The 56,978-nt window shown below is 59.5% G+C and carries 51 protein-coding genes (1 of these 51 running past the window's edge); 34 read left to right on the top strand and 17 right to left on the bottom strand.

Going from position 1 to position 56,978, the window contains the following annotated elements; genetic code table 11:
- Positions 1–968 precede the first annotated feature (968 nt).
- On the top strand, positions 969–1,406 hold the full coding sequence (locus ACA065_RS17835) for a carboxymuconolactone decarboxylase family protein (protein ID WP_497690833.1): 438 nt from the start codon (positions 969–971) through the stop codon (positions 1,404–1,406).
- Between the two features lie 4 nt (positions 1,407–1,410).
- Here the strand turns inward: ACA065_RS17835 and ACA065_RS17830 are convergent, their stop codons facing one another.
- Positions 1,411–2,181 carry an AraC family transcriptional regulator gene (locus ACA065_RS17830; protein ID WP_497690832.1) on the bottom strand — a complete coding sequence of 257 codons (771 nt, stop codon included), beginning with the start codon at positions 2,179–2,181 and terminating at the stop codon, positions 1,411–1,413.
- Positions 2,182–2,279: 98 nt separating this feature from the next.
- Between ACA065_RS17830 and ACA065_RS17825 the strand changes: the two genes are divergently transcribed.
- On the top strand, positions 2,280–3,410 hold the full coding sequence (locus tag ACA065_RS17825) for an MFS transporter (protein ID WP_497690831.1): 1,131 nt from the start codon (positions 2,280–2,282) through the stop codon (positions 3,408–3,410).
- On the opposite strand, the gene ACA065_RS17820 is transcribed toward ACA065_RS17825, so the two are convergent.
- Positions 3,400–5,586, bottom strand: a complete 2,187-nt coding sequence (locus ACA065_RS17820; protein ID WP_497690830.1) for a TonB-dependent siderophore receptor — start codon at positions 5,584–5,586, stop codon at positions 3,400–3,402. The genes ACA065_RS17825 and ACA065_RS17820 overlap by 11 nt on opposite strands.
- A gap of 175 nt (positions 5,587–5,761) precedes the next feature.
- Between ACA065_RS17820 and ACA065_RS17815 the strand changes: the two genes are divergently transcribed.
- Positions 5,762–9,955 (top strand): dermonecrotic toxin domain-containing protein, encoded by a 4,194-nt coding sequence (locus ACA065_RS17815; protein WP_497690829.1) that lies wholly within the window; start codon positions 5,762–5,764, stop codon positions 9,953–9,955.
- A gap of 25 nt (positions 9,956–9,980) precedes the next feature.
- On the opposite strand, the gene ACA065_RS17810 is transcribed toward ACA065_RS17815, so the two are convergent.
- Positions 9,981–10,874 carry a helix-turn-helix domain-containing protein gene (locus ACA065_RS17810; protein ID WP_497690828.1) on the bottom strand — a complete coding sequence of 298 codons (894 nt, stop codon included), beginning with the start codon at positions 10,872–10,874 and terminating at the stop codon, positions 9,981–9,983.
- A 138-nt stretch (positions 10,875–11,012) separates the two neighbouring features.
- Here ACA065_RS17810 and ACA065_RS17805 point away from each other — a divergent pair, with 138 nt between their 5' ends.
- The 5 genes from ACA065_RS17805 (at position 11,013) to ACA065_RS17785 (ending at position 16,500) form a co-directional block, all read left to right on the top strand.
- On the top strand, positions 11,013–12,371 hold the full coding sequence (locus ACA065_RS17805) for a glutamine synthetase family protein (protein ID WP_497690827.1): 1,359 nt from the start codon (positions 11,013–11,015) through the stop codon (positions 12,369–12,371).
- Between the two features lie 21 nt (positions 12,372–12,392).
- A complete protein-coding gene (locus tag ACA065_RS17800; RefSeq protein ID WP_497690826.1) occupies positions 12,393–13,481 on the top strand; it encodes a polyamine ABC transporter substrate-binding protein in 1,089 nt (362 codons plus the stop codon).
- Positions 13,478–14,776, top strand: a complete 1,299-nt coding sequence (locus ACA065_RS17795) for an NAD(P)/FAD-dependent oxidoreductase (protein ID WP_497690825.1) — start codon at positions 13,478–13,480, stop codon at positions 14,774–14,776. Before ACA065_RS17800 ends, ACA065_RS17795 begins: the two co-directional genes overlap by 4 nt.
- A gap of 148 nt (positions 14,777–14,924) precedes the next feature.
- Positions 14,925–15,605, top strand: coding sequence for a hypothetical protein (locus ACA065_RS17790; protein WP_497690824.1), 681 nt, complete (start codon positions 14,925–14,927; stop codon positions 15,603–15,605).
- 10 nt (positions 15,606–15,615) lie between these two features.
- On the top strand, positions 15,616–16,500 hold the full coding sequence (locus tag ACA065_RS17785; RefSeq protein ID WP_497690823.1) for an EamA family transporter: 885 nt from the start codon (positions 15,616–15,618) through the stop codon (positions 16,498–16,500).
- A 207-nt stretch (positions 16,501–16,707) separates the two neighbouring features.
- Here ACA065_RS17785 and ACA065_RS17780 read toward each other — a convergent pair whose 3' ends face one another.
- Positions 16,708–17,601, bottom strand: a complete 894-nt coding sequence (locus ACA065_RS17780; protein ID WP_497690822.1) for a LysR substrate-binding domain-containing protein — start codon at positions 17,599–17,601, stop codon at positions 16,708–16,710.
- A gap of 113 nt (positions 17,602–17,714) precedes the next feature.
- Between ACA065_RS17780 and ACA065_RS17775 the strand changes: the two genes are divergently transcribed.
- The 3 genes from ACA065_RS17775 to ACA065_RS17765 are packed head-to-tail and all read left to right on the top strand — an operon-like array spanning position 17,715 to position 19,977.
- Entirely contained in the window at positions 17,715–18,719 is a 1,005-nt protein-coding gene (locus ACA065_RS17775) for an aldo/keto reductase (protein ID WP_497690821.1), read from the top strand.
- A gap of 15 nt (positions 18,720–18,734) precedes the next feature.
- Entirely contained in the window at positions 18,735–19,532 is a 798-nt protein-coding gene (locus tag ACA065_RS17770) for an SDR family NAD(P)-dependent oxidoreductase (protein ID WP_497690820.1), read from the top strand.
- A gap of 28 nt (positions 19,533–19,560) precedes the next feature.
- A complete protein-coding gene (locus ACA065_RS17765; RefSeq protein ID WP_497690819.1) occupies positions 19,561–19,977 on the top strand; it encodes an SRPBCC family protein in 417 nt (138 codons plus the stop codon).
- Between the two features lie 152 nt (positions 19,978–20,129).
- On the opposite strand, the gene ACA065_RS17760 is transcribed toward ACA065_RS17765, so the two are convergent.
- Positions 20,130–21,521, bottom strand: a complete 1,392-nt coding sequence (locus ACA065_RS17760) for a sensor histidine kinase (RefSeq protein WP_497690818.1) — start codon at positions 21,519–21,521, stop codon at positions 20,130–20,132.
- Positions 21,499–22,182 carry a response regulator transcription factor gene (locus tag ACA065_RS17755; protein WP_003219726.1) on the bottom strand — a complete coding sequence of 228 codons (684 nt, stop codon included), beginning with the start codon at positions 22,180–22,182 and terminating at the stop codon, positions 21,499–21,501. The genes ACA065_RS17760 and ACA065_RS17755 overlap by 23 nt, the downstream gene beginning before the upstream one ends.
- Positions 22,183–22,594: 412 nt before the next feature.
- Between ACA065_RS17755 and ACA065_RS17750 the strand changes: the two genes are divergently transcribed.
- The 5 genes from ACA065_RS17750 (at position 22,595) to ACA065_RS17730 (ending at position 29,825) form a co-directional block, all read left to right on the top strand.
- The gene (locus ACA065_RS17750; RefSeq protein WP_497690817.1) at positions 22,595–23,500 is read left to right on the top strand and encodes a hypothetical protein; all 906 of its coding nucleotides are present in this window, start codon (positions 22,595–22,597) and stop codon (positions 23,498–23,500) included.
- Between the two features lie 304 nt (positions 23,501–23,804).
- Complete coding sequence (locus tag ACA065_RS17745; RefSeq protein WP_497690816.1) at positions 23,805–24,143, top strand: hypothetical protein; 339 nt, start codon at positions 23,805–23,807, stop codon at positions 24,141–24,143.
- 96 nt (positions 24,144–24,239) lie between these two features.
- Positions 24,240–25,478 (top strand): TolC family protein, encoded by a 1,239-nt coding sequence (locus ACA065_RS17740; protein ID WP_497690815.1) that lies wholly within the window; start codon positions 24,240–24,242, stop codon positions 25,476–25,478.
- Positions 25,471–26,718, top strand: a complete 1,248-nt coding sequence (locus tag ACA065_RS17735) for an efflux RND transporter periplasmic adaptor subunit (RefSeq protein WP_497690814.1) — start codon at positions 25,471–25,473, stop codon at positions 26,716–26,718. Before ACA065_RS17740 ends, ACA065_RS17735 begins: the two co-directional genes overlap by 8 nt.
- Positions 26,715–29,825, top strand: a complete 3,111-nt coding sequence (locus tag ACA065_RS17730) for an efflux RND transporter permease subunit (RefSeq protein WP_497690813.1) — start codon at positions 26,715–26,717, stop codon at positions 29,823–29,825. The genes ACA065_RS17735 and ACA065_RS17730 overlap by 4 nt, the downstream gene beginning before the upstream one ends.
- A gap of 150 nt (positions 29,826–29,975) precedes the next feature.
- Here ACA065_RS17730 and ACA065_RS17725 read toward each other — a convergent pair whose 3' ends face one another.
- Together ACA065_RS17725 and ACA065_RS17720 are read right to left on the bottom strand one after the other, a co-directional pair.
- Positions 29,976–30,884: a MurR/RpiR family transcriptional regulator gene (locus ACA065_RS17725; protein WP_497690812.1), complete on the bottom strand. Its 909-nt coding sequence runs from the start codon at positions 30,882–30,884 to the stop codon at positions 29,976–29,978.
- 83 nt (positions 30,885–30,967) lie between these two features.
- The gene (locus ACA065_RS17720; RefSeq protein ID WP_497690811.1) at positions 30,968–31,171 is read right to left on the bottom strand and encodes a hypothetical protein; all 204 of its coding nucleotides are present in this window, start codon (positions 31,169–31,171) and stop codon (positions 30,968–30,970) included.
- On the opposite strand from ACA065_RS17720, the gene ACA065_RS17715 reads away from it, so the two are divergent.
- From ACA065_RS17715 to ACA065_RS17645, 15 genes are all read left to right on the top strand, one after another.
- Positions 31,170–33,107: a bifunctional 5-dehydro-2-deoxygluconokinase/5-dehydro-2-deoxyphosphogluconate aldolase gene (locus tag ACA065_RS17715; protein ID WP_497690810.1), complete on the top strand. Its 1,938-nt coding sequence runs from the start codon at positions 31,170–31,172 to the stop codon at positions 33,105–33,107. The two genes, ACA065_RS17720 and ACA065_RS17715, sit on opposite strands and share 2 nt — an antisense overlap.
- 162 nt (positions 33,108–33,269) lie before the next feature.
- Positions 33,270–34,160: a myo-inosose-2 dehydratase gene (iolE, locus tag ACA065_RS17710; RefSeq protein ID WP_497690809.1), complete on the top strand. Its 891-nt coding sequence runs from the start codon at positions 33,270–33,272 to the stop codon at positions 34,158–34,160.
- Positions 34,160–34,948 carry a 5-deoxy-glucuronate isomerase gene (gene iolB, locus ACA065_RS17705; RefSeq protein WP_497690808.1) on the top strand — a complete coding sequence of 263 codons (789 nt, stop codon included), beginning with the start codon at positions 34,160–34,162 and terminating at the stop codon, positions 34,946–34,948. Before iolE ends, iolB begins: the two co-directional genes overlap by 1 nt.
- 25 nt (positions 34,949–34,973) lie before the next feature.
- Entirely contained in the window at positions 34,974–35,795 is an 822-nt protein-coding gene (locus ACA065_RS17700; protein ID WP_497690807.1) for a TIM barrel protein, read from the top strand.
- Between the two features lie 188 nt (positions 35,796–35,983).
- On the top strand, positions 35,984–37,915 hold the full coding sequence (gene iolD / locus ACA065_RS17695) for a 3D-(3,5/4)-trihydroxycyclohexane-1,2-dione acylhydrolase (decyclizing) (protein WP_497690806.1): 1,932 nt from the start codon (positions 35,984–35,986) through the stop codon (positions 37,913–37,915).
- A gap of 19 nt (positions 37,916–37,934) precedes the next feature.
- Positions 37,935–38,945, top strand: coding sequence for a bifunctional inositol 2-dehydrogenase/D-chiro-inositol 1-dehydrogenase (iolG, locus tag ACA065_RS17690; RefSeq protein WP_497690805.1), 1,011 nt, complete (start codon positions 37,935–37,937; stop codon positions 38,943–38,945).
- Positions 38,946–39,090: 145 nt separating this feature from the next.
- A complete protein-coding gene (locus ACA065_RS17685) occupies positions 39,091–39,951 on the top strand; it encodes a sugar phosphate isomerase/epimerase family protein (protein ID WP_497690804.1) in 861 nt (286 codons plus the stop codon).
- Between the two features lie 127 nt (positions 39,952–40,078).
- Positions 40,079–41,107 (top strand): Gfo/Idh/MocA family protein, encoded by a 1,029-nt coding sequence (locus ACA065_RS17680; RefSeq protein WP_497690803.1) that lies wholly within the window; start codon positions 40,079–40,081, stop codon positions 41,105–41,107.
- Positions 41,108–41,235: 128 nt separating this feature from the next.
- Positions 41,236–41,418 carry a hypothetical protein gene (locus ACA065_RS17675; protein WP_497690802.1) on the top strand — a complete coding sequence of 61 codons (183 nt, stop codon included), beginning with the start codon at positions 41,236–41,238 and terminating at the stop codon, positions 41,416–41,418.
- A gap of 48 nt (positions 41,419–41,466) precedes the next feature.
- The gene (locus ACA065_RS17670) at positions 41,467–42,402 is read left to right on the top strand and encodes a sugar ABC transporter substrate-binding protein (RefSeq protein ID WP_497690801.1); all 936 of its coding nucleotides are present in this window, start codon (positions 41,467–41,469) and stop codon (positions 42,400–42,402) included.
- A gap of 63 nt (positions 42,403–42,465) precedes the next feature.
- Positions 42,466–44,019: a sugar ABC transporter ATP-binding protein gene (locus ACA065_RS17665; protein ID WP_497690800.1), complete on the top strand. Its 1,554-nt coding sequence runs from the start codon at positions 42,466–42,468 to the stop codon at positions 44,017–44,019.
- A gap of 58 nt (positions 44,020–44,077) precedes the next feature.
- Entirely contained in the window at positions 44,078–45,100 is a 1,023-nt protein-coding gene (locus ACA065_RS17660) for an ABC transporter permease (RefSeq protein WP_026013640.1), read from the top strand.
- Between the two features lie 422 nt (positions 45,101–45,522).
- On the top strand, positions 45,523–45,927 hold the full coding sequence (locus ACA065_RS17655; RefSeq protein WP_497690799.1) for a TraR/DksA family transcriptional regulator: 405 nt from the start codon (positions 45,523–45,525) through the stop codon (positions 45,925–45,927).
- A gap of 93 nt (positions 45,928–46,020) precedes the next feature.
- A complete protein-coding gene (locus tag ACA065_RS17650; RefSeq protein ID WP_497690798.1) occupies positions 46,021–47,703 on the top strand; it encodes a methyl-accepting chemotaxis protein in 1,683 nt (560 codons plus the stop codon).
- A 115-nt stretch (positions 47,704–47,818) separates the two neighbouring features.
- Positions 47,819–48,022: a hypothetical protein gene (locus ACA065_RS17645; RefSeq protein WP_177018203.1), complete on the top strand. Its 204-nt coding sequence runs from the start codon at positions 47,819–47,821 to the stop codon at positions 48,020–48,022.
- A 1-nt stretch (position 48,023) separates the two neighbouring features.
- Here ACA065_RS17645 and ACA065_RS17640 read toward each other — a convergent pair whose 3' ends face one another.
- Together ACA065_RS17640 and ACA065_RS17635 are read right to left on the bottom strand one after the other, a co-directional pair.
- The gene (locus tag ACA065_RS17640; RefSeq protein WP_497690797.1) at positions 48,024–48,260 is read right to left on the bottom strand and encodes a DUF2789 domain-containing protein; all 237 of its coding nucleotides are present in this window, start codon (positions 48,258–48,260) and stop codon (positions 48,024–48,026) included.
- Positions 48,261–48,332: 72 nt separating this feature from the next.
- Positions 48,333–48,563 carry a hypothetical protein gene (locus ACA065_RS17635; RefSeq protein WP_497695373.1) on the bottom strand — a complete coding sequence of 77 codons (231 nt, stop codon included), beginning with the start codon at positions 48,561–48,563 and terminating at the stop codon, positions 48,333–48,335.
- Positions 48,564–49,355: 792 nt separating this feature from the next.
- Between ACA065_RS17635 and ACA065_RS17630 the strand changes: the two genes are divergently transcribed.
- Both ACA065_RS17630 and ACA065_RS17625 read left to right on the top strand, forming a co-directional pair.
- Positions 49,356–49,805, top strand: a complete 450-nt coding sequence (locus ACA065_RS17630) for a hypothetical protein (protein ID WP_497695372.1) — start codon at positions 49,356–49,358, stop codon at positions 49,803–49,805.
- Between the two features lie 132 nt (positions 49,806–49,937).
- Positions 49,938–50,954 carry an ABC transporter substrate-binding protein gene (locus ACA065_RS17625; RefSeq protein WP_497690796.1) on the top strand — a complete coding sequence of 339 codons (1,017 nt, stop codon included), beginning with the start codon at positions 49,938–49,940 and terminating at the stop codon, positions 50,952–50,954.
- 142 nt (positions 50,955–51,096) lie between these two features.
- On the opposite strand, the gene ACA065_RS17620 is transcribed toward ACA065_RS17625, so the two are convergent.
- Both ACA065_RS17620 and ACA065_RS17615 read right to left on the bottom strand, forming a co-directional pair.
- On the bottom strand, positions 51,097–53,223 hold the full coding sequence (locus tag ACA065_RS17620; RefSeq protein ID WP_497690795.1) for a TonB-dependent receptor: 2,127 nt from the start codon (positions 53,221–53,223) through the stop codon (positions 51,097–51,099).
- 94 nt (positions 53,224–53,317) lie between these two features.
- The gene (locus tag ACA065_RS17615; RefSeq protein WP_497690794.1) at positions 53,318–53,707 is read right to left on the bottom strand and encodes a DUF2946 domain-containing protein; all 390 of its coding nucleotides are present in this window, start codon (positions 53,705–53,707) and stop codon (positions 53,318–53,320) included.
- 93 nt (positions 53,708–53,800) lie between these two features.
- Between ACA065_RS17615 and ACA065_RS17610 the strand changes: the two genes are divergently transcribed.
- Positions 53,801–54,238 (top strand): DUF3995 domain-containing protein, encoded by a 438-nt coding sequence (locus ACA065_RS17610; RefSeq protein WP_497690793.1) that lies wholly within the window; start codon positions 53,801–53,803, stop codon positions 54,236–54,238.
- Positions 54,239–54,255: 17 nt separating this feature from the next.
- On the opposite strand, the gene ACA065_RS17605 is transcribed toward ACA065_RS17610, so the two are convergent.
- From ACA065_RS17605 to ACA065_RS17585, 5 genes are all read right to left on the bottom strand, one after another.
- Positions 54,256–54,645, bottom strand: a complete 390-nt coding sequence (locus tag ACA065_RS17605; RefSeq protein WP_497690792.1) for a hypothetical protein — start codon at positions 54,643–54,645, stop codon at positions 54,256–54,258.
- A complete protein-coding gene (locus ACA065_RS17600) occupies positions 54,642–54,749 on the bottom strand; it encodes a polymorphic toxin type 47 domain-containing protein (RefSeq protein WP_497695371.1) in 108 nt (35 codons plus the stop codon). Before ACA065_RS17600 ends, ACA065_RS17605 begins: the two co-directional genes overlap by 4 nt.
- A gap of 12 nt (positions 54,750–54,761) precedes the next feature.
- Positions 54,762–55,058, bottom strand: a complete 297-nt coding sequence (locus tag ACA065_RS17595) for a hypothetical protein (RefSeq protein ID WP_497690791.1) — start codon at positions 55,056–55,058, stop codon at positions 54,762–54,764.
- A gap of 432 nt (positions 55,059–55,490) precedes the next feature.
- Positions 55,491–56,126 (bottom strand): hypothetical protein, encoded by a 636-nt coding sequence (locus tag ACA065_RS17590; RefSeq protein WP_497690790.1) that lies wholly within the window; start codon positions 56,124–56,126, stop codon positions 55,491–55,493.
- Positions 56,126–56,978 carry the final stretch of an RHS repeat-associated core domain-containing protein gene (locus ACA065_RS17585; protein ID WP_497690789.1) on the bottom strand. Its footprint extends 3,761 nt past the window's final position, so 853 of the gene's 4,614 nt are visible here — the last part of the coding sequence; the start codon falls outside the window, past its right edge; its stop codon occupies positions 56,126–56,128. Before ACA065_RS17585 ends, ACA065_RS17590 begins: the two co-directional genes overlap by 1 nt.

Genomic DNA, 56,978 nt, shown 5'->3' with positions numbered 1-56,978 from the left:
CATCCTTGGCCCAGCGCGGCTAACCCGGCGTCCTGCCGGGTTACCCACGGATTCAAGCCTGCGTTCGGCCATCGTGGTTAACGGGGCCTGTCAGATCAAAGTCAAAAGCAGATCAAAAGCAGAGCACGGCGGCCTAGTAGCCGACCTGAGTGGTTGAATCAAAAGCAGAGCAACAGCACAGCAGGAACAGATCAAAAACAGAGCTGCTTTTGTGTGGGAGCTGGCTTGCCTGCGATGCAGACACCTCGGTAAATCAGTGAGACACAGTTGATGCCTTCGCAGCGGTTCGGCGGTCCGACAAGCCAGCTCCCACCTTTGACCGAGTACACACATCTACCTGATGTACTGAGCTCAAAATGTGGGAGCGGGCTTGCTCGCGAATGCGGTGGGCCAGTTACAAATGAGCTGACTGACACACCGCATTCGCGAGCAAGCCCGCTCCCACAATTAGACCGAGAACAGCTTCAGTAAACAGGTCGGCTGCCAGGCCGCCTCTGCTTTTGCTTTTGATTCAACCACTCAGGTCGGCTACTAGGCCGCCGTGCTGTAGATCTTGATCTTGATCTTGATCTTGATTTTGATCTTGATCTTAGGCGCCCCGTTAAACCACGCTGGCCTCACGCAGGCTTTGGAGCGGGGGTAAACCGGCAGGACGCCGGTTTAGCCGCGCTGGGCCAAGGATGGCCCATCGCGGCGGCCCCCGCTCCAAAGCCTGCGTGAGGGCACACCGAGCCGGAGGCGAGGTGCCGAGTGGTGGGGCAAGAGCCTTTTGGTTACTTTTGGGCTCTTTTCAAAAGTGACCCGCTGTAAGAGCGGAACCCATATCCGCCATCACCTAAAAAATGGATATGTACCCAACCAACCCCCCCCACACATTGGCCACCCAATCTTCCCCAAAATTGGATATTCCTCCCATCCCCCGCGCTAACTACTCTAGCCACCAATCCCCACCGTTCCGGAGTACCACCATGCAAACCCGTACCGATTTCTACACCGCCTCCCCAGACGCCATGAAAGCCATGCTCGCCCTGGAAGCCGCCGTCGGCAAACTGTCCATCGAACTGCCGCTGCTGGAGCTGATCCGCCTGCGCGTCTCACAAATCAACGGCTGCGCCTTCTGCCTCGACATGCACACCACCGACGCCCGCAAAGGCGGTGAAACCGAGCGCCGCCTCTACACCGTATCCGCCTGGCGCGAAACCCCATTCTTCACCCCGCGTGAACGCGCCGCCCTGGCCTGGGCCGAAAGCCTGACCCTGCTCAGCCAGACCCACGCACCGGATGAAGACTTCAACGCACTGGCCGCCGAGTTCAGCGCCCAGGAACAGGTCGACCTGAGCGTGGCCATCGCCACCATCAACAGCTGGAACCGCCTGGCTGTGGGCTTTCGCAAGATGCCCAAGTAAACGCTCAGCTTGATTTGAAATACCCGCGTGGCGTGGTGCCGGTCATGCCCTTGAAGAACGCGATCAACGCGCTGTCACTGGCAAAGCCCAGCTCGAACGCGCAGTAGCCCAGGCTTCGGCCGGTCGCAAGCAGTTCGATGACCCGCATCAAACGCCACTGTTGGCGCCATTGCTGATACCCGAGGCCGGTTTCCCGCAGGAAAATCCGGCCGATGGTCTTGGCGCTGGCGCCAATCTGTTTTTCCAAGTCTTGCAGGCTTGGCGGCAGCGTTTCCAGATCGGCCAGCAACGGTGCCAGGCGCTTGTCCTGCGGTAAGGGCAGGAGCATCGGTTGCTCGGCGCCAGCGTGGATTTCGTCCAGGCACAATCCCAACAAATGAGCGTATCGGCCGGCCTGCCAGTCGGTCTCGAAGGGCGCCATCGCCATCGGCTCCAGCACCGCGCGCAGCAAGGCGCTCACCTCGATCACCCGTACGTGTCTGGGCAACTGCTCGGCCAACGCCGGGCTCACGTACACCGAACGGTAATCCACGGTTTTGTGCATCACCGCGCGATGGGGCACGCCGCAGGGTATCCACGCCGCGCGTGAAGGCGGCAGCAGGCACAGCTGGTTGTCCAGGGTGATGCGGGTGCAGCCTTGCTGAGTGAACAACAGTTGCCCACGCTGGTGCCGGTGCAGGCCGGAGTCATGGTCGCCAAGCAGGGCGGCGATGCCGATCACTGGCGCCGTCAAGCGGTCGGGATCGAAAGATGCGGTGGCGGCGAGCCAGGCCATAGGTTGTCCGATTCGATGGATAAACTGTCGAAGTTTGGATAATACCCCAGTCGCCAGTCCTTACACTCCTTGCGCTGTTTAATGGGAAGGGGCTGTTGATGAACGTTAAAAACCTGATAGTGCTGGCGATGGCGTTGCTGATGTTCCCGCAACTGGCTCAAACGCTGTATAGCCCGGCCCTGGGTGACATTGGCCGGGTCTTTGCGGTCGGGCCTGAACGGGCAGGGCAGACCCTGTCGGTGTACTTCCTGGCGTTCGCCTTCGGTGTCGTGGTGTGGGGCCGGTTGTGTGATCGCTGGGGGCGGCGGCCGGTGATGTTGGCCGGGTTGGCGCTGTACATTGTCGCCTCGGTGCTGGCCTTGAGAGTGACCACGTTCAACGCTTTGCTGCTGGCCCAGGCCTTGGCGGCATTTGGCGCGGCCGTGGGTTCGGTCGTCACGCAGACGCTGTTGCGTGACCGCTACCATGGCGCCGAACTGGCCCAAGTATTTTCGCTGATGGGCATTGCCCTGGCTGCAAGCCCGGCACTGGGCCTGTTCAGTGGCGCAACCCTGGTTGAGTACTTTGGCTATCGCGGCGTGCTCACCGGTTTGTTGCTGCTCGCACTGGCATTGTGGGGTTGGTGCTTGTGGGCCTTGCCCGAGACGCGTACTGCATCGTTGCCGGCGGCATCGCTGTACCAGACCTTGGGCCTGATGCTCAGGGACGCGGGAATATGGCGTTCGGTCGGCTTGGTGGCAGCGTTTAATATCGCATTGTTCAGCTATTACAGCGTGGCCCCGTTTATCTTCTCGCGGCTGGGATTGTCTGCCACCGAGTTCGGCTACAGCGGCGTGCTGCTGGCGCTGGGCTCCGGGCTCGGGGCCTGGCTGAACGCGCAGTTGCTCAAGCGCGGCAGGAACGGTGAGCAGTTGGTGCTGACCGCTGCGGGTATCGCGGTACTGGGCGGCTTGCTGGTACTGCTGCTGCAGCACAGCTGGCTATTTGTCGGGCCGATGTTGCTGGTGGTGTTGGCGTTCGGCATGGCGATTCCCAATGTGCTGGGTGCCGCGTTGGTCGCCTATCGCGACCGCCTGGGCACCGCCGCTGCGCTGTTTGGCTTGATGTATTACCTGGTGATCGGTGCCGGGCTCAGCCTGGTGGCTTGGGCCCAGGACCTGGGCTGGAGCCTGTTGATCTGTGGCCTGGCGGCGCTGTGCCTGGCAGCGCCGCGTGTGATCAGAAGTTGACCGAAGCACTCAGCCGCGCCGTCAACGGCGCGCCCTGGAACAAATAGTCATCGCCCATGTATTCGCCCGCGTCGCGCCAGTAGCGCTTGTCGAACAGGTTGTCGACGCTCAGGCGAAATACCGTTTCATAGCCGTCAACCTTGGTGGTGTAGCGGCTGCCGACATTGACCACGGCGTAATCACCCACCTCCACGTTGCCGGTGCGGTTGGCGTACTTCTTGGCGCTGTATTGCACGCCGCCCAGCACGGCGAGGCCATTCACCCACGGCAAGGCGTAGTCGGCGTACACGCTGGCGCGCAGCTTGGGCACGTTGATTGCCTGGTGGCCTTCATAATCCGGCGTGCCGCTGTCATTTACCCGCGCGCGAATCGCTGCCACGCTGGTGGCGATTTGCAGGCGGTCGGTGGCCCAGCCGTTGGCGGAGAGTTCCAGGCCGGTATTTTTCTGTTGGCCTTGTTGCACGTAGGTGAAGTTGCCATCTTCCGGTTTGGCGTATTGATAGGCCTGGTGTGTCTGGAATACGGCGGCGGCGAAGCTAATTCGGCGCCAGTCGTATTTCACGCCGGCTTCGAGTTGCCGTGACACGGTTGGAGCCAGAGTTTCGTCGGCGTTTTCAGCGAACCAAGGCGCCGTGCCGCCCAGCGACAGGCCTTTGCTATAGCTGGTGTACAGCGAGATGTTTTCCACTGGTTTGTAAATCAACGAAGCTTGAGGAAGGAACACGTATTGCTGGGTGTGGCGAGCCTGGTTGCCATTATCGTCATAGGCTTTTTCATCCAGGCGCACTTCGCGGCCGCCAAGAATGGTTTGCCATTGCTCGTTGAAGCGAATGCGGTCGGTGAGGAACAGTCCGTATTGGCGGCTGTCGAGGTTGCGGTGGCTTGGGTTCAGCGGCACATCGGTGGGTTGAAAGGTCGGTGCATCTTCGTTGATATTAGCCGTGCCGATGAGCTCGTTGACCGACTTGCGCTTATCGATCACCCGGCGAAACGCGCTGGTGCCGACAGTCAGCTCGTGGCCCAGGCCGCCTGTGTCGAACAGCCCGGTCATTGCAGCCTGCACTTCATCGTCACGGCGGGTATCGTCGGGGCTGCGGTAGTCGTAGACGTCGTAGTTGCCTTCGGGGCTGAAATGGTTGGGCACGCTCGATGAACTACAGCTGGTCGAGCCATAACAGCCCCACGCAAACGAACTGTAATCATCAATCACCACCTTGCTATGCGCCGCACTCACGCTGCCTTTCCACTGATCGCTGAAGCGGTATTCAAACTTGCCATTAAGGTTCAGCGAGTCGATACCGACCTGATGGGAACCGCTCTGGTGCCCCAGCAGTTTCTTCGGCGATGCGCCATGCGGTACTTCAGTGCCGCCCAACAACTGATAACCCGGCACCGAACGCTGTTGCTTGTTCTGGTACTCCGCATCCAGTTGCAACACAGCGTCGGGGCTGATGTTCCAATCAAACGCCAGGGACACAAAATCGCGCTGGCCATTGGCGTGTTCCACATAGGAATTGAGGTCTTCATGGGCGACGTTGGCGCGCAGGCCAAACTGCTGCTCGCTGCCAAACCAGCCGCCGACATCGGTGGCGATATACCCGCTGCCGCGATCATCGGTGGACACCGTCACTGAGCGCACATCCTCCGGGCGCTTGGTCACGTAGTTGATCACGCCGCTGGGCTCGGAGATCCCGCTTTGCAACCCGGCCAGGCCCTTGAGCACTTCCACTTGCTGCTTGTTTTCCAGGGCTACGTTTTGCTCGCCAGTGATGGTGCGCCCATTGATCTTGTAGCTGCTCGCCGCGTTCAGCGAGAAGCCGCGTACCACGAAGTTTTCGTAGTAGCCGATGGGGGCATAGCTGTCGCCGACCGAGGCGTCGTTGCGCAGCACTTCACTGAGCAGGCGGGCTTGTTGGTCCTTGATCAACTCGGCGTTGATCACGGTGATCGAGGCGGGGGTATCGAGTAACGGGGTTTCGTTGAAGCCTGCCACCGAGGCCGTGTCTGATTGATAGCCACCGCGATCTTCGCCCTGAACGGTGACCGGCGTCAGTTCTATTTCGGCCGCTTGGCCAATGCTCACACCGCTGCTGATAAGCACGCTGACGGTTAAACAGTTGAGGGTGCGGCGTGACGCCAGCGAGCTGCGCAGGGATAGGCGAGGACGATTAGCCATCAAGGGTTCCGTTGGTCAAAAAGAGAGTCGAGTGCTGTATGTGCATCACGGCCGGGCGCGATCCTACCCTATTTGACTCAATCGCCATCTGCGTTTGGCTATGGTTTCCGATTTTTTTGGCTGCCACTCAGCGATAGATTCAAGGTTCCTTAGACCGCAAACGGAACTGCTCATAGTGAAAGAGAAATCAATCGGTGGGGCGCGCGCTGCATTAAGCCAGGCCTTCAACGCCGGCGTACCCCTGACGCCCAGTGCCCACGGCGCTAAGCTGATCCAGCAGAAGTGGGGGGCGAGCCTCGACCCGCTGACTGCCGAACTGGTCACGCTTGATTACGATTACCACGGGCACCCTCCCGTCAATGGTGTGCACCAGGGCAAGATTCGATTCCAGCAGTCGCTGGTGCAGGCCTTGCTGAGTGATTACCAGGCAGTGGCGGATGACCGCTTCGGTGAAACGGCATTCGGCTTGTACACGCCACCGCTGGTAGGGCCCGCGGTGAAGCTCGTCGAGCATGTCGATGAGTTCGCTTATCAGGGCAGTGGTAATCACAGCGACTACGAAGGAATCTATCGCCAAAGTGACCCGCAAACCTATGGGCCTGAAACGCAGGTAGCCATTACGCCGGCGGCCTTCAAGAAATGGGTGTGGCAACTCGAATACAAAGAACTCTATAACGCCTATCTGGCCGACGTATTGCCCTCGGATGAGACGATCAAGGGGGTTGCCCCGTTTGCATTGCGCACCACCGTGAAGTCTGCCTTTGTTATCGCCGCCTTTTTGCAAAAGCGTGAATCCAGCCTGTCTCTCAAAGGGTTACAGCTGGCGTTGTCGGCAGCGGGGCTGGGGGAGGGGCAGGTTGAGTTTGCTTTCGTCAACAACGCGCAACTGGAACACAGCACCCATCCCATGGCGCATGTTGAAGCCTCGCGACTTATGATTTATCGCTACACCGCCAAGGATATCTGGGTTTTTCGCCATCGAACCAGCGGGCTATTGGTGCTCTATGTGACGGGTAATTCGTCGCCGTTGCACGAATTTGACGATCTCAACGCGTTGCGGTCATGGGTTGTGCAGCAGGGCAAGGATCCAGCGACAAAGGCAGCGTTTGCTGAGCATTTTGCCAAGGCAGACCGCGCAGACGGCACCTATCACGCAGGTGTCCTGACAGCACTGCAGGGCATGGTCGAGTATCCCAAGAAGCACCGTCTGGGCCGTGATGCCGGGTTCTTCAATAACGATGGGTATTGGAATCCAGTCGATTACATCAGCCTGGATACCGTCGCCAATTCCATCGACCCATTTGTGGAATTGGTCAAGGTGACCAAGCAAGCGAACCTGGACACGGCTGAAGAGGCGATCCGCGACGATGCCGATGTCAATCGCGCCAACTTGAGTGCTGTCGTCGAACCGGTGGTGGGCTGGATCAATCGCTGGGGCGCCTTGGCGATATTTTTTCCCGGTGGTGAAGGCCTGCTGGCGCTTGCAGGGCTCATTGAGGCGGGGTACGGCGTAAACGAAATAGAAAACGCCGATAACCATGACCAGGTATCCGAGGGCCTGACGCGCACGGTATTCGGCTTGCTCAATGCCTTGCCCTTGGTGTTCAAGGGCGGCGCGGCTCTGGCAGGCGGCGAGATTGAAGTCACGGCGGGCTCCAAAAAGCCTGTGCTCCCCACGGGCATCGAAGTCGACGGGGTTACCCTTCCCGAATCTGCACCTGACCCGCTCCCCATTCTGCCCACCAAACCCCCATTGGGTGTTGCGTATGCGCCTCCCGGCACCGAAGGCCTGCCACTTGTTGAGTGGACCCGGCCACAATTGATGCGCGGCTTTGGCCCTGCGGTTGAAGGCTTAGCCGACGAAACGCTGGAGCAGGTACGCCAGGTCAGTGGCGTTTCTGACGATCACTTGCGTTATTTGCTCTCCGAAGGGAGCCCGCCTCAAGGTGTATTAGCGGACACGCTGACGCGTTTCAAAATTGATCATCAGGTACAAACGTACATCACCCGGCTGGGTAGTGATGACTCGATCCATGCCGATGTTCACCTGTTGCAATGGCTGACGTCGGACACCGATTGGCCGGCCAACGTCAATATGGAGTGGGTGAGCGGCGATCAGGTGCTCTGGTCGTCTCAACCTGCCACTGCGGCAGGCAAAATGCTGCGAGTGGATCATGACGCAGCACTTTTTCCGGAACTGGCCCGAAGCCTCAATGAACAGGAAACGCGAGCGTTTTTGGGGGGTGAGCTGCGTCACGATCAGCCCTACCCGGACGTTTATACACGGGCCCGCTTATTTCGCCAGAAAGCCCTTGGGATTGTTAAACGGGAGCGAGCGGATTTATTCAACGAGCATTATCAAGAGGCAGTAAAGACCGATAATGAACTGCTCAAGGCACTGAAGCAGCAACATCCGTCATTGCCTGGCGCCGTACTCGAGGAGATGTTGAGTCGGGCTGACATCGACTCGGGCGTGCAGCTGAACCTGGGTCAGACCAAGGCGGTCTTCCAACGGGTGGAGCCTTACGTTCAAGCCTATGAAGACGAGGTACGCGCGGCTCGGGCTTACGAGGGGCTGTTTTTGGATGCGGTGCACAATGCCGACAGCGATACATTGTTGCTGCACAGCGTCAAGCAAATGCCCGGATGGCGCGCTGATGTTGCTGTGGTGGTGCGTGACGCTTCTGTCAACGGCCCTGTACTGGATCGGATTGGCGCCACCACGTTGCCCAATCAACGATTGCTGGTCAAAACCGGCAATTATTTCCAGGCCTATGACGCGCTGCATCAGCCCGACTACGTGTCGGATGACTTGGCAGATGTGTTGCTGCATACCCTGTCCGATGACGACCTTGGCGCGATGAACTTGCATGCCGATGAGGGGCTTGAGCACTTCAAATTCAAGATTCGCCGTAACGTGCTGCGCCGGCCTGAGCTTTCCAGTGTATTGCACCGGCAATCACTGAGAACGGCTTTTTATGAGCCTGAAGACGGTGGGCTGGCAGGGGGCAGCGGGTCACCTCCGGTCGAGGGTGGGCTGATCTCGAACATCACCAGGGGGCACGTTAAATCCTACTTCCCGGACGCCACCGAACAACAGGTAAATGACTTCATCGGGCACTTTGGCGAAGTGGATGACATTGAGAAGGCGCTCACGCGTATTCAGAGTGAGTTCATTGAATTTGACAGGAGCTTGAATAATTGGGAGACGATCGAAGAGGAATCCGTGCTAGAGGTATTCGATATTCCTGATGTCGATCTGGACGACCCACACCTTGATCCAGAAATCACGCAATGGGTTGCAGAGGAGCGCGTTCGACGCAGTGTAGTAGGGGCAAAACTACGTCGGTTGTTTAAATGGCAGGGTGAGGGCTCGGAGAATATTTACCGTGACGGGAAGCTGGTGGGTTTCCATCTGGAGCTGAATGGGATGTCGCGGGAGCCGTTTCCCTATGTGAGTCCCAGGATGGATTCGGTTATTTCCCTGGCACTGTCAGGTGATGCAAGCAGCGTGGAAAACATACTCTCGAACTTCCACCATGTTGAGTCGCTGCAGATACAGATGTCGGAGTTGCACCAACTACCTCGTGCGCTCAGTGATATGCCTGGGCTCACCCACCTGGACATGAGTGAGTGCCAGATCACGCTGACCAATGATGCGGTCCAACGCCTCGCAAGGCTCACCCAGCTACAGGAGTTGCACTTGGACAACAACCCGTTGTTAGTTGCGCCTGACGTGGGCGGCATGACCCAGTTGCGCTGGCTGAACGTGTCCGACGCGCAGCTAACTGACTTCCCTGTTGGAGTCACAAGGGAAATTCCTTTGGGCCGGTTAGACGTCAGTCACAATAGAATTCAATCAATCCCCTCGTATGTCGGGCTCAGGCATGATATCGAGCTGTATGGTAATCCCATTTCCGATCCGGACTCCCTGGAACGCCTGATTGGTTACCGTCGGCGAACTGGCAGCGACCTTTGGCTTAATCCTCAAACGCCCTATTTCACCCAGCCAGATGTTTGGTTAGTCGATTTGCCGCCTGCCCAAGTCGTGAGTAAAACCGGGCTTTGGCAGCGATTGGCCGGCGACCCGCAAACAGCAATCTTCGCCAAACGGTTCAACGAGCTGCCTCGGTCCCCGGATTACGCGTTAAACCGTCAACATGTGCAGGCAAGGGTGTGGAAGATCCTGGAAAAAGTCATGAGTGCCGATCAAGTGCATCGTGCGCACCTGTGCAGGCTGGCGTTGCATGAGCCTGATGGGAGTGCCGCTGGGCTGTTAGAGGCGCTGGAACATGAAGCGTTGAAGTATGAGGCATGGCACAAAGGGCAGCCGATGTATCAATTGCCCAAGCGCGCACGAACGGAGTAAGGCGCGGCGTCAGAATGGCGTGTAGTTACGGGCGTTTCAGGGTCTCGCTGGGCAACTCCTGAAACAGCGCCCGATAACTATTGGAAAACCGCCCCAAATGCCAGAACGACCAGTTCATCGCCACTTCGGCCACGGTGGTGTCGGCTGCGCTCAGCAACTCGCGCCGTGCGCCATTCAACCGCCGCAAGCGCAACCACTGCGCCGGGCTCATGCCGGTGTAGGTCTTGAAGCCTTGCTGCAATTGGCGCAACGGCACGCCGGCGATGTGCGCCAGTTCCAGCAGGTTGACGGTTTCGTCAGGCGCATCCGCCGCCCATTCGCCGATGCGCGCCATCAGCAGGCGTTCTTCGCCGCGCCGTTGCAAAGAGCTACGGTCGAGGCACACGCAGGCGTTGTCGAGGATGAACAGGCAGTCGTCGAGCAACTGTTGGGTGAGGGCATCGCGGCTGATCGGGTCGACGGTCGCGGCCAAACGGGTGAGCGTGCCACTGAGCCAGCGGGTGAACAGCGCGTTCTGCTGGCAGGTCAGCGGCGCCATGAACAGGCCTTCAAGTTTCGCCACGTCCAAGCCATGGCGCTGCACGAATTGCGGCCCGAACACCACGGCCACTTCGCGGTAGTTTTCCGGGGTGATCCAGGTGTTGCGGCTTTCGCCATTGAGCATGTACAGCGCGTTGTCGCTGCCGTCGAAACAGAACGCCAAGGCGCCTGGCGGGGCGTTGAAGTGCTGCTCTACGCGGGTGTTCATGCATTCCTCGTAGACCTCGACACCCTGCAAGTCGAGGTAGCGAATCTGCCCGGCAAAATGCCCAGGGGACATTTGCTGATACTGCTGCACCCAACCGGGTGTCGCACTGCATTGAGCGGCCACATCACCGGTGGTGAAGGCCTGTACGCGCAAAGCTGTTGCCTGTGTCATGGGTGTTCCGTGCGCACTCTATTGGTGCGTTGTGGTTCGTGCAAAGTGGATAGATGCCGTTTCAAGGCTGGCCCAAGATAGACCTCAATGCGCCGGGAGTACAAGCCTGCACCGCATCCAACCCATGACGAGGTCCTTATGAACGCCCCCTTCGATCAGCTGCACGCCTGGCTGAAAGAACACAAGATTACCGAAGTCGAATGCGTGATCAGTGATTTGACTGGCATCGCACGCGGCAAGATTGCGCCCACCAACAAGTTCCTGCATGAGCGAGGCATGCGCCTGCCGGAAAGTGTGTTGCTGCAAACGGTAACCGGGGACTTTGTCGACGACGACATCTACTACGACCTGCTCGACCCGGCCGACATCGACATGATCTGCCGCCCGGTGGCCAATGCTACCTACGTGGTGCCGTGGGCTATTGAACCCACCGCCATCGTGATCCACGACACCTTCGACAAGCAGGGCAACCCGATTGAACTGTCGCCGCGCAACGTGCTGAAAAAAGTCCTGCAGCTCTACACCGACAAAGGCTGGCAGCCGATTGTGGCGCCGGAAATGGAGTTCTACCTGACCCAGCGTTGTGAAGACCCGGACCTGCCGCTGAAAACCCCGGTGGGCCGTTCCGGTCGCGCCGAAACCGGTCGCCAGTCGTTTTCCATCGACGCCGCCAACGAGTTCGACCCGCTGTTCGAAGACGTCTACGACTGGTGCGAACTGCAGGGCCTGGACCTCGATACGCTGATCCACGAAGACGGCCCGGCGCAGATGGAAATCAACTTTCGCCACGGCGATGCCCTGGACCTGGCCGACCAGATCACCGTGTTCAAACGCACCCTGCGCGAAGCGGCGCTGAAGCACAACGTGGCCGCGACGTTCATGGCCAAGCCGGTGGCCGATGAGCCAGGCAGCGCCATGCACCTGCACCAGAGCGTGGTGGAGATCGCCACCGGCAAGCCGGTGTTTGTCGACGCCGACGGCAAGATGAGCCCGTTGTTTTTGCACCACATCGGCGGCTTGCAAAAGTACATCCCCAAGCTGCTGCCGATGTTCGCGCCCAACGTGAACTCGTTCCGCCGCTTCCTGCCGGACACCTCGGCGCCGGTCAACGTGGAGTGGGGCGAAGAGAACCGTACCGTCGGCTTGCGTGTGCCGACCTCCAGCCCCGATGCGATGCGCGTGGAGAACCGTCTGCCGGGCGCCGATGCCAACCCTTATCTGGCGATTGCGGCCAGTTTGTTGTGCGGCTACCTGGGCATGATCGAGAAGATCGAGCCGAGCGCCCCGGTGGAAGGCCGCGCTTACGAGCGCCGCAACCTGCGCCTGCCATTTACCCTCGAAGACGCCCTGGCGCGGATGGAAGAGTGCGACACGGTCAAGCAGTACCTGGGCGACAAGTTCGTGCGCGGCTACGTCGCGGTCAAGCGCGCCGAGCATGAGAATTTCAAGCGGGTGATCAGTTCCTGGGAGCGTGAGTTCCTGCTGTTGAGCGTCTAAAAAACCTGAAGGGGTGTCGATATGCGTCTTGTGAAAAAGCTTCTCCCGCTGGCCCTGGTGGCGGCGTTCAGCAGTGCCAGCCAGGCCGCTCCGACGGTCAGCGTCTATAACTGGACCGACTATATCGGTGAGACCACCTTGGCCGATTTCCAGGCCAAGACTGGGATCAAAGTGATCTATGACGTGTTCGACTCCAACGAAACCCTGGAAGGCAAGCTGCTCGCAGGCCGCACCGGGTATGACGTGGTGGTGCCTTCCAACCACTTCCTCGCACGCCAGGTGAAGGCCGGAGCATTTCTGAAGCTGGATCGCTCGCAGTTGCCCAACTTCAAGAACCTCGACCCCAAGTTGCTCAAGCTGCTGGAGAAAAACGACCCAGGCAACGCGCACTCGGTGCCGTACCTGTGGGGCACCAATGGCATCGGCTATAACGTCGACAAGGTCAAGCAGGTGCTGGGTATCGACCATATCGATTCGTGGGCGGTGTTGTTCGAACCCGAGAACATCAAGAAGCTGCACGAGTGCGGCGTCGCCTTCCTCGATTCGGCAGATGAGCTGTTCCCGGCGATCCTCAATTACATGGGCAAGGACCCGCGCAGCGAAAACGCCGAGGACTACAAGCAGGCCGAAGCCAAGCTGTTGACGCTGCGGCCGTACATCACCTACTTCCATTCCTCCAAGTACATTTCGGATCTGGCCAACGGCGATATCTGTGTAGCGTTCGGTTATTCCGGCGACGTGTTCCAGGCCGCCAACCGCGCCAAGGAAGCCAAGAACGGCGTGAACATCGCCTACTCGATTCCCAAGGAAGGCTCCAACCTGTGGTTCGATTTGCTGGCCATCCCGGCTGACGCAAGCAACCCGAAGGAAGCCCACGCCTTTATCAACTATTTGCTCGACCCTGAGGTGATCGCCAAGGTCAGTGCCTCGGTGGGTTATGCCAACGCCAACCCCGCCGCCAAGCCTTTCATGGCGCCGGAACTGGTGGATAACCCTGAGGTGTACCCGTCCCAGGAAGTGCTCGACAAACTCTACATTTCCACCACGCCAACGCCGGCGACCATGCGCCTGATGACCCGCGCCTGGAGCAAAGTGAAGACCAATAAATGATCCAATCCCAAGACCACGCCCGGTCCTACTACCGGGCTTCGGCGAATGCCATGCCTGAGCGCCCGCCGCTGGGCGCTGACCTGAGCGCTGATGTGTGTGTGATCGGCGGTGGTTTTACCGGCGTCAACACCGCCATCGAACTTGCCCAGCGTGGGCTCTCGGTGATCCTGCTGGAGGCCCGGCGCATCGGCTGGGGCGCCAGCGGGCGCAATGGCGGGCAGTTGATTCGCGGCATCGGCCATGACGTGTCGGGGTTCGCCAAGTATGTGGGCGAGGAGGGCGTGCGTTATCTGGAACGGGCCGGGTTTGATTCGGTGGCGCTGGTGGGCGAGCGTATTCGTCAGCACAGCATTGACTGCGATTTACGCTGGGGTTTTTGCGAGCTGGCCAATACCCCGGCGCAATTTGCCGCGTTCAAGGGTGAACAGCAGAGCCTGGCGGCGCTTGGGTATGCGCATGAGACGCGGCTGGTCGAACCGCAGGATATGCAGCAAGTGGTCGGCTCGACGGTGTATGCCGGTGGCCTGGTGGACATGGGCTCCGGGCACCTGCACCCGCTGAACCTGGTACTCGGCGAGGCACAGCTGGCCGAGTCCCTCGGGGTACGGATTTTCGAGCACACCCAGGTCCTCGAACTGATCCACGGCGACACCGTGCAAGTGCGTTGCGCCGGTGGCACCGTGCGTGCTGCTAACCTGGTGTTGGCGTGCAATGCACACTTGGAGGAATTGGAGCCACGCTTGAGCGGCAAAGTCCTCCCGGCCGGCAGTTACATCATCGCCACCGAACCCTTGTCGGAGGATGTGGCCAAGCAATTGATCCCCGAGAACCTGGCGCTGTGCGACCAGAAAGTCGGGCTGGATTACTACCGGCTTTCTGCCGACCGCCGCCTGCTGTTCGGCGGTGCCTGCCATTACTCCGGGCGTGATCCGGCAGACATCGGCGCCTATATGCAGCCCAAGCTGCTCAAGGTGTTCCCGCAATTGGCAGGCACCGCCATCGAGTTTCAGTGGGGCGGCAAGATCGGCATCACCGCCAACCGGTTTCCCCAGGTCGGGCGGTTGCAGCAGTACCCGAATGTGTTCTACGCCCAAGGCTATTCCGGGCATGGCTTGAACGTGACCCATTGGTGCGCAAAGCTTTTAGCTGAAGCCATTCATGCGGGTCACAGTCAGGGCCTGGACATTTTCAGCCAGGTGCCACACATGACCTTTCCGGGCGGTAAAGCCTTGCGCTCACCGCTGCTGGCGCTGGGGATGCTGTGGCTGCGACTGCGCGAGGTATGCCGCGTTTAATCGCCAGGCGATGGTTGTGGAAAGGATGAAGGGGCTTTTCCACTGCACTTTTCCGGCGGGTTGACTACTGACCGTACGGTTAGTTACCAGCCCCCGAATCTTTACGTAAATTCCGCCCCGGACAGTATTTTGTCCAGGGAGGATGCATATGTTCGACGTCAATCAGCACCGGCACGACTACTTCTACAACCTCGCGACGGTCATCGGCGGGCTGATCCCCGATCAGCTTTGCGATACGCTCGCTGCAAGGCTCAACACCATCATTTCGGTGCAGGGCGTTGACTGGGTCAAGCACCCAGGCCTGGGCACCGCTGCGGTTTCGGACCAGGGGGGCGTCTACAGCCACCCTATCTTCAAGGGCGACGATATCCGCCGCTATGTGCCTGAGCTGACCGCGATCTACCACAGCCTGGTGCCGCTGATCAGCCTCATCACCCACACCGACACCGTGGTGTCGCCGTACCCGCTCTCAGCCATCAACATCAACGCCTATCCGCCCGGTGGCGGCACCCTCGGGCTGCATTACGATACCAATGGCATCACCGTCCTGCTGTTTCTGACCACCAACCAGGAAGCGCCGCTGTGCATGCAGATCGAACGCTTCCACCCCAGCCAGGAAAAACCCTGGATCGAGCACCGCAGAATCTTCGCCACCAAGGGCTCGCTGTTGATCATGCAGGGCCGTAAAGCCCTGCATCACAGCGAACCGACCACCACCGAGCAGAAGTTGTCGGTGGTGTACAACTACTACGAGCGCCACGACACCTACCGGCACGAAGGCTTCGATAACGCTGTGTACTACGCCAAGCAGCCGAAGACGCGGGCATAAGGAGCACGCTATGCAACTGAGCAAGCGGGATCTGGCCGCCGGCCTGGCTGTAACGATCATCTGGGGCGCCAACTTTTCGGTGATCGGGCTGGGGTTGCAGTCCCTCGACCCCTTTGTGTTGACGCTGCTGCGCTTTACGGTCTGCGCAGTGCCTCTGGTGCTTTTTATTCCTAAGCCGGGCGGCGTGTCATACGCCACGTTGGCGGCTTATGGGGTGTTGTTTGGCGCAGGCCTTTGGGGCGTCGTGAGCGTGGCGATGCATAACGGGCTGTCGACGGGTATGTCTTCGGTGTTTCTGCAGTTCAGTGCGTTTTTCACCCTCATCATGAGTCGGTTGTTTCTGGATGAACCGATCAGTCGCGTGCATGGGGCGGGAATGCTGTTTTCTGCGGTGGGGTTGATGGTGCTCCTGCACTTATCGGAGAAGCCCTCGACGACGTTGGGTATTTTGCTGGTGTTGGTCGCAGCGTTGTCGTGGTCGTTGTGCAACTTGATGGTGAAGGCCAATAAGCCTGAAGACATGGTGGCGTTTATCGTCTGGTCCAGCCTGTTTTCGATTCCGGTCTTGTTGCTGATGACCTTGTGGTTCGAGGGGACCGAGCCGTTGCTTCATTTGGTGACTGACCTTACCTGGGGGGCAGGGTTTTCGATTGTTTTTCAGTGCTATATCACCACCATCGTCGGCTACCGCATCTGGAACAACCTGATGAAGAAATACCCGGCCGCCTTCGTGGCGCCGCTGTCGTTGATGGTGCCGGTTTCGGGCTTGCTCATCTCCTATGTGTTTTTCGGTGAGCAGTTGGGTGTGGGGCAGGGGGTTGCGATTGGGCTGGTGTTTATTGGCATTGCGATTTTTGTTGATTCGGCGGGGATTGGGGGGAGGGTGTCCAGCTAGGGGCGTGCTGCTGTGGCGGTTTTTACGAGTAGATATCCGTTGCTGCGGTAATGGCCTCCTGGGGTTGCGAGCGAATTTGGCTGGCAGACCGCTGTGCTCTGTTGTTCTGTGGGAGGCTGGCTTGCCTGCGATGCAGGCACCTCGATGTGTCAGGTACAGCGAGTTAATGCCATCGCAGGCAAGCCGGCTCCCACATTTGCACCTCAATCAACCCTGGGGTTCAGTCAACACCTTCCTGAACGTCTCCACCAACGGTCGCAAATTGACCCGATGCCACGCCGCCCACAACGGCGTGGTGTAGCTTAGCCACGGCAGTTCGCGCAGCACCACGCCGGGCGGTGCATTGCGGCTCAGGCCTTTTTGCACCATCGCCACGCCTAACCCCGAGGCCACCAGGCCCAACGCAGTAAACGGCTCGCTGGCCTCCATGGGGATCTGCGGGGTAAAACCTGCGCGGATGCAGGCGGCGACGAAGTCATCGGCGGGGTGGGCGCCGGGTTTGCGTTGCACGCCGATCCACTCCTGGTCGGCCAAGTGCTCGGGCAGCAGCTCAGTATGGCGCGCCAAGGGATGATGCTCAGGCAAGGCCAGCAGCATCGGGTCGTCCAGCACTTGCAACGCGATCAGGTCCGGGTCATCGGCGGCGGGTGGCTCGCTGACCAGGGCGATGTCCAGGCTGCGTTGGCGCAAGCCTTCGAGTTGTTCCAGGGACGGCAGGTTATACAGCTTGATATGCACGGTGGGCCGGTCGTCTCTCAACACCCGCAAGGCATTGGGCAGCACGCCGGCATGCATGGCGTTTTCGATGTAGCCGATGCACAAGCCGCCTTCTTCACCCCGGCCCAGACGTTTGCCCAACGACTCCAGGCGATTGGCGTGGGTCAGCAGCGCCTTGGTTTCGGCAAGAAACGTCTGGCCGTCGCGGGTCAGGCGGATGCGTTGCTGGCTACGTTCGAACAGGGTCAGGCCCAGGCGTTCTTCGAGCTGGGCGATCTGCCGGCTCAGGGGCGATTGGGAAATGTGCAATCGCTCTGCGGCGCGGCCGACGTGTTCTTCTTCGGCGACCACTTCGAAGTAGCGCAGTTGGCGTAGATCAATCATGTAAGACCTCTCGGGACTCAAGTTGGTCGCAGTATGTCTTGGACGGTCCGATCTATGCAATCTAGGATCTGCTCAACGGTCACCGCGACCCCGAACCCGATTGAGGATCCACCATGAGCTTGAAAGACAAACTGCCCGGCCAACTGGGCTTTGGCACCGCACCGCTGGGCAACATGTTCCGCGCCATTCCCGAAGACGAAGCCCAGGCCACCGTCGAGGCCGCCTGGAACAGCGGCGTGCGTTACTTCGACACCGCGCCGTTCTACGGCTCGGGGCTGTCGGAAATCCGCCTGGGCCAGGCCCTGTCGCAGTACAACCGCGATGACTTTGTGCTCAGCACCAAAGTCGGCCGCGTGATTCTCGACGACGTTGAAGAAAGCGCCCGCGACCTCGGCGAAAAAAGCGGCGTGTTCGAACACGGCCGCCCGAACAAGATGCTCAACGACTACAGCGCCGACGCCACGCTGCGTTCCATCGAAGACAGCCTTGAGCGCCTGCAAACCGACCGCTTGGACATCGTCTGGATTCACGACATCGCCCAGGATTTTTACGGCGACCAATGGCTGGACTACTTCAACCAGGCGCGTACTGGTGCTTTCAAAGTGTTGACCCGCCTGCGTGAAGAAGGGGTGATCAAGGCCTGGGGCCTGGGCGTGAACCGCGTCGAGCCGTGCGAGCTGACCCTGGACCTGAGCGAAGCGCAGCCCGATGGTTTCCTGTTGGCCGGCCGCTACACCCTGCTGGACCACGAGCGTGCCCTGCAACGCTTGATGGACGCAGCCCTGGCGCAGAACGTCGAAATCGTCGTCGGTGGCCCTTACAGTTCGGGCATTTTGGCCGGTGGCGCGCACTTCGAATACCAGAAGGCCAGCCCGGCGATCATCAACAAGGTTGAGCAGATCAAAGCGATTGCCCAGGCGTTTGGCGTGAGCGTGAAAGCGGCGGCGCTGCAGTTTTCCCTGGCTCACCCGGCAGTGGCGGCCGTGATTCCGGGTGCCAGTCGTCCGGGGCGGATTGCCGAAGACGTTGCGGCGTTGTCAGAGAAGATTCCGGCAGCCTTCTGGCAGGCTTTGCGTGATGCACAGATGATTTCGGCACGCGCACCTCTGCCGCTTTAACCTGAGGATTGAACGATGAAAATTGATGTGAGCGGCAAAGTGGCCATCGTCAGCGGCAGCACCGCCGGCATTGGCCTGGGCATCAGCCAGGCCCTGGCAGAGTCCGGCGCCAGCGTGGTGGTGATCGGGCGTGAAGCGAGCAAGGTCGACGACGCCTTGGCGAGCATTCGCCAGGCGGTGCCGGGCGCCGATCTGCGTGGCCTGGTGGCGGACCTCGGCACGGCTGAAGGCGCCGAGAAACTGTTCGCCGCCGAACCTCGCGCCGACATCCTGGTCAACAACCTGGGCATCTTCAACGATGTGGATTTCTTCGACGCGCCGGACAGCGAATGGACGCGCTTTTACGAAGTCAACGTGATCTCCGGCGTGCGCCTGGCGCGCCATTATGTGCCGGGCATGGTCGAGCAGGGCTGGGGGCGGGTGATCTTCCTGTCGTCGGAATCGGGCGTGGCGACGCCAGCGGACATGATCAATTACGGCGTGACCAAAAGCGCCAACCTGGCGGTGTCCCATGGTCTGGCCAAGCGCCTGGCCGGCACCGGTGTGACGGTCAACGCGGTGTTGCCGGGGCCGACCTTTACCGATGGCCTGGAGCAGATGCTCAAGGACGCCACAGCCAAGTCCGGGCGCAGTGCGCGGGACGAGGCGGATGTGTTTGTGCGTAATGCGCGGCCGACGTCGATCATCCAGCGCGCGGCGAATGTGGATGAAGTGGCGAACCTGGTGGCGTACATTGCTTCACCCCTGTCTTCTGCAACCACAGGTGCCGCGTTGCGCGTCGACGGTGGTGTTGTCGACAGCATGGCGATCTGAAATCTGTTTATTTTTTGGAGTATTTATTGTGGCGACAGCTTCTTCTGTTATCGAGGTTCCGGTTTCGGCCGATCAGGTCTGGCAATTGATTGGCGGCTTTAACGCGCTGCCGGATTGGCTGCCGTTTATCGTCAAGAGCGAGGCGAGTGATGGCGGGCGCGTGCGTCACCTGGAAACCGCCGACGGTGGCGTGGTGGTCGAGCGTTTGCAGCGCTTTGATAACGTGGCGCGCACTTACAGCTACACCATTGAGCAGTCGCCGTTTCCGGTGAGTGCTTACCTGGCGACATTGCAGGTTGAGGCGTTGACTGAGGCGTCGGCGAAAGTGACGTGGTCTGGCGTGTTTACCCCGGTGGCGGGCACTACGGATGCGGCGGTGGAAGCGTTGTTTTCCGGCGTGTACAACGATGGGCTAGAGGCGCTGCGAGCTAACTTCCCGGCTTGATGATCGTTCCCACGCTCTGCGTGGGAATGCCTCTTGTGACGCTCTGCGTCACGCGTTGGGACGCGGAGCGTCCTGGGCTGCATTCCCACGCGGAGCGTGGGGACGATCAGTCGCAGGCAAGCCAGCTCCCACACTGTTGTGTGGTGTTTGGACTATTCGGGCATCAACTGCTGCCGACACTCCAACACCAGGCACGCACCACCACTTTGGCTGCTGCCGACTTCCAGCTTGAAGCCATGCAAGTTGATGATCGCCGCGACAATCGACAAGCCCAACCCGAAGCCGCCTTGCTGGTCGCTTTCATCCACGCGATAAAAACGCTGGAACACCGCGTCGCGCTCCGCTGCCGGGATGCCCGGGCCGGAGTCGTGTACTTCGATATGGGTGCTGCCAGCATCGTTGACCCCACGCAAGATCACTTCGCCGCCCGGTGGCGAGAACTTGATCGAGTTGCTCAACAGGTTGGCCAAGGCTTCGAATAACAGGGCGCGGTCGCCGGTGATCCACGGCAGCGAGTCGGGCACTTCGAGGCGCAACTGCAAGTCACCTTCTTCCGCCAGGGGCAGGTAAAAGTCATGCAGCTCGCGCAATAACGGCAACGGGTCCATCACCAGGAAACCTGAGCGGCGCTGGTGGTCTTCCAATTCCGAGATGCGTAACAGCCCACGAAAGCGCGCCATCAGCGTATCGGTTTCGGCAATCGCGTCGTCCAGTTTCACCGCGTAAACGGAGTTTTCCTCAGCCTCTTGTTTGATGCGGTAGAGCTGCGCACGCAAGCGTGTCAGCGGCGTGCGCAGGTCGTGGGCGATGTTGTCGCACACGCCCTTGACCTCGTTCATCAGCTTCTCGATACGGTCGAGCATGGCGTTGACGATGGCGGCGAGCATGTCCAGTTCGTCACGCCGGTCGGACAGCGGCAGGCGGTGGGTCAGGTCGCCGGCGACGATGGCTTCGGCACTCGCCTGAATCCCGCGAATGCGCCGCAGCGGACGCCGACGCAACAAGTGCCAGCCGGCCGCGCCGGGGATAATCGTCAGGGAGAGCGCCCACAGCAGCGCATGCCAGATGATTCGGGTCACGCCAAACAGTGAACCGTTGGCGCGCACCAACACCAGCCAGCGGCCGTCTTCGGTGTGGGTGGCCACGGCGTCGCAGCTGTCCTTGGGCAGTTTCGGGTCGTTGGAGTCGACACAGTTGGCCAGGGCGTGGATCTTGCCGTCCAACGGCAGGTCGGGTGGCACCGCGCGGATCGGCCCGCTCAATGGCCGAAATTGCTCATCGAACAGGCCGTAGGCGTCCACGCCCTTCATGTCGAAGGTCATGCTGGTGGTCAGGGCTTCCACCAGTTCTTCGCCGTCGAAGCGTTGGAACAGGTGCTGGCGCTGCATCAGCGAGTGGCGCGACAAATCGCCCAGATACCCCGACACTTCGTAGTACAGCACCCCCATGAGGATGCAGCTCCAGGCCACAAACAGCGAACTGTACAGCGCCAGCAAACGGCTGCTGGAGGAGCGCCAGCCCTTAGAGGGGTTCAGCAATGACATAACCGGAACCTCGTACCGTGCGGATCAGCGGCGTGAGGCCTGGTGGATCGATTTTCTTGCGCAGGCGGCCGATGTGCACGTCGATCAGGTTGGTGCCCGGGTCGAAGTGATAGCCCCAGACTTCTTCGAAGATCATCATTCGCGAGAGGATTTGCCCGGTATTGCGCATCAAAAATTCGAGTAATTTGTATTCGGTGGGCAGCAGGCTCAGTGGCTGCTCGGCGCGGCTGGCTTCGCGGCTGATCAGGTTCAGTTCCAGGTCGGCCACGCGCAGGGCGGTTTCGAATTCCTTGACCGTGCTTTTGCGCCGCAGCAGCACTTCGACGCGGGCGGCCATTTCGTCGGAGGCGAATGGCTTGGTCAGGTAGTCATCGCCACCGGCGCGCAAGCCACGCACGCGCTCGTCGACATCGGAGAGGGCGCTGATCATCAGGATCGGCGTCGACACGCCAATGGTGCGCAAGGTCGTGACGATGGCCAAGCCATCGAGTTCCGGCAGCATACGGTCGAGGGTGATCAGATCGTAATCACCACTCACAGCACGGACCAAGCCTTCACGGCCATTGTCCACCCAGTCCACATCCAGTCCATGGCTACTCAGCTCTGCGACGATCTCGCGGGCTGTTACGGCGTCATCCTCGATGGTCAAAATACGGGTCATAGGATTACCTGGTGAGCGATACACACTAGAAGTGAGGACATTTTGCCAAGAAGTTGCTGAATGTTTCCTAAATTAAACTTCATCTTGGCAAAACTGACACAGCTTTCATGCCTGGGAACAGGGTAAGTGTGGGAGCGGGCTTGCTCGCGAAAGGTGTGTGTCAGCTACTCATGCGCTGGCTGATGCACCGCTTTCGCGAGCAAGCCCGCTCCCACAGGTAAGGTGTTTGCGCAGGAATGCATAACGCCCGCCCAAAACAGTCATTTCTTGCAACTTGCATGGTTCAAGTTAGTTCAAAATTTATATCTAGTTGAAATTTAAGGAATTTATTTTTTTGCCGGACTGGCATGGTGCCTGCACTGTCCCTTTTGAGAGTTGTAACACTATTTTTCCTGCCGGGAGCAAAACAACAATGATCACATCCTCATCCACGCTGCAAGAGTCGAGCACGCACTCCGGGGTTTCCTGGGGGGCGATTTTCGCCGGGGCCGCCGCCGCGGCCGCACTGTCGCTGATCCTGGTGCTGCTGGGCTTCGGCCTGGGCTTTTCGGCGGTGTCGCCGTGGGCCGACAGCGGTATCAGCGCCAAGGGGCTTGGCATATCCACGATTGTCTGGCTGGCATTCACCCAGATCGTCGCTTCGGGCTTGGGCGGTTACATCGCCGGTCGTTTGCGCGTGAAGTGGGCGAATATGCATGGCGATGAAGTGTACTTTCGCGACACCGCCCATGGGTTCCTGGCGTGGGCAGTTGCCACGCTGGTCACCGCAATGCTGGTGGTCGGTTCGGTCAGCAGTGTGGTGAGCGGCGGCGTCAAGGCCGGTGCGGGCGTGGCTGCCGGTGCGGCCAGTGGCTTGACCCAGGCGGCAGGCAGCGCGGCCAAAGGTGCCAACAGCGGCGACTTTGACTATTACGTTGACAGCCTGTTTCGTGATGACCGCCCAGCGGCTGTCAGCGATGACGCTGTGCATGGCGTGGTAGCGCGCATCTTCACTCGCACTCTGAGCAACGACGGCCAGCTGGCCCCAGAAGACCGTACTTACCTGGCCCAGTTGATCAGCCAACGCACCAACCTCAGCCAGGCCGATGCCGAAGCGCGGATCGACAAGGTGTACGGCGACGCGCGCAAAGCCATCGAAGACGCCAAGCTCAAAGCCAAACAGGCGGCTGATACCGCCGCGAAGGTGGCTGCCTACACCTCGCTGTGGACCTTTATTGCGCTGTTGATCGGTGCCTTCTTCGCCAGCTTCGCTGCAACCTTTGGCGGCCGTCGTCGGGATGCCGTGGTGTATGTCGAAACTGAAAACTACGTTCGTTAATTAAGGAGAACAACATGCGCTCACTACTGCTTTGGTTCCTCGGCGTCCCTATCCCGGTCATCATTCTGATCGCGATCTTCATGCACTAAACCGGAGCCTGGCTCGGTCCCCTGTGGGAGCGGGCTTGCTCGCGAAGACGGTGTATCAGCTACTCATGAGTAGACTGACACACCGTCTTCGCGAGCAAGCCCGCTCCCACATTTTGTTTGGTGCAGGGCGAGGCGCGGCAGCGGCGCCTTCACGGGCGACTTCTCACGCAATTGTTAATAGCGGCTTAACCCGCGCTTGGCTAGACTCGCACCCCATGAGCCGCCTTCTGCGTTTAATTCTGGTCATGCTGTTAAGCCTCACGCTTCCCCTGACCGGGATGGCGGGTGTGCCGTCGAGCACTGAGCCTTGCCCGATGAACATGTCGGACATGCAGATGATGACCGACATGGCCCCCGACTGCTGCCAGGGCGGCGCCGATCATGGCAAGGCCTGCAAACCCGGGCAGGAATGCAAGACCGGCGGCCTGCTGCAACTCTCCATGCCGGTGCTCAAAGCCCCGCTGACCCTGGCCCATCCGCTGGTTGCCGGTCTCTCTTCTGATTTCATCCCCGACCGCACGCCGTCCGGCGTCTGGCGCCCACCCCGTTCCTGATTCCTGTTGCAACTGAAGACTCATCCCGTGTTCGGGATGGCCTTGCTGTGGGCCGCGTAAAGCGGAACGCAGTGGAATCGATCAGGAATCTTCACCATGAATGCCCTCTACCTGCGCGCCCTGGTGGTGGGCGTGCTGACATGGCCCGCGCTTGCCTCTGCGCTGACCCTGGATGACGCCCTGCGCCTGGCGCAAAACAACGCACCTTCGCTGACCGCTGAGGCAGCCAAGCTGCACGCGGCTACGCAAGCCGCCATCCCGGCCGGCGAACTGCCCGACCCGAAACTGCTGGTGGGCCTGCAGAATTTCCCCGTCGGCGGGCCCAACCGCGGCACGTTGTATGGCGATGACATGACCGAGCAGATGATCGGCATCCAGCAACAGGTGCCCAGCCGAGACAAACGCAAGGCCCGCATCGAGCTGGCCGATGCCACGGTGCAAACCGCGGCCGCCGAAGGTCGCATCGAACGCCTTAACGTACGCCAAGCCACGGCCCAGGCCTGGATTCGCGCCTACGCGGTGGAGCGCAAAGAGGCCTTGTTCAACGACTTTTACCAACAGAACCGGCTGCTGCAAGACAGCGTGCGGGCGCAGTTGGCCGGTGGGCGCGGGCAGGCTGCCGATACGGTGGTGCCCAAGCAGGAAGCGGCCGAACTGGCCGAGCGCAAAGACGAGTTGACCCAACAGCGGGCCCAGGCCCGCGCCGCCCTCAAGCGCTGGATCGGCCCGGCCGCGGACGAAGCCCCCAGTGGGCAGTTGCCCAGCTGGAACATCGACAGCCACGGCTACAGTCACAACCTGCACCAGCATCCCGAGCTGCAAGCCTTTGTGCCGCGCACCCGCGAAGCGCAAGCGCGTGTGCAGGAAGCCAAGGCGCAAAAGACCTCGGATTGGAGTTGGGAAGTGGACTACCAACACCGCGGCCGCGAATACGGCGATATGGTCAGCCTGCAATTGAGCTTTGACCTGCCGATATTCCCAGGCCGTCGACAAAACCCCGGCATCGCCGCCAAACAGGCGGCGCTGGACCAACTCGACGCCGAGCGCGAAGCCGTCACCCGCGAACATACCCAGATGCTTGATGACGAACTGGCGGTTTACCAGCGCCTGGACCGCGCGGTGCAGCGCAGCCAGGACAGCCTGGTGCCGCTGGCCGAAGAGAAGGTCGCCCTGAGCCTCGCCAGTTACCGCGCGGGCAAAGGCGACCTGATGAATGTGGTCAGCGCTCGCCGTGAGCTGGTCGACACGCGTTTCAAACAGATTGATGCCATCGAACAGCGTGCCTTGAGCGGCGCCCGGCTGTACTTCGCCTATGGGGAACCCACCAATGAATAATCGAATCGCGGTAGCGCTGGTGTTGCTCGGCCTGGGCGCAGGCTACGGACTGGCGCAGTTGCACACCACGGCATCGGTGCCTGCCAAAGACGACAAACAAGCGCTGTATTGGTACGACCCGATGTACCCGCAACAGAAGTTCGACAAGCCCGGCAAGTCGCCTTTTATGGACATGCAATTGGTGCCGCGCTACGCCGAAGGCGCGGCTGCGGATACACCCACGGTGCAGATCGACCCACGCCAAACCCAGAACATTGGCGTGCGCCTGGCCACGGTCAGCCGTGGTGTGATGACGTCCACCCTGGACCTGTCGGGCATTCTCGCCTTCAACGACCGTGATGTGGCGGTGGTGCAGGCGCGGGCCGCCGGGTTTGTCGAGCGGGTCTACGCGCGGGCGCCGGGCGATGTGCTCAAGGCCGGCGCGCCGTTGGCGGACATCCTGGTGCCCGAGTGGGCCTCGGCCCAGGAAGAATTTCTCGCCCTGCGCCACAGCGCTGACAGCGGTTTGTTGGCTGCCGTTCGCCAGCGCCTGCGCCTGAGCGGCATGCCAGCGGGGCTGATCACGCAGATGGAGCGCAGCGGCCGGGTGCAGTCGACAGTGACCGTCACCACGCCGTTGAGCGGCGCGTTGCAAACCCTGGACGTGCGCGAAGGCATGACCGTTGCGGCGGGGCAGACCCTGGCGCGGGTCAATGGTTTGGATCAAGTCTGGTTGCAGGTCGCCGTGCCGCAAGCGCAAGGCGCTACGTTGGCCGTAGGGCAAGCTGTGACGGCGCACTTTGTCGGCTTGCCGGGTAAGGCCGTTAATGGCGTCATCAGCGCGATTCTGCCTGCCAACGCCATGGACAGCCGCACTGTGCAGGTTCGCGTCGAACTGCCCAACCCCGACGGCAACTTGCGCCCCGGCATGACCGCTCAGGTGCGCCTGGCGCAAACCAGCGGGCAATCGGTGTTGCAGGTGCCAAGCGAAGCGTTGATCCGCACCGGTAAGCGTGTGTTGGTGATGCTGGCCGAGGAGGGCGGGCACTATCGGCCGGTGGACGTTGAAGTGGGCGCGGAAAACCAGGACCAGACCGTGATCCGCAGCGGTTTGCAGGAGGGCCAGCAGGTGGTCGCGTCCGGTCAATTTTTGCTGGACTCTGAAGCAAGTTTGCGGGGTTTAGTAGCGCCAGCGTCCGGCGATTTATCCCATGACCCCGCCATGGGCACAATGAGCATGCAACCCGGAGCCCAGCCATGATCGCCTTGTTGATTCGCTGGTCAGTGGCGAACCGTTTTCTGGTGTTGCTCGCCACATTGTTCATCACCGCATGGGGCGTTTGGGCCGTGCAAAACACGCCCGTCGACGCCTTGCCGGACCTCTCGGACGTGCAAGTGATTATCCGCACGCCGTACCCAGGCCAGGCGCCGCAGATCGTCGAAAACCAGGTCACTTACCCGATGACCACCACCATGCTCTCAGTGCCGGGCGCCAAGACCGTGCGTGGTTTTTCGTTTTTTGGCGACAGCTACGTCTACGTGCTGTTCGACGAAGGCACCGACCTGTATTGGGCGCGTTCGCGAGTGCTGGAATACCTCAGCCCATTGCAGGCGCGGCTGCCGGCATCCGCCAAACCCTCGCTGGGGCCGGATGCCACCGGCGTCGGTTGGATCTACCAATACGCGCTGGTGGACCGTACGGGTCAGCACGACCTGGCGCAATTGCGCGCACTGCAAGACTGGTTCCTCAAGTTTGAACTCAAAACCCTGCCGAATGTGGCGGAAGTCGCGACCATCGGCGGCCAGGTCAAGCAATACCAGGTGCTGCTTGACCCGCTGGCCCTGGCCAGTCGCGGCATCACCCAGGCCCAAGTGGCGGACGCCATTGGCAAGGCCAACCAGGAAACCGGCGGCTCGGTGCTGAACATGGGCGAGTCCGAGTACATGGTGCGGGCCTCCGGTTACCTGAAAAGCCTGGCAGATTTTCGCGCCATTCCATTGCGCCTCGACAGCAACAATGTGCCGGTGACTCTCGGCGATGTGGCGACGATTCAACTTGGCCCGGACCTGCGCAGGGGCATCAGCGAACTCGATGGCGAGGGCGAAGCGGTGGGCGGCGTGGTGATCCTGCGCAGCGGCAAAAATGCGCGTGAGGCCATCGCTGCGGTCAAGGCCAAATTTGAGCAATTAAAAAGCAGCCTGCCGCCCGGTGTAGAAGTCGTCACCACTTACGATCGCAGTAAGTTGATCGACCGTGCCGTGGACAATCTCAGCCACAAACTGCTGGAAGAGTTCCTGGTGGTGGCGCTGGTGTGCGGGATTTTCCTGTGGCATCTGCGCTCGTCTTTGGTGGCCATTATCTCGCTGCCGGTGGGGGTGTTGATCGCGTTTATCGTCATGCGCTTTCAGGGCATCAACGCCAATATCATGTCGTTGGGCGGCATCGCGATTGCCATCGGCGCGATGGTGGATGCGGCGGTGGTGATGATCGAAAATGCCCACAAGAAAATCGAAGCCTGGCATCACGCCAATCCCGGTAAGCCATTGAAGGGCGACGATCACTGGCAGGTGGTGACGGCGGCGGCAGTGGAAGTCGGGCCGGCGCTGTTTTTCTGTTTGCTGATCATCACGCTGTCGTTTATCCCGGTGTTCACCTTGCAGGCCCAGGAAGGCCGTTTGTTCGGTCCGCTGGCCTACACCAAGACCTACGCCATGGCGGCTGCGGCGGGGTTGTCGGTGACGTTGATCCCGGTACTGATGGGCTATTGGATTCGCGGGCGCATCCCTGACGAACAGCGCAACCCGCTTAATCGCGGCTTGATCAAGCTCTACCAACCCGCCCTTGATGCGGTGCTGCGCTGGCCGCGTGCGACCTTGCTGGTGGCGTTGCTGATGGTGGCCAGCGTGCTGTGGCCGATGTCGAAACTGGGTGGTGAATTCCTGCCGCCGCTCGATGAGGGCGACTTGCTCTATATGCCATCGGCGCTGCCGGGGCTGTCGACGCAAACCGCGGGTGAACTGCTGCAACGCACCGATCGCCTGATCAAGAGCGTGCCGGAAGTCGCCCATGTGTTCGGCAAGGCCGGCCGCGCCGAAACTGCCACCGACCCGGCGCCGCTGGAGATGTTTGAGACCACCATCGAGTTCAAGCCCAAAGACCAATGGCGCCCCGGCATGACCCCGGAGAAGTTGGTAAAAGAGCTGGACCGCGTGGTGCAGGTGCCGGGCCTGACCAATATCTGGATTCCACCGATCCGCAACCGCATCGACATGCTCGCCACCGGTGTAAAAAGCCCGATTGGCATGAAGGTGGCAGGCACCAGCCTGATGCAGATCGACGCGGTGACTCAGGCCGTGGAAAAGGTCGCCAAGAGCGTGCCCGGCGTGAGCTCGGCACTGGCGGAACGGCTGACCGGCGGGCGCTACATCGACGTGGATATCGACCGCGCTGCAGCTGCGCAATACGGGCTGAATATCGCTGATGTGCAGTCGATTGTGTCGGGAGCGATTGGCGGGGAAACCATTGGCGAAACCGTCGAAGGCCTGGCGCGTTTCCCGATCAGCCTGCGTTACCCCAAGGAGTGGCGCGACTCGGTAACGGCCCTGGAAAACCTGCCGATCTACACGCCGCAAGGCGCTCAGATCACCCTCGGCACGGTGGCCAGGCTCAAAGTCAGCGAAGGCCCGCCGATGCTCAAGAGTGAAAACGCGCGGCCTTCCGGCTGGGTCTACATCGACGTGCGCGACCGTGACCTGGCGTCGGTGGTGAAGGACTTGCGTGAAGCGGTCAACCAGCAGGTGCACCTGCAGCCGGGCATGAGCCTCAGTTATTCAGGGCAGTTCGAATTCCTGGAGAGGGCTAATGAACGTCTGAAGCTGGTGGTGCCGGCGACTCTGCTGATCATCTTTGTGCTGCTCTACCTGACCTTTCGTCGTGTGGACGAAGCATTGTTGATCATCGCCACGCTGCCCTTTGCGCTGACGGGCGGCGTGTGGTTGCTGTACTGGCTGGGTTTCAACCTGTCGGTGGCCACGGGCGTGGGGTTTATTGCATTGGCGGGTGTGTCGGCCGAGTTCGGCGTGATCATGCTGCTGTACCTGAAAAACGCCTGGGCCGAGCGTAAGGACGGTAACTTGTTGGCGGCTATCACAGAAGGCGCGGTGCTGCGTGTGCGCCCCAAAGCCATGACCGTGGCCGTCATCATCGCCGGCTTGCTGCCGATTCTGCTGGGCGGTGGCACCGGCAGCGAAGTCATGAGCCGCATCGCCGCGCCGATGATCGGCGGCATGCTCACTGCGCCGCTGTTATCACTGTTCGTAATCCCTGCCGCCTACCACCTGCTACGCCGCTCCAAAGCCAAACACTAACCAAACGGTAGGAACTGGCTTTATGTGGGAGCGGGCTTGCTCGCGAAAGCGGTGTGTCAGTCAGCTTATCTGATACTGACACACCGTATTCGCGAGCAAGCCCGCTCCCACACAAGCCCGCTCCCACAGGGTAGATCCATTACCTCAGACTCAGTCATCAAACCCCACCTGCTCGTGAATCTCATCCACCTTCAACTCCAACCGATACGCCACCGCAATAAACAACGCCTGACACAGGCACAAGGTGGCGCTTAACGAGCGAAACGCAAACGACGAACCCTCATTCACCAACAACACCGCGTTCGCCCGCTTGGCCAGGGGCGACAGGTTGCTGTCGGTGATGATCAAGGTTTTGGCCTGATGATGCTGGGCAATCCGCAGGCAATGCTGGGTCTCTTTGCCATACGGCGTAAAGCTGATCGCAATCACCAAGTCATTGGCGCGCACGCTGCGCATCTGCTCGCGATAACTGCCGCCCAAACCCGAGACCAGGTGAATGCGCTTGTTGGTGTGCTGCAGGTTGTAGACCAGGTAATCAGCCACCGCGAAGGAGCGGCGCACACCGACCACGTAGATATTGTCGGCGTTGACCACCAAATCCACGGCCTTCTCGAACGCCACATCATCCAGTTCCAGGCCCAGCCGCTCGATGCCGGAGAGGGTTGCATTCACGCATTCGCGCGCCAGGTCACCGCCGCTGGCCTTCTGCGATTTGTTGGCGATCATGCTGCGGATGCGCTGCTGGTAGTTCTGCACCGGCGTGGTCTTGTGGGTGTAGGCCTCGCGAAACAGCGCCTGCATCTCACTGAAACCACTGAAACCAAAACGCTGGGAGAACCGCACGATGGCCGAGGGGTGCACCTCGCATTCGCGGGCGATGTCGCTGATGCGGTCGACCATGATCCGGTCGCTTTGCTGGCTCATGTAGCTGGCAATGCGTTTGAGCTGGCGCGGCAGGCTTTCGTATTCATCGGTGATCAGCTGCAACAGGCGCTCGGCATTGATCGGAGGGCTGGCAATAGTCTCTTCCAGTGTGGTCTCGGGATCGGTGCGGGACATGGGCAATCCTTCTGGCTTGTTCTTCTGATGCGCTGATGGGTGGGCGCAAGTCTACAGGGTAGGCGCAAAAAAATACCTTGGCATCACGGCGCCCATGGGCTGCTGAATCGATGCAGGAGGGCTGGCGTGCCATTATGCTGGCTTATTGGAAAAAATATTCCACTAAAAATAATTATGGAATAAATATTGATTGGTGCTTCTGAACGTTCTAGTCTGCTCTCACCAAGAGCGTGTGCCGTCACCTCGGCGGCACCACGCAGGCTGATAAAAATAACAGGAGCCAGCATGGGCCAGACTCGTTTTGCCAGTGGGCGTCAATTGGATCTGATTTGCCTCGGGCGCCTGGGCGTCGACCTCTATGCACAGCAAGTGGGTGCGCGGCTTGAGGACGTATCCAGCTTCGCCAAGTACCTCGGCGGGTCTTCCGCCAATATCGCTTTCGGCACCGCGCGGCTGGGGCTCAAATCGGCGATGTTGAGCCGGGTCGGCGACGACCATATGGGCCGTTTCCTGCTCGAATCCCTGGCCCGCGAAGGCTGCGATGTCAGCGGCATCAAGGTCGACCCGGAACGCCTCACCGCCCTGGTGCTGCTGGGCCTCAAGGACCGCGAAACCTTCCCTTTGGTGTTTTACCGTGAAAACTGCGCCGACATGGCCCTGCGCGCCGAAGACATCAGCGAAGCCTTTATTGCCTCCAGCAAAGCCTTGCTGATCACCGGCACGCATTTCTCCACCGACGGCGTCTACAAGGCGAGCATCCAGGCGTTGGACTACGCGGCCAAGCACAACGTCAAGCGCGTGCTGGATATCGACTACCGCCCGGTGCTGTGGGGCCTGGCGGGCAAGGCGGATGGCGAAACGCGGTTTGTCGCCGACCAGAATGTGAGCCAGCACGTGCAGAAAATCCTGCCGCGTTTTGACTTGATCGTCGGCACCGAAGAAGAATTTTTGATCGCCGGCGGCAGTGAGAATTTGCTCTCGGCGCTGCGCACTGTGCGTGAACTGACCCCGGCAACCCTGGTGGTCAAGCTCGGCCCGCAGGGCTGCACGGTGATCCACGGCGCGATCCCGGCGCGCCTCGAAGACGGCGCAATTTACCCCGGCGTGCGCGTTGAAGTGCTCAACGTGCTGGGGGCCGGCGATGCATTTATGTCGGGCTTTCTCAGCGGCTGGCTAAATGACGCCAGCGATGAACGTTGCAGCCAGTTGGCCAATGCCTGCGGCGGCCTGGTGGTGTCCCGCCACGCCTGCGCGCCGGCCATGCCCACGCCTGCTGAACTCGATTATCTGTTCAACAGCCCGGTGCCCATCACCCGGCCTGACCAGGACGTGACCCTGCAACGCCTGCACCGCGTCACGGTGCCGCGCAAAGCCTGGAAGCAGCTGTTCGTGTTCGCCTTCGACCACCGCTGGCAACTGGTGGACCTGGCGCAAAAAGGCGGCCAGGACCCTGCTTGCATCAGCGACATCAAGCAGCTGTTTATCCAGGCCATCGAACGGGTCGAAAGCAAGTTGCGCGAGCAGGGCGTCGACGCCGATGTGGGACTGTTGGCCGACCAGCGTTTCGGCCAGGACGCGCTCAATGCCGCCACCGGTCGTGGCTGGTGGATCGCGCGCCCGGTGGAAGTCCAGAACTCGCGGCCGCTGGCGTTTGAGCACGGCCGCTCGGTGGGCAGCAACCTGATTGCCTGGCCCCAGGAACACATCATCAAGTGCCTGGTGCAATTCCACCCCGATGACGAGCCGATGCTACGCCTGGAACAGGAAGCGCAACTGAAAGCGGTGTACGAGGCCTCACTGGTCAGCGGCCATGAGCTGCTGCTGGAAGTCATCCCGCCCAAGGATCACCCGTCGACCTATCCCGATGTGCTCTATCGCAGCCTCAAGCGCCTGTACAACCTGGGCATCTACCCGGCGTGGTGGAAGATCGAGGCGCAGTCGGCCGAGGACTGGAAAAAGCTCGACGAGCTGATCCAGGAGCGCGACCCGTACTGCCGTGGCGTGGTGCTGCTGGGCCTGAACGCATCGGCCGAGTTTCTCGCCGACGGCTTCCAGCAAGCCAGCCAGAGCACTACCTGCCGAGGTTTCGCGGTGGGCCGCACGATCTTCCAGGAACCGAGCCGCGCGTGGATGGCGGGGGAAATTGATGATGAAACCCTGATCCAGCAGGTGCAGGGTACATTCGAACAACTCATCAACGCCTGGCGCAGCGCTAGACATTGAGCGTCGCCCTCAACCTGAAATGCAAACCACTGTGGGAGCTGGCTTGCCTGCGATGCAGACAACTCGGTCTATCAGCTACACCGGGCTGATGCCATCGCAGGCAAGCCAGCTCCCACACAAGCCAGATATCAGTGAAGCTGAAAAACAATAAAAGGTGCAGCCATGCCCGCAATCCGAATTGGCATCAACCCGATCTCCTGGAGCAACGACGACCTGCCGGCCCTGGGCGGTGAAACACCGCTGAGCACCGCCTTGAGCGAAGGCAAGGAGATCGGCTACGAAGGTTTTGAGCTCAACGGCAAATTCCCCAAGGACGCCAAAGGCGTCGGCGACGTGCTGCGCCCCTACGACCTGGCCCTGGTCTCCGGCTGGTATTCCAGCCGCCTGGCGCGGCGCTCGGTGGCGGAAGAAATCAAGGCGATTGCCGGCCATGTCGAACTGCTGAAACTCAACGGCGCCAAGGTGCTGGTCTACGGCGAAGTCGCCGACTCTATCCAAGGCGCCAAAGTACGCCTGATCGAACGCCCACGGTTTCACAGCGAACACGCCTGGCAGGACTATGCGGACAAACTCACCGAGCTGGCGCGTTTCACCCTGTCCCAAGGTGTGCGCCTGGCCTACCACCACCACATGGGCGCTTACGTCGAATCCCCCGAAGACATTGACCAACTGATGAACCGTACGGGTCCTGAAGTCGGCCTGCTGTTCGATTCGGGCCACTGCTATATGGGCGGCGGCGAGCCCATTGAGGTGCTGCGCAAACACATCGACCGCATCTGCCACGTGCATTTCAAGGACGTGCGCAAACCGGTGGTGCAACTGGCGCGCAACCAGATGTGGAGCTTCCCCGATTGCATCGTCAACGGCACCTTCACCGTGCCCGGCGATGGCGATATCGACTTTGCCGAGCTGCTCGATGTGCTGCTGGCCGCCAGGTACGAGGGCTGGCTGGTGGTGGAAGCCGAGCAGGACCCGGCCGTGGCGCCCAGCTATATCTATGCAAAAAAAGGCTATGACACCTTGCGCGCGCTTCTCAACGAGAGGACTAAGTGATGAGCTTGTTGGTCAAAAGCAGCAAACGTGGGCAAACCATGGTCGCCCTGGAAGACGGGCGCCTGGAATACGTGGGCTTTGCCGCCTACCGCCTGAGCCTCGGTGAAACCCTGCCGGTCAGCGCCGGTGATCAAGAGCTGTGCCTGGTGCTGCTCAGCGGCCGGGTGAATATCGAAGGCGAGGGTTTCAACTGGCAGAACCTGGGCGATCGCCAGTCGGTGTTCGAAGACAAATCACCCTTTGCCGCCTACCTGCCGCCCGGCACCGATGCGCAGGTGACCGCGTTGAGCGATGTGCAAATTGCGGTGTGCGCCGCGCCCGGTGCAGCGGGTTTTGCACCCCGCCTGATCCGCCCCGAGCAGTGCAAGCGCAGCGTGCGCGGCAAGGGCGCCAACACCCGTTATGTGTGCGACATCCTGCCCGACAGCGAGCCGGCGCATTCGCTGCTGGTGGTGGAAGTGCGCACGCCGTCGGGGCATTCGTCGAGCTACCCGCCGCACAAGCACGACACCGATGACCTGCCGCACCAGAGCTTTCTGGAAGAAACCTACTACCACCAAATCAACCCACCCCAGGGCTTTGTGTTCCAGCGGGTGTACACCGACGACCGCAGCATCGACCAGGCCATGGCCGTTGAAAACAGCGACCTGGTGGTGGTGCCCAAGGGTTACCACCCGGTCAGCGTGCCCTATGGCTACGAGTCTTATTACCTGAACGTGATGGCCGGCCCCAAGCGCGCCTGGCATTTCCATAACGACCCGCAGCACAGCTGGCTGCTGGACCTCTAACCGGTTTGGACGGAGAACAAAAATAATGAAGTCGCCGCTACGTTTTGCCCTTAACCGCATGGTCGCGCCCAACCTTTCCCTGCCGGATTTCATTCAGTTGGCGGCGGCCCTCAAGTGCGATGCCATCGAGATTCGCAACGACCTCAAAGGTCACGAAATCGAATTCGGCACCCCAGCCAGCCGCGTGCGGGAACTGTGCGCGGTGCAGGGCATCACGGTGCTGTCGATCAACGCGCTGTACCCCTTTGATGTGTGGAATGACGAGCGCCGCGCCCAGGCGATCAAGCTCGCCACCTACGCCCGTGAATGCGGCGCGCAAGGCCTGGTGATGTGCCCGCTCAATGATCGCGGCGATACGCGCGACGAAGCCCAGCGTGCCGCCGGTTTGCGCACCGCATTAAGTGAGTTGGCGCCGATCCTGCGCGAGTACGGGATTTTCGGCTTTATCGAGCCGCTGGGCTTTGAGGAATGTGCGCTGCGCCGCAAGCGTGTTGCCGTGGACGCGATCCAATCGATTGGCGGCCTGGATGTGTTTCGCCTGGTGCACGACACCTTCCATCACCACCTGGCCAGCGAGCAGGCGTTCTTCCCCCAATTGACCGGCCTGGTGCATATCTCCGGCGTGGAAGACGCCGAAGCGCCGCTGAACTCTATTCGCGACGGCCACCGCGTGCTGGTGGGCGAGGGCGATATCCTCGGCAATGCCGCGCAGATCGACACCTTGCTCAGCAGCGGGTACTGCGGTTATCTGTCGTTCGAGCCGTTTGCGGAAAGCGTGCATGCGTTGGCGGATATCCAGCAGGCATTGGGGGCAAGCATCGCCCATCTACAAAACCCTCGAACCTGACGCCGGCCAAACTGTGGGAGCGGGCTAAATGTGGCGAGCAAGCTTGCTTGCGCTGGGGTGCGTAGCGCCCCCAAAAAGCCGCCTCCAGCTGCGCTGTCGAACGGGAGCAAGCTCCCTCGCCACGGCAAGCCCGCTCCCACATTGGATTACCGTTCATCGATAGATTTGCATTCAAACAAGGTGCGAACATGACCACAACACGATTGACCATGGCCCAGGCCCTGGTGAAATTCCTGGATAACCAATACATCGAAGTCGATGGCGTGCAGAGCAAGTTTGTCGCCGGGATTTTCACCATTTTCGGCCACGGCAATGTGCTGGGCCTGGGCCAGGCGCTGGAGCAGGACAGCGGCGATCTGGTGGTGCATCAGGGCCGCAACGAGCAAGGCATGGCCCACGCCGCCATCGGTTTCGCCAAGCAACACCTGCGTCGCAAGATCTACGCGTGCACCTCGTCGGTCGGCCCCGGCGCGGCGAATATGCTCACGGCTGCGGCGACCGCGACGGCCAACCGTATTCCGTTGCTGCTGTTGCCCGGCGATGTCTACGCCAGCCGCCAGCCCGACCCGGTGTTGCAGCAGATCGAGCAGTTCCACGACCTGAGCATCAGCACCAACGATGCCTTCCGTTCCGTGAGCAAATACTGGGACCGCATCAACCGCCCCGAACAGCTGATGACCGCTGCGATCCACGCCATGCGCGTGCTGACCGACCCGGCGGAAACCGGCGCGGTGACCTTGGCCTTGCCGCAGGATGTGCAAGCCGAGGCCTGGGACTACCCCGACTATTTCCTGCAAAAACGCGTGCACCGCATCGAACGTCGCCCGCCGACGGACGCGATGATCGGCGATGCACTGGCTGCTTTTCGAGGCAAGCGCAAACCGCTGATCATCTGCGGCGGCGGGGTCAAATACGCCGGCGCGAATGCCGCGTTGCAGGCGTTTGCCGAGCGCTTTGATATTCCCTTCGCAGAAACCCAGGCAGGCAAGAGCGCGGTGGTCTCCAGCCACCCGCTGAACCTGGGCGGGGTCGGCGAAACCGGTTGCCTGGCGGCGAACCTGCTGGCCCCGCAAGCGGACCTGATCATTGGTATTGGCACCCGCTACACCGATTTCACCACGTCATCGAAGTCGCTGTTCAAGCACCCCGAGGTCAAGTTTCTCAACCTCAACATCAGCCCCTGCGATGCACTGAAGCTGGACGGCGTGCAGCTGCTGGCGGATGCCAAGGTGGGCCTGGAAGCATTGGCGGATGCGCTGGGTGACTACCGTTCCGACTGGGCGGACCTGCCACGCGACGCCAAGGCGCAGCTGGATGCCGAGGTGGACCGCATCTACCAGGCCGACTACCAGACGGACAACTTCGTCCCGGAAATCAACGACCACATGGACCCGGCGGTTCTGCGCGAATTTATCGAGCTGACCGGCTCCTGCCTGACCCAAAGCCGCGTGCTCGGCGTGCTCAATGAAACCTTGGCCGATGACGCGATCATCGTTGCCGCGGCCGGCAGCCTGCCCGGTGACTTGCAGCGCAGTTGGCGCAGCAAGGGCGTCAACACCTACCACGTCGAGTATGGCTATTCGTGCATGGGCTACGAGGTTAATGCCGCGTTGGGCGTGAAGCTGGCCGAGCCAACGCGGGAGGTCTACGCGCTGGTGGGCGATGGCTCCTACATGATGCTGCACTCCGAGCTGGCCACCTCGATCCAGGAGCGACGCAAGATCAACGTGGTGCTGCTCGACAACATGACCTTCGGCTGCATCAACAACCTGCAGATGGAACACGGCATGGACAGCTTCGGCACCGAATTCCGCTTCCGCAATCCAGAGACCGGCAAGCTCGACGGTGGTTTTGTACCGGTGGACTTCGCCATGAGCGCGGCGGCCTATGGCTGCAAGACCTACAAGGTCAGCACTGTGGAGCAGTTGCAGGCGGCGCTGGCCGATGCGCGCACGCAAACGGTGTCGACGCTGATTGATATCAAGGTTCTGCCCAAAACCATGATCCACAAATACCTGTCGTGGTGGCGGGTCGGCGTGGCGCAGGTCTCCACCAGCGCGCGCACTGATGCGGTGGCCAAACAACTCAATGAACGCCTGGCCAAAGCCCGGCAGTACTAATAACAAGAGGAGTGTTTGTATGTCTTTGAAGTTGGGTGTTATCGGTACTGGCGCCATCGGCCGTGACCATATTCGTCGTTGCAGCCAGACCTTGCTCAACAGCCAGGTGGTGGCCGTGACCGACATCAACCTTGAGCAAGCCGCCAAGGTCGTGGCTGATTTGAAGCTGACCGCCGAGGTGTACCCGGACGGCCACGCGTTGATCAACTCGCCGCAGGTCGAGGCCATTTTGGTGACCTCCTGGGGCCCGAGCCACGAGGAATTCGTGCTCGCCGCCATCGCCGCCGGCAAACCGGTGTTCTGCGAAAAGCCCCTGGCCGTGACCGCAGAAGGCTGCCGCAAGATCGTCGACGCCGAAGTCGCCTTCGGCAAACGCTTGGTGCAAGTGGGCTTCATGCGCCCGTATGACGAAGGCTATCGCGCGCTTAAAGCGGTGATCGACAGCGGCCAGATCGGCGAGCCATTGATGCTGCACTGCGCGCACCGCAACCCGACGGTGGGCGAGAACTATAAGACCGACATGGCGATCACCGACACCTTGATCCATGAGCTGGATGTGTTGCGCTGGCTGCTCAACGACGACTACGTGTCGGTGCAAGTGGTGTTCCCGCGCAAGTCGAGCAAGGCGTTGGCCCACTTGCGCGACCCACAGATCGTGCTGCTGGAAACCGCCAAAGGCACGCGCATCGACGTGGAAGTGTTTGTGAACTGCCAGTACGGCTACGACATCCAGTGTGAAGTGGTGGGGGAGACCGGTATTGCCAAACTGCCGGAGCCTTCGCAAGTGCAACTGCGCAGTGGGGCGAAGCTGTCGAATGCGATTCTGATGGATTGGAAGGACCGCTTTATTGGCGCCTACGACGTCGAGTTGCAAGCCTTCATCGACAGCGTGCGCGCCGGGCACGTCGGCGGGCCGTCGGCGTGGGATGGGTTTGCGGCGGCAGTGGCGGCGGATGCGTGCATTGAAGCGCAGGGCAGTGAGCAGATCGTCAAGGTCGGCTTGCCGCCCCGCCCGCATTTTTACGGCTAAGCCCAAATCTACACTTGAAATGCATTAAATGTGGGAGCGGGCTTGCTCGCGAATGCGGTGTATCAGTAAGCGAATCAGGTGACTGACCCACCGCATTCGCGAGCAAGCCCGCTCCCACATAAAGCAAATCCGGGAGCACCTGAACATGCGCATCGCCTTAGACCCCTACATGTACCGCTATTTACCCCTTGGCCAGATGGTCGACAAGGTCGCCGAGCTCGGCTACCAGCACATCGAACTGTCACCCCGCGAAGACTTCCTGCCGTTCTATAAAGCCGCCCGCGTGGACCGGGCGCGCATCAAGGAATTTCGCAAGGCCTTGAGCGACGCTGGCGTGCAACTCTCATCCTTGCTGCCGATGTACCACTGGGCCGCCGCCGATGAAGGCCTGCGCGTAGCCGCCGTGCGCAACTGGAAACGCGCGATCCAAATCGCCGTGGAAATGGACTGCGAGCTGGTCAACACAGAGTTCACCGGCCAGTCCGACAACCCGCTGGTCTGCGAAAACCAGTTCATGCGCTCCATGGACGAACTGATCCCGGTGTTCGAGCGCGAAGGCCTCAAGCTGGATATCCAGGCGCACCCGTATGACTTCTGTGAGCGTAACAACGAGTCGGTGGACATCATTCGCGGCCTGGACCGCGACTGGATCAACTACCTCTACGCCGCGCCGCACACCTTCTTTTATGACGATGGCCAAGGCGATATCGCCTCGATGCTCAAGTACGCGGGTTCCAAGCTCAGCCACTTGATCATTGCCGACACCTACAACCATCGCGCGTCATCCAACCTGCGTTACATCGTCAACCCGCCGGGCGTCACCGCCACCGTGCATCAGCACCTGGATATCGGCCAGGGCGAAGTCAACTGGGAGGCGTTTTTCGGCACTTTGCGCGAAATCAAGTTCGACGGCATCGCCACGGTCTCGGTGTTCGCCTGGGAAGATCGGCCGGATGAGTCCAACCGGATGATGCTGGAGCGGGTCACCCGCGAATTGTGCCAATAAGCAATCGATCGTTCCCACGCTCCGCGTGGGAACGCCTCACTGGACGCTCTGCGTCCGCGCTTGTGACGCAGAGCGTCACGGGTTGCATTCCCACGCAGAGCGTGGGAACGATCAAGGAGTTCACACCATGCGAATTGGACTAGTTGGCTACGGGCACGGCGGCCGTTTTTTTCACGCGCCGTTAATTGCAACGCTGCCCGGCGCAACCTTTGTCGGTGTGGTGACGCGTTCACCGGAGCGCCGCCAGCAATTGGCAAGCGACCACCCAGGCCTCAAGGCCTACGACACCATCGGCCAGATCGTCGAAGCCGGTGTCGACGCCCTGGTCATTTCCACCACCCTCAAAGGCCGCCCGGCGCTGGTACTGGAAGCCATTGAACACGGCGTCGCGGTGGTCAGCGACAAACCCTTCGCCAGCAATGCCGAACAGGCCCAGGCGCTGATCACTGCCGCCGAACGCCAGGGCGTGAAGCTCAGCGTCTACCAGAACCGGCGTTGGGACTCGGATTTCCTGACCCTGCGCAAACTGATCGACGCCGGTGCCCTGGGCCAGGTCACCCGGTTTGAATCGCGTGTTGAGCGTTTCAGCCCGCAAGCGGTGGGCAATGCCAGCGGCGGCGGCTGGCTGCGCGACCTCGGCAGCCATCTGGTGGACCAGGCGATGCAACTGTTCGGCCCGGTGGACCGGGTGTTCGCGCAATTACAGTTCAGCCCGGAACACCCGACCCTCGACCACGGTTTTTTCGTCTCGCTGACCCACGCCAACGGCGTGGTTTCCCACTTGTGGGGCAGTGCGCTGCAAAACAGCCAGGCCCCGCGTTTTCGCGTCAGTGGCACGCTGGGGTGTTACACCGTGGAAGGGTTGGACGGCCAGGAAGACGCGCTGATGGCCGGCAAGTCGCCGAAAACCGAGGGCGAGCACTGGGGCGCTGAAGAACATCGACGCTGGGGCTGGTTTGAACAAGGCGCGGAACGTGAACGGGTGCCATCGGAAAAAGGCTGCTGGACGCAGTTCTACCACCAGTTGCAACGTGCCGTGCAAGGGCAGGGGCCGCTGCCCGTAAACGCCTATGACGCGCTGGAAACCACCCGTATATTGGACGCCGCACGCCTTAGCAACGAGCGCCAGCAGGTGGTTTCAATAAAAATAGAATGAAATTCTAAAAATGGTTGATATGGAAATTATTTTCCAATAGAGTCTTTTCCAGGTTGCAAAAAGTACGTCTCGGGCTCGACCTGGGCGACTCAACAAAAACAAGATCAAAAACAACCAGGTACCGTCAGATGAAAATCTTCAACGCTGTACTGCGAGTTTTACGCCCTGCCCAGCAAGCGCCACGCGATCTGCCCCGCGCCCGGCCGTTTTATTTCTCCTTCCTTAATGTGCTGTGCGTCGAAAACAAAGGCGCCCTGGTGTGCTGCATCCCGGGGGCACCGATCGTTCGACTGCCGACAACCTCGCTCTGAAAAACGCAACGTCCACAAAACCAACAAGAAATTGGAGACAGACCGTTCATGAAGACCCCGATCCGTTTTACCACGCTGGCCTTGTCCATGTTGCTTGCCAGCGGTTTTGCCACGGCTGCCGATATCAAGGTGGGCGTGAGCATGTCCGCTTTCGATGACACCTTCCTGACCTACCTGCGCGAAGACATGGACAAGCAAGCCAAGTCCTATCCCAAAGGCGACGGCGTACAGCTGCAGTTTGAAGACGCCCGCGCCGACGTGGTCAAGCAACTGAGCCAGGTCGAGAACTTTATCAGCCAGAAAGTCGACGCGATTATCGTCAACCCGGTGGATACCGCCTCCACCAAGAACATCATCAGTGCGGCGACCAAGGCGGGCATCCCGCTGGTGTTCGTCAACCGCCGTCCGGACCAGAAGGATCTGCCCAAGGATGTCGTGGCCGTGACCTCCGACGACGTCGAGGCCGGCCGCCTGCAAATGCAATACATCGCCGAAAAGCTCGGCGGCAAAGGCAAAATCGTGATCCTGTTGGGCGACCTGGCGAACAACTCCACCACCAACCGCACCAAAGGCGTGAAAGAGGTCCTGACCAAATACCCCGGCATCACCATCGAACAAGAACAGACCGGCATCTGGTTGCGTGACAAGGGCATGACGCTGGTCAACGACTGGCTGACGCAAGGCCGTGAATTTAACGCGGTGCTGGCCAACAACGACGAAATGGCCATCGGCGCATCCATGGCCCTGAAGTCGGCAGGCACCAAGCCCGGCAGTGTATTGATCGCAGGGGTTGATGGTACGCCGGACGGTTTGAACGCGATTACCAAGGGCGACATGGCCGCGTCGGCGTTCCAGGACGCCAAAGGCCAGGCAGTCGGCTCAGTGGAAGCGGCGCGCAAGATGGCCAAGCACGAACCGGTCGAGCAGAACGTGATTATTCCGTTCAAGCTGATCACCCCGGACAACGTCAAAGACTTCAAGTAGCCCTTCATAACAACAATAAGCGAGCAGGGCGGCCACGGTCGCCCTGCTGATGGAGTACCCGATATGCTTGCTCAAGCGGTTGTCTCGCAGCCTCCCGGTATCCAGCCCCTGGCGCCGGAAGAACCCTACCTGCTGGAAATCCTCAACATCAGCAAAGGCTTTCCGGGCGTCGTGGCCCTGGCCGATGTGCAACTGCGCGTACGCCCAGGTTCGGTGTTGGCGCTGATGGGCGAGAACGGTGCGGGCAAGTCGACGCTGATGAAGATTATCGCCGGCATCTACCAGCCCGACGCCGGGGAAATTCGCCTGCGTGGCAAGCCGATTGTGTTTGAAACGCCGCTGGCGGCGCAGAAGGCGGGGATCGCGATGATCCACCAGGAACTCAACCTGATGCCGCACATGAGCATCGCCGAGAACATCTGGATTGGCCGCGAGCAGCTCAACAGCCTGCACATGGTCAACCACCGCGAAATGCACCGCTGTACGGCTGAGTTGCTGGCCCGCTTGCGCATCAACCTGGACCCTGAAGAGCACGTCGGCAACCTGAGCATTGCCGAGCGGCAGATGGTTGAGATTGCCAAAGCGGTGTCCTATGACTCCGACATCCTGATCATGGATGAACCGACGTCGGCCATTACCGAAAAGGAAGTGGCCCACCTGTTTTCGATCATTGCCGACCTCAAGTCCCAAGGCAAAGGCATCGTCTACATCACCCACAAAATGAACGAAGTGTTCGCCATCGCCGATGAAGTGGCGGTGTTCCGCGACGGCCACTATATCGGCCTGCAGCGCGCCGACAGCATGAACAGCGACAGCCTGATCTCGATGATGGTCGGGCGTGAACTGAGCCAGCTGTTCCCGGTGCGCGAGACGCCCATCGGCGAGCTGCTGCTGTCGGTGCGCGACCTGCGCCTGGACGGCGTGTTCAAGGGCGTGTCGTTCGACCTGCACGCCGGTGAGATCCTCGGCATCGCCGGGTTGATGGGCTCGGGCCGCACCAATGTGGCCGAAACGATATTCGGCATCACCCCAAGCAGCGGCGGGCAGATCACCCTCGACGGCAAACCGGTACGCATCACCGACCCGCACATGGCCATCGAGAAAGGCTTCGCGCTGTTGACCGAGGACCGCAAGCTCAGCGGCCTGTTCCCGTGCCTGTCGGTGCTGGAAAACATGGAAATGGCCGTGCTGCCACATTACTCGGGCAACGGTTTTATCCAGCAAAAGGCGTTGCGCGCGTTGTGTGAAGAGATGTGCAAGAAGTTGCGGGTGAAAACCCCGTCGCTGGAGCAGTGCATCGATACCTTGTCCGGCGGTAACCAGCAAAAGGCTTTGCTGGCGCGCTGGCTGATGACCAACCCACGGCTGCTGATTCTCGATGAGCCGACCCGTGGCATCGACGTCGGCGCCAAGGCCGAGATTTATCGCTTGATCTCTTTCCTCGCCAGCGAAGGCATGGCGGTGATCATGATTTCCTCCGAGCTGCCTGAAGTGCTGGGCATGAGCGACCGGGTGATGGTGATGCACGAGGGCGACCTGATGGGCACCCTCGACCGTAGCGAGGCGACCCAGGAAAAAGTCATGCAGTTGGCTTCCGGTATGACCGTAGTCCACTGACGAACAGCAGCGTAGGCCTGCGGTTGGCCTGTGCCACAGAATAAGAAGGTGATTGGCTATGAACGCAATAACAGACAACAAGCCTGCCACGGCACCGGTCAAGCACCGCAGGCGCTTGCCCACCGAGCTGAGCATCTTCCTGGTGCTGATCGGCATCGGCCTGGTGTTTGAACTGTTTGGCTGGATCGTGCGCGACCAAAGCTTCCTGATGAACTCCCAACGGCTGGTGCTGATGATCCTGCAGGTGTCGATCATTGGCCTGCTGGCGATTGGTGTGACCCAGGTAATCATTACCACCGGTATCGACCTGTCCTCGGGCTCTGTGCTGGCGTTATCGGCGATGATCGCTGCCAGTCTTGCGCAAACGTCCGACTTTTCCCGTGCAGTATTTCCCAGCCTGACTGACTTGCCGGTGTGGATCCCGGTGGCGATGGGCTTGGGCGTCGGGCTGTTGGCGGGGGCGATCAACGGCAGCATTATTGCCGTCACCGGTATCCCGCCGTTTATCGCGACCCTGGGCATGATGGTCTCGGCCCGTGGCCTGGCGCGTTACTACACCGAAGGCCAACCGGTGAGCATGCTCTCGGATTCCTACACCGCCATCGGCCATGGCGCGATGCCGGTGATCATCTTTCTGGTGGTGGCGGTGATCTTTCATATCGCCCTGCGCTACACCAAGTACGGCAAGTACACCTACGCCATCGGCGGCAATATGCAGGCGGCGCGCACGTCGGGTATCAACGTCAAGCGCCATTTGATCATCGTTTACAGCATCGCCGGGCTGCTGGCAGGCTTGGCCGGTGTGGTGGCCTCGGCACGGGCCGCGACCGGCCAGGCCGGCATGGGCATGTCCTATGAACTGGATGCGATTGCGGCGGCGGTTATCGGCGGCACCAGCCTGGCCGGTGGGGTGGGGCGTATTACCGGCACGGTGATCGGCGCGTTGATCCTTGGGGTAATGGCCAGCGGGTTTACCTTTGTGGGGGTGGATGCGTATATCCAAGACATCATCAAGGGGCTGATCATCGTGATCGCCGTGGTGATTGACCAGTATCGCAACAAGCGCAAACTCAAACGATAAATGAATCAAGGCTTGGCGCGGAACCCAATGTGGGAGCGGGCTTGCTCGCGAATGCGGTGTATCAGTGCCAGATGTATTGACTGACACTCAGCATTCGCGAGCAAGCCCGCTCCCACATTTGAACCTTCTCCAGCCAGTTTCAACCGTTTGTCTTCTATATAGCTCCACTGCACTGAATTTCTTGCTATAAACGCACTCCGATGACCATTCGCCAAGCCCGTCCTGGTGCCTTTGGGGGTTAATTGGGAAAAAATGCCTGTCATTTCAGTTGCTGAGCCCTCAAGTCGGCCTTAGACTGCCGCCCCTCGTAAATTGAGTGCCGGGTGGCGCTTGAAATGGACGGCGCCTTTGCGAGGCCTGCACAGGTCTGCCGGAACGCTCCCTTATTCGCCTTAATGCACGTATTTTTTATAGAGAAATCAATGACAAAGGAAAAGTTGCTGGCCATGCCGGCGGATGACTACATGAATGCCGAACAGCACGCTTTTTTTGAGCAGTTGCTGCAAGACATGAAAGTGGAACACCACGAGCGCATCGAACAGAACCGCATCGCCATTGAAAGCCTGGATACCCCGGCTGACCCGGCTGACGCTGCTTCCGTGGAAGAAGAGCGCACCTGGCTGGTCAATGCCATCGATCGCGACCAGCGTATGCTGCCGCAGCTTGAGCGTGCACTGGAACGTATCAAGGATGATTCCTTTGGCTGGTGCGACGACAGCGGTGAGCCTATCGGCCTCAAGCGCCTGCTGATCAGCCCGACCACCAAATACTGCATCGAAGCGCAAGAGCGCCACGAGCAGATCGACAAGCATCAGCGTCAAGCCTGATGAGTTGAAAGTGGGCGCCGTGCATGCGGCGCCCTGAAATACCGGTTACGCCCACGTCTATTGATCTGCTGCAAGCTCCCCCACTAAAGGCCGATGGATAATGGCCCGATAGTGGCGTTTAATGCAGCAACAATAACGACAAGCAGTGGGGTAACGACGATGGCTGGAGACGGATCTCTGATGGGCGCAGCAGTGCCACCGCAAACGGTGGTACGCGTGCTGCCCGGCTGGCTGACGCCGCTCCTGCAGAGCACCGCCCTGGTGTTGGTACTGCTGGGCCTGGCGTATGCCGGCTTGCCGATCTACCTGTGCCTGCCACTGGCTTTGCTGGTGATTTGGCTGCCTCGCTTTAAAACTCGAAAGCCTGTATTCACAGCGTCGGCCGAGTCCGATGCGATGGGTGAGCTGACCCGCGACCTCTCCTATACCACCAGTCATAACGCGCTTTCTGCGGCCGGCGTGGCCTATTCGGTCAAGCAACTGGCGGCGCGTTTGCAGTCGCAGTTGAGTGCGGCCAAGCAAATTGTCAGCAGCGCCGAAGTCATGATCGGCACCGAAAAGGTCACCTCGCAGCTCAGCCGCCAAGCCCTGGGCGCTGCCAGCCAGGCGCACCAACGCAGCACCGAAGGGCGCGAAGTGTTGGCCCAGTCGATCACCCGCATGCACCAGCTCAGCCAGCGCGCGAATGCCAGCCGCGAGTTGATCGAGGCCTTGAGCCAGCGCAGCGAAGAGATCCAGCGCGTGACCCTGGTGATTCAGTCCATCGCCAGCCAGACCAACCTGCTCGCATTAAACGCGGCCATTGAAGCGGCACGCGCCGGTGAGCATGGGCGCGGCTTTGCTGTGGTTGCCGACGAAGTACGCGGCCTGGCCGGGCGCACCGCCACGGCGACCGATGAGGTCGGCGTGATGGTCGCCGATATCCAACAACGCACGGCGCAGGTCGTGGAGCAGATTCGCCAGTTGTCGGCGGACTTGCACACCGGTGTCGAGCAAGTGGAACACGCCGGGGAGCAACTGGAGAGCATCGCCAGCCTGGCCGCGGATGTGGAAGGGCAGGTCAACGAAATCGCCCAGGGCACTGACACCAACCGCGCGCAACTCGACAGCCTGTTCCATGCCGTGGAGCAGATGCGCAGCGACCTGACCGTGAGCGACCAGCAAACCCGCCAACTGGCCGATGCCGCCGTGCAAATGGAAGGGCAGGCCGAAACCATCAGCGAGCGCTTGGCCGAAGTGGGGCTGGACGACTACCACCAGCGCATCTATGACCTGGCTCGCGAAGGCGCAAACCGCATTGCCGAGCAGTTCGAGGCCGATGTACGGCAAAGCCGTATCAGCCTCGAGGATTTGTTTGACCGCAGCTATACGCCGATCCCGAAAACCAGCCCGAGCAAATACCACACGCGTTTTGACGGTTACACCGATCAGGTATTGCCGGCGATCCAGGAAGCGCTGCTGCCGCGCCATGAAGGCCTGGTATTTGCCATTGCCTGCACACCTCAAGGCTATGTGCCGACACATAACAAGGCGTTTTCTCACGCCCTAACCGGTGATGCGCAGGTCGATGCGGTGCAGAACCGCACCAAGCGCAAGTTCGAAGACCGTACCGGCATTCGCTGCGGCAGCCATCAACAAGCGGTGCTGTTGCAGACCTACACCCGCGATACCGGTGAATTGATGCACGACTTGTCAGTGCCCATCATGGTCAATGGTCGGCATTGGGGCGGGTTGCGCCTGGGCTACAAACCGGAGGGAGCGAAGTCGACGCGTTAGGGATTGTTGCTGTTTATGCAAGGGAGCTATTCCGGGGATAGCTTTTTCCAACTGGAAGAAAACCGTAGCATGGCCAACATTGTTAGCCAGCTAACTAATGCTGCGGAGAAGCTCCATGCAAAACAAAGTCGATGTCGCCGTGATGATCGGCAGTGGCGTTCCCGAAACCCTGCGTGCGCTGGGTCAGAAGGCTTGCTGGGTGGTACTGCTCAATGGCGAGCAGCGCGGCACGGCGTTTGCCAGCCGCGATGAAGCGCAGGAGTGCAGGGCTGCCTGGCAGGCGCTGTTGCGCCTGGAACAGTCAGACAGCCTGCATTGAGTTACTGGGGTTGATGCAGGCGCTGGTTCAACTCATCCACAGGGATCGCCCATTCGGCATCATCGCGCAATTCTTCTTTAAGAAACGCCGCCTGTTGCGGCGTCCAGAAAGGTGCGTCGATCAGCTTCACGTCTTCGGGCAGCGGGTGCGCGCCGATGAATGCGTCGATGTCTGCGGGGCCTGAATCCAGGCCAAGTTGTTCAAACAGGGTTTCGAGAGTGGGGATTGGCGCGTCCATATTTCGTTCTCCATGCAAGGTGATGGTCTTGTGCATGTGAGGCGCAGGAGGCGGCAGAGTTCTATTGGATTATCAGGAATTGAGTGCGCCTGCATCGACGGCGGTTTTCAGGGCCTTGGCGGCATCCTTTGCCGCTATGGCTGCGGCGTCGACAGTTTTGAACCAACGATCTTTTTCCACCTGGTGCGTGGTAACGGTCGTCAGCGGAGGTTTGGCCCGCATGATGATCACCGCTTGAAACTCACCGTCTACTTCCCGCGCATCGCCATGGATGAAAAATTCGCCAATATCAAATTCCGTCACGTATAGCCTTCCCTTCAAGGTAACCGCACTGATGAAACCTGACCCGCAGGGGGCAAACTTCATGGACGGGTCAGTATGGCAGTTGTTGAGGGGCGGTGGCGCAGTAAAGTCATCCGGATGACGAAACGATCCCGCCGTGAACGGCGTGCAGGCTGGCTTCAAGTTTTTTCGCCAACTCGCAGGCCCGGGTGTGGTTGCTGCGAAAGCCTCTGATGCGGCCGCTGGTGACTTCCAGGATATGAAAGAAATCCCGCCCGGCAGGTACAACTTGGTAAAGAACGGAATTGGAGTACCCGTTGGGGGCAGGCAAGCAGTAGTATTGACGCTCGTCTTGACATGATGAACGAGTGCGGGAAGACACAGCGTCGTGTTGGCGTGGTTGCATGGTCAGCTCCTGTCGATCGATCTTGTTGATCCTCCAGCAGCGTTTCGGGTGGTTTTGACCCGTGTTGCTGTTTTAGTATTGTCGTCGGCAGCCAATGCCTGGTTCCATGCCAAGTATTTTGATATGTGTAGGTTGTCGGAAACTGCGTTTTTAATTGAGTTATTCTCTGAAGCTGTTCGGCCCGTGTTCTCGGGCTGTTGAACCTGTGATTTGCTGTAGTGCCTGATGACCTGCATAAGGTCCATCGTGCAGGGCTGTACTAGTCTTACGGTGCAGCAGCGAGTTCTCAGCAGTTTCTTTACGAATGTGTAATCGTGCCCCAGGGCCGTTTTTTTGTGCTGCCCGCTCCGGCGGTCAGCCGTATTTTTTGATGTGGGGGCGTTTCCTTGGCAGTCAGTAATCTGGATATGCACGCGTTATTCGTGCTGGGTGATTTGCGCGCAAAGTTGGTCAAACAGTTTCAATCTCGTTTCGTGTACATCACTGAGCAGACGCCGGAAGGCATCTACATCGCCGAAATCGACACCGAATCGGCGATGGTGGTGGATGACAAACCGCGCCTGGAACTCAAGGTGGGCGACCATTTTCGCGCGGCCGTGTTGCCGAGTCGCGAAGGTGGCAAGTTCGAGTTGAAGTTCCGTGACATCAAGTTGACGGTGTATGGCTTGGGCGACTACGCCTTTGTTTCCTCGGCCGAAGGCCAGGGCATCGTGTTCAAGGAAGGTCACAGCGTCATGCTGGTGTTTGCCGCTAACGAACAACTGCAGGAAGGCCTGACCAAAACCCTCAAGGCCGTGACCGGCAAGGCTGCCAAGTGGCGCAAGGGTGAACTGGTAACGTTCAAGGCCAGCGAGTAGTCGATAAACGTCGCGTCTATTCTTGGGCTCCCGGAACCTCTACTACAGTTGAGTTGACTTAACTATTCAGAGGCTGCGCGCATTGGCAGCAAAGCCGTCCGCTATTGCTGCGAAAACGCGAGGTGCAAAGGCATGAATCGATTGAGAACCCTATTGGCGGCGTCGCTGACGGCTTTGAGCCTGTCGGTGGCTTCAGTGCCGGTTTCGGCCGCCCAGGCGCCGGTGCATTTCGCCGACCTGAACTGGGAAAGTGGCAGCCTGATCACTGAAGTACTGCGCTTTATCGTCGAGAAGGGCTATGACCTGCCTACCGACACGTTGCCCGGCACCACCATCACCCTGGAAACCGCCTTGGCAAAAAATGATATCCAGGTGATTGGCGAGGAGTGGGCCGGCCGCAGCCCGGTTTGGATCAAGGCCGAGGCCGAAGGCAAAGTGGTCGGCCTGGGTGATACGGTCAAGGGGGCCACCGAAGGCTGGTGGGTGCCGGAATATGTGGTCAAGGGTGACCCTGCCAAAGGCCTCAAGCCGCTGGCGCCGGACCTCAAGAGCGTTAAGGACCTGGCGCGTTACAAGGACGTGTTCAAGGACCCCGAATCCCCAGGCAAGGGGCGCTTTCTCAACAGCCCCATCGGCTGGACCTCGGAAGTGGTCAACAAACAAAAGCTCAAAGCCTACGGCCTCGACGACAGTTACGTGAACTTTCGCAGCGGCTCGGGTGCGGCGTTGGATGCCGAGATCGCCTCGTCGATCCGTCGAGGCAAGCCGGTGTTGTTCTATTACTGGTCGCCGACGCCGTTGATGGGGCGTTACAAATTGATCCAGCTGGAAGAGCCCCCGTTTGACGCCGATGCCTGGAAGACACTCACCGACGCGGATAACCCCAACCCTAGGCCGACTCGGTCGTTGGCGTCCAAGTTGAGCATTGGTGTATCGACGCCGTTCCAGCAGGAACATCCACAGATCGCCGAGTTTTTCAGCAAGGTTCAGTTCCCTATCGAGCCGCTGAATAAAGCCTTGGCGACGATGAGTGAGAACCATACGGCGCCACGGGAAGTGGCCCTGGCGTTTCTCAAGGAGCACCCTGAGGTGTGGAAGGCATGGTTGACGGCGGATGTGGCGCAGAAGGTTGAGGCGAGTCTGAAGTAGCCTACGGTCTTCCTATTCAATGGAGATCTAAGTGTGGGAGCGGGCTTGCTCGCGAAAGCGGTGTGTCAGCCACTGGCTATATAGACTGAACCACCGCATTCGCGAGCAAGCCCGCTCCCACATTTTTGATTGTATTCCAGGGCTAGAACTTGGTTTGAATGGCCACCTCAAACGTGCGCGGCGCACCTAAATAGTACGCCGGCGACACATGGGCAAACTCCGCATACACCTCATTGGTCAGGTTGCGCACCCGACCGGTCACCGAGGTGTGCGAGTCGACCTTGTAGCGCAGGAACGTCCCGAACAGCGTGTAGGCCGGTACCGTCAGGGTGTTGGCATTGTCGGCATACACCTGTGCGACATACCGCGCATCCACACCGCCCTGCCAATCTTGCGTGAAGTCATAGGTCAGCCACAGGTTGCCTACGCGCTTGGGCACGTTGGTCGGCGTATTGCCCTTGCGCGAGACCACGGCGCCGCTGGCGATTTTCTCGTTGAAGTCGTCGTACTCAGCATCTACCCAGGCAAAGTTGCCTTCCGCCAGCAGCTTCGGCGTGATACGCAGTGAGCTGGCCAGCTCGATCCCCTTGGACGACTGCGCACCCACCGGAATGCTCTTGTTCGGGTCCTGCGGGTCGGTAACGGCGAAGTCCTTGCGCTCGATCTTGTAGGCCGCGACGGTGGCCGAACCGCGACCGTCCAGGTAATCGAACTTGCTGCCCACTTCCCACTGCTTGCCGGTCGACACGTCGAACACTTGGGTGGTGGTCGAAGGCTGCTCGGCCGCCGTGCTGTATTGCACATATACATTCGCTGAAGGGATGAACTGGTAGGTCAGGCCGACTCGCCCGGTTACCGGCTCCCAACTGCGCTGCAAGTGACGTGGGTTGGTGGCTGTCACGCTGGCGTGGTTGGTGACGTCCAGGTCGATTGCGTCGTAACGCAGGCCGGTGAGCAGCGAGAGTTTATCGGTAAGGCCCAGGCGGTTTTCCACGAACAAGGCCTTGGTGGTGACTTCGTTCGTCTTGTCCTTGATAAACCCGGGCTGGGTGCCGGGTATGTCATAGAAGTGCCCGGGGTCATAGTTGTTTGGGTTTACGGTGCTGTTGCCCGGTTTGTTCAGCGGGTAACTGGTGGTGCTGTTGACCTTGTATTCAAAGCCGCCGGACCACGTAGTCGACAGGCCGAAGAAGCTGTCGTCATGGCGCAGCTCGAACTGGTTGCCGTTCTGTTGGCCTTGATGGCGAACCTGGTAGGCAGTCGAGCGATTCACTGCGCTGTTGTCGGCGTTGTATTGGTAGGTCTCCAGGTTGCGGTAGTCGCGCTGGCTGCCCAAGTGATAGAGGGTGTTCTTCAGCGTGGTGCTGTCGTTGATCCGATAGTCGATGATCGAACGCGCCCAGATCGTGCGTTGTTCGTACCGGCCGTCGGCAACGTTGTAGTTGTTGAAGCGGTTGTGCCGATCGATTTTCAACTCGCCAGCCTTGGGGTTGAGCACCGGCGTGCCCCAATAGGGGCTGTCCTCATGTTCATCCTGATATTCCAGCGCCAGAATGTGGGACAGGTCAGGGGTAAGGTCGCTGAGCAGCGAAAACGCCACACTCCAGGCATCCCGTTGGTCGCGGTCGATGTAGCTGTGGTTGGTGTTGCGGCTCACATCCAGGCGTGCGTAGTGCTGAACCTCGGCGCCCGGTTCGGTCAGCGCGTGGTTGAGGCCGAAAGCCATGCCTGCGGTGTCGTAGCTGCCGTAAGTGAGCTGGCCCTCGGCGGCTTGTTCCTCGCGAGTTGCCAACTTCGTCACATAGTTCAGCGAGCCGCCCACGGAGCCCGCGCCATTGATCAAGGAGGAGGGGCCGCCGACCAGTTCGACCCGATCATAGATCCACGCATCCACCGGCCGCGCCAAGCCGGTGGCGACGTTGATGCCGTTGAACATCTGGGTGATCTGGCTGCTGGTGAACCCACGGTAGGACACAAACCCGCCAAACCCCGGCGGCGCACTGGCGTTGACGCCGGGCAAGGTGTTGGCCGCATCGCGGAAGGTCTTGGCGCCATGGCGCTCAATATCGTTGCGAGTGGCGATGGCCACCGACGCCGGGGTTTCCCGCACGCTCAGGCCCAGCCGTGACGCCATGCCGCTGGATTGGTCGAGGGCCAGGCCGGGCTCGGCGGTTTGTTCACCATCAATGGTGGTGGGGGCCAGCTCAAGCGCCCAGCCACAGATAGGCAGGCAGCCGAACAGGCCCGCCAACAAGGGTAAATGTTTCATGGTTGAATCCTGAAAAACTTGGCTTGAAAACAACGCACAGCCGCGACTATCCCCCATGGGAGCGGTGGCCGGTGCAGATCAGAAAGCGAAGGGATCAGGCGAAAGCGGGAGGCGCGCGAGGGTTGGCCGCAGGCCAGGTGAAACGGGCAGGGATGTCAGCGGCGAGCACCACCGCCGGCGGTGGCGCATGGGGTTGAGGCAACACCGCCACATTCAGGCTGGAACTCAGTGCCGGGCCCATACCACCGGTCGAACACAGCGGGCAGCCGAACGCCTTGGACAGCGTCGGCAGGCTCTCATCGGTGGAGTTGGTTTGCTTGGGCGCCTGGGTACGCGGGTCTACTGTACAGAACTGGCCGCCGATGCCATTGAGCTGCATCCCCACCATCTGCCCATGACCAATACTGCACGCGAACACATTGAACAGGACGCAGCAGTAAAGCATCCAGGCAATGAGCGAGCGGTCGGCACGGGCGATTTTCATGGGGCGGCACTTTACCATCAGCCGCCGACGAAATGCCTACAAAAAATCTCAGGGCGACTATCATCATTCGCACAATTTCAGGGAGCGCCCGCCATGAGTTTTGTCATCGCGCGATGGATCGTCGGGGTTTTTACCTGCATCAGCATGGTGCACTTGTACTGGGCCGCCGGCGGCAAACTCGGCAGCCTTGCCGCCATCCCCCAACTGCCCGGCGAATTCGCCCGCGGGCCCCGGCCAGCCTTCAAACCCTCGGCGCTGGGCACCTTCCTGGTCGCGATGGGGTTGGTGGCAATTGCGCTGCTCGTCTGCCTGCGGGCCGGGCTGTACTTCTCAGCGGTGTCCCATGGGGCGCTGCAGTGGGGGATCAGCGCGATAGCGGTGGTGATGTTTGCCAGGGCGATTGGGGATTCGGAGTTGGTGGGTTTTTTCAAGAAGGTCGGTGGGTCGAGGTTTGCACGGTTGGATACGTATTTTTATTCGCCGTTGTGTTTGGTGTTGGGGGTGGGGTTGTTGGTGGTGGCGTGGGGGTGAGTTCGGCTGTTTTGAGTTTAAGCCCAACTAACACAATCATGATCATCCATGTAGATTAGAAAAGAAAAGCTCACGTCCGTCACCCAGAATGGATATCCAGTTGTATCTGCTAAAATACGTTGAAGTTGTTGGGGTGAGCCGATTTCCCATGCTCTGTAGGACGTGTCAAGGACGATGAGGATCAACTGTTCACTTTGAATGCGCCCTGATACCTCTCGCCAAAAGTTTGGGTTATGTTCTGCGCGTTTGACCCGTAACTGAGTCGGGTCAAGACAGTTGGCACCTTCGCAGAAAAAAGCTTTGCCAAGAGACTCCATAAGCATATCCAGATCCTTGGGGCTGATTTTTTTATTTTGAATACCTAGCTTTTCTAAGCTTTCATTGATTTCTGTTTCTAGGTAACTCATTGAGTAACACCAATCCTGGAGCGGTTGACGGGGATCAGGTTTAGCAAAATATGGCCTCTTTTTGCTCCCCCTGCACCACGCTTTCCAGCAGTGCGGTCGCCGATATGAGGTGAGTGTTAAAAGAAGAAAAATAATCCTGTATTTTTGTTGATGGCTAATACATTTAATTGAATTAATTTGTTTAATGTTTTTGAGTTTTCAGGTCTTAAATGGGTTTTTAATATTTTTAATATTTCACCTAGTTCTTCAGGTGTGTTTATAAACTCATCCTCATACTCATCGATTATCTTTCCAGATGCATAATTTATGCTTTCTAAGGCGCCAGACTTTAAAAGTTGTTGATATTCTTCTTCCGTAAGCGTAGTGCTCTCAAGTAGCGAGGAGGGGCAGTCGTTTGTATCTAGTAACTTCATGGCTTCTGTCGTGAGTGGCACGCAAATGGTCTTCATTTTTTTTGAGGCCTTGTTGAAGTGGGTGGCTTCATTGTATTCGCTTTGGGTTCTACCCTTTTGCTTCCCAATCGGAGAGGTATTATTACTAGGGAACTCGCCCTCAAGGCTTTAATATCGTCTTGTACCCGGTAATGAGAGGTCGTAGACTTTGACGTCGCCTCCGTTGAGGTGATCTGCGAACTTAATACTCTTCGAGATGTTTCTTGACTATTTTTGTCTTCGTCTGTCGTAGTAACGATTGGATCAGTACCAGCAAATTATTCCACGCTTTCACTCAAGTAATGTTCCTCCAGCTTTAGAGTATTTATCCACTGTCTGTGCTCCCAGCTGATTCAGCTTCTCATCCGTCCGTTACCGGGTCGTTATGCATCCAAAACAGGTGTTCAGTTAATCTCATATCCTCTCAGTGCTGAAGCTGCCCGCTATCACTGCAAAGACAACTTCGCCGCTGCTGCTGTCCTTGAAGCAATAACTTTTACCTGGTTTGTCTGGAGCGATGCGTGCTACCTCTTGCGAAAGGTTAGAATCCTTTTCCTCGTGTATCTCACATTGAGAGGTGACCGCATTTATACCTTTAAAAGCGACCGGGTTATGAAAAGTGATCAGCAGTGATTGATCTTGTTGGTCCGTAAAAAAAACTAATAATTCATTTCTTTTGCAAGTGACTTGTTCAATGGTTCCCTTTGAGATAGTAATCTGTTCTGTGCCATGGTTTGTTCGATTCAAGGGTTGAATGGGTTCCCAGAATTTCAAATCGGAGAGATGTCTTTCCATATCATCCATGTCGTCATCACCGAGAGAGTCGTCAAAGTGCGTAGAAATGATCCTACGGACCTTTGCCAAGCGCTGTGTAACGGCGCAATCGTCGATGAAGTCAGTGGTTGCTTTTCGATACTCTTCTAGAGCACCAGGCTTTTCAGCATAATAACTACCCATTTTGTGTAGAGATATCAGTATGAACTCGATCTCTTTAAGGGCGTCTAGTGCTTCTTCTCCAGGAAGTACTATTTTTTCATTTTTCTCTAACATTACTTTCTCCTCGTGAATTTTGGGTTTTTTAATGTCAAGTTTCCTTTTACGGTTAGCTCTGTAGAATTATATCTAGGGTTTTTTATCCACTCCAAGCGTGATTCCTCTACATCCATTTCAATGTAATCTCGGCCTTTATTTTTTTTGATTTGGTATTTGTCCTGTGCTTCCGTTGGGTTTAGTACTTTGCTTTTTGCAGGTTCAAGATAAACTCTATTGTTGTCTTGAGCCAATATTGCTCCCTCTTTTTCAATGCCTTTTGAGCCTGCCCTGCTCGTGTAGTGTCGTACCCTTACGGTTTTTTCTTGCTTTGATGTGGTAACTGGTAACGTTGGCCCGCCATCGGCAGCTTTTGCGTTCCTTGTTGGACTCTCGGCGTTATGTTCGGGTTTACATACATTGGCGCCGGGACAGGTGTTTAAGCCTAGCGGGTCGACCCACCCTGTAGGATTAGGCACGTACTGGTACGCATTGATCCCACCCGCCAGCTTCACTGGATCCGGCGTCAGGTATCGACCAATATCTGGATTGTAGTAGCGATGGCGGTTGTAGTGCAGCCCGCTTTCCGGGTCGAAGTATTGGCCTTGGAAGCGCAGCGGGTTGTCGATTTTATTGATGTCGAGACGACTGATCTGACCGTAGGCGCGGTAGTGCGCGGACCATACGATTTCGCCGTCAGGCGCTGTGAGTTCCTGTGGTGTGCCGAGGTGGTCGAGTTGGTAGTGGAAGGGCTGGGTGTCTTTCGGTCCAAAGCCTTCCAGCAGCGCCAACGGCCGGAAACTGTCCGGTTCGTAGATGTAGCTGCGATGACGGTCTGCGTGATGCTCGGCAACAAGCTTATCGCCTTGCCAG

The sequence above is a fragment of the Pseudomonas sp. LBUM1640 genome (assembly GCF_059716225.1).
Note: the sequence above shows the minus strand (reverse complement) of the source record. Positions and strands in the feature narration are given on the sequence as shown.

What these genes read in the sequence shown, in the direction of transcription:
- ACA065_RS17720 (WP_497690811.1), bottom strand. Translation starts at nt 31,171, where the DNA reads ATGCTGGCTCCTGTTATTTTTATCAGCCTGCGTGGTGCCGCCGAGGTG.
- ACA065_RS17750 (WP_497690817.1), top strand. Translation starts at nt 22,595, where the DNA reads ATGATCACATCCTCATCCACGCTGCAAGAGTCGAGCACGCACTCCGGG.
- ACA065_RS17790 (WP_497690824.1), top strand. Translation starts at nt 14,925, where the DNA reads ATGTTCGACGTCAATCAGCACCGGCACGACTACTTCTACAACCTCGCG.
- ACA065_RS17650 (WP_497690798.1), top strand. Translation starts at nt 46,021, where the DNA reads ATGGATAATGGCCCGATAGTGGCGTTTAATGCAGCAACAATAACGACA.
- ACA065_RS17745 (WP_497690816.1), top strand. Translation starts at nt 23,805, where the DNA reads ATGAGCCGCCTTCTGCGTTTAATTCTGGTCATGCTGTTAAGCCTCACG.
- ACA065_RS17835 (WP_497690833.1), top strand. Translation starts at nt 969, where the DNA reads ATGCAAACCCGTACCGATTTCTACACCGCCTCCCCAGACGCCATGAAA.
- ACA065_RS17715 (WP_497690810.1), top strand. Translation starts at nt 31,170, where the DNA reads ATGGGCCAGACTCGTTTTGCCAGTGGGCGTCAATTGGATCTGATTTGC.
- ACA065_RS17675 (WP_497690802.1), top strand. Translation starts at nt 41,236, where the DNA reads ATGAAAATCTTCAACGCTGTACTGCGAGTTTTACGCCCTGCCCAGCAA.
- ACA065_RS17700 (WP_497690807.1), top strand. Translation starts at nt 34,974, where the DNA reads ATGAAGTCGCCGCTACGTTTTGCCCTTAACCGCATGGTCGCGCCCAAC.
- ACA065_RS17615 (WP_497690794.1), bottom strand. Translation starts at nt 53,707, where the DNA reads ATGAAAATCGCCCGTGCCGACCGCTCGCTCATTGCCTGGATGCTTTAC.
- ACA065_RS17680 (WP_497690803.1), top strand. Translation starts at nt 40,079, where the DNA reads ATGCGAATTGGACTAGTTGGCTACGGGCACGGCGGCCGTTTTTTTCAC.
- ACA065_RS17775 (WP_497690821.1), top strand. Translation starts at nt 17,715, where the DNA reads ATGAGCTTGAAAGACAAACTGCCCGGCCAACTGGGCTTTGGCACCGCA.
- ACA065_RS17620 (WP_497690795.1), bottom strand. Translation starts at nt 53,223, where the DNA reads ATGAAACATTTACCCTTGTTGGCGGGCCTGTTCGGCTGCCTGCCTATC.
- iolD (WP_497690806.1), top strand. Translation starts at nt 35,984, where the DNA reads ATGACCACAACACGATTGACCATGGCCCAGGCCCTGGTGAAATTCCTG.
- ACA065_RS17660 (WP_026013640.1), top strand. Translation starts at nt 44,078, where the DNA reads ATGAACGCAATAACAGACAACAAGCCTGCCACGGCACCGGTCAAGCAC.
- ACA065_RS17770 (WP_497690820.1), top strand. Translation starts at nt 18,735, where the DNA reads ATGAAAATTGATGTGAGCGGCAAAGTGGCCATCGTCAGCGGCAGCACC.
- ACA065_RS17735 (WP_497690814.1), top strand. Translation starts at nt 25,471, where the DNA reads ATGAATAATCGAATCGCGGTAGCGCTGGTGTTGCTCGGCCTGGGCGCA.
- ACA065_RS17625 (WP_497690796.1), top strand. Translation starts at nt 49,938, where the DNA reads ATGAATCGATTGAGAACCCTATTGGCGGCGTCGCTGACGGCTTTGAGC.
- ACA065_RS17590 (WP_497690790.1), bottom strand. Translation starts at nt 56,126, where the DNA reads ATGTTAGAGAAAAATGAAAAAATAGTACTTCCTGGAGAAGAAGCACTA.
- ACA065_RS17640 (WP_497690797.1), bottom strand. Translation starts at nt 48,260, where the DNA reads ATGGACGCGCCAATCCCCACTCTCGAAACCCTGTTTGAACAACTTGGC.
- ACA065_RS17725 (WP_497690812.1), bottom strand. Translation starts at nt 30,884, where the DNA reads ATGTCCCGCACCGATCCCGAGACCACACTGGAAGAGACTATTGCCAGC.
- ACA065_RS17655 (WP_497690799.1), top strand. Translation starts at nt 45,523, where the DNA reads ATGACAAAGGAAAAGTTGCTGGCCATGCCGGCGGATGACTACATGAAT.
- ACA065_RS17670 (WP_497690801.1), top strand. Translation starts at nt 41,467, where the DNA reads ATGAAGACCCCGATCCGTTTTACCACGCTGGCCTTGTCCATGTTGCTT.
- ACA065_RS17685 (WP_497690804.1), top strand. Translation starts at nt 39,091, where the DNA reads ATGCGCATCGCCTTAGACCCCTACATGTACCGCTATTTACCCCTTGGC.
- iolG (WP_497690805.1), top strand. Translation starts at nt 37,935, where the DNA reads ATGTCTTTGAAGTTGGGTGTTATCGGTACTGGCGCCATCGGCCGTGAC.
- ACA065_RS17825 (WP_497690831.1), top strand. Translation starts at nt 2,280, where the DNA reads ATGAACGTTAAAAACCTGATAGTGCTGGCGATGGCGTTGCTGATGTTC.
- ACA065_RS17755 (WP_003219726.1), bottom strand. Translation starts at nt 22,182, where the DNA reads ATGACCCGTATTTTGACCATCGAGGATGACGCCGTAACAGCCCGCGAG.
- ACA065_RS17830 (WP_497690832.1), bottom strand. Translation starts at nt 2,181, where the DNA reads ATGGCCTGGCTCGCCGCCACCGCATCTTTCGATCCCGACCGCTTGACG.
- ACA065_RS17740 (WP_497690815.1), top strand. Translation starts at nt 24,240, where the DNA reads ATGAATGCCCTCTACCTGCGCGCCCTGGTGGTGGGCGTGCTGACATGG.
- ACA065_RS17730 (WP_497690813.1), top strand. Translation starts at nt 26,715, where the DNA reads ATGATCGCCTTGTTGATTCGCTGGTCAGTGGCGAACCGTTTTCTGGTG.
- ACA065_RS17665 (WP_497690800.1), top strand. Translation starts at nt 42,466, where the DNA reads ATGCTTGCTCAAGCGGTTGTCTCGCAGCCTCCCGGTATCCAGCCCCTG.
- ACA065_RS17630 (WP_497695372.1), top strand. Translation starts at nt 49,356, where the DNA reads ATGCACGCGTTATTCGTGCTGGGTGATTTGCGCGCAAAGTTGGTCAAA.
- ACA065_RS17795 (WP_497690825.1), top strand. Translation starts at nt 13,478, where the DNA reads ATGATCCAATCCCAAGACCACGCCCGGTCCTACTACCGGGCTTCGGCG.
- iolE (WP_497690809.1), top strand. Translation starts at nt 33,270, where the DNA reads ATGCCCGCAATCCGAATTGGCATCAACCCGATCTCCTGGAGCAACGAC.
- ACA065_RS17760 (WP_497690818.1), bottom strand. Translation starts at nt 21,521, where the DNA reads ATGTCATTGCTGAACCCCTCTAAGGGCTGGCGCTCCTCCAGCAGCCGT.
- ACA065_RS17785 (WP_497690823.1), top strand. Translation starts at nt 15,616, where the DNA reads ATGCAACTGAGCAAGCGGGATCTGGCCGCCGGCCTGGCTGTAACGATC.
- ACA065_RS17610 (WP_497690793.1), top strand. Translation starts at nt 53,801, where the DNA reads ATGAGTTTTGTCATCGCGCGATGGATCGTCGGGGTTTTTACCTGCATC.
- ACA065_RS17595 (WP_497690791.1), bottom strand. Translation starts at nt 55,058, where the DNA reads ATGAAGTTACTAGATACAAACGACTGCCCCTCCTCGCTACTTGAGAGC.
- iolB (WP_497690808.1), top strand. Translation starts at nt 34,160, where the DNA reads ATGAGCTTGTTGGTCAAAAGCAGCAAACGTGGGCAAACCATGGTCGCC.
- ACA065_RS17645 (WP_177018203.1), top strand. Translation starts at nt 47,819, where the DNA reads ATGCAAAACAAAGTCGATGTCGCCGTGATGATCGGCAGTGGCGTTCCC.
- ACA065_RS17810 (WP_497690828.1), bottom strand. Translation starts at nt 10,874, where the DNA reads ATGACACAGGCAACAGCTTTGCGCGTACAGGCCTTCACCACCGGTGAT.
- ACA065_RS17800 (WP_497690826.1), top strand. Translation starts at nt 12,393, where the DNA reads ATGCGTCTTGTGAAAAAGCTTCTCCCGCTGGCCCTGGTGGCGGCGTTC.
- ACA065_RS17605 (WP_497690792.1), bottom strand. Translation starts at nt 54,645, where the DNA reads ATGAGTTACCTAGAAACAGAAATCAATGAAAGCTTAGAAAAGCTAGGT.
- ACA065_RS17780 (WP_497690822.1), bottom strand. Translation starts at nt 17,601, where the DNA reads ATGATTGATCTACGCCAACTGCGCTACTTCGAAGTGGTCGCCGAAGAA.
- ACA065_RS17820 (WP_497690830.1), bottom strand. Translation starts at nt 5,586, where the DNA reads ATGGCTAATCGTCCTCGCCTATCCCTGCGCAGCTCGCTGGCGTCACGC.
- ACA065_RS17805 (WP_497690827.1), top strand. Translation starts at nt 11,013, where the DNA reads ATGAACGCCCCCTTCGATCAGCTGCACGCCTGGCTGAAAGAACACAAG.